Source organism: Roseateles sp. (assembly GCF_039595595.1).
Classification (GTDB): Bacteria; Pseudomonadota; Gammaproteobacteria; order Burkholderiales; family Burkholderiaceae_C; genus Roseateles.
The window spans coordinates 279,096-334,025 of the sequence record NZ_JBCNLG010000001.1 but is presented as its reverse complement, the minus strand read 5'-3'; the positions used below and the strand labels follow the sequence as shown (position 1 = coordinate 334,025).

The window sequence follows — 54,930 nt, the reverse complement described above, 5'->3', positions numbered from 1 at the left end:
TCAGCGCGCGGCGCTCGCCGGCCGTGGTGGCGGCGCGGAAGGCGGCCTGGATGGCCTGGTTCCCGGTACGCGACCAGTCCACCGCGTACAGCGGCACCGCCGACAACAGGATCGGGAAGCTGAGGCTCATCCGGATCGCGACGACCACCGGCAGCTCGCCATGCCTGGGCAGCGGCTTCAGCGCCCTGCCCTGCGCGCTGACGATCGCCGGGCCTTCGCCCTCGCCCGGGAACGCGGCCGCGAGCGCCGTCATCACGGCGGGCGGGAAGAGCGCGGCCCATTCGATCGGGTCGTAATAGAACATCGGCGTCCCGGGCCGGAACGGGATGCTGTAGACCATGTGCTGGCTGACGGCGCTGGTCATCACCTCGAGGTTGATGCGCCGGGTGGTCGGGTCGGGCCCCCACAGATCGCCGAAGCTCAGCGGCGGGCCGTCGATGCTCTTGCCCGCCAGCGCGTTGAAGTAGCCATGCAGCCAATCGGTGAGCGCCGTCTGGCCGCCCTGCTCCGCCTGCGCGCGCTGGGTCAGGCCGCTACACAGGCCATAGCCGTTGTCCTTGAGGCCTCTGAGCAGCCCGCGCGCGAAGAGCACGGCCGCTGTCGCGACCGCGGCCGCCGCGACGAGGGCGGCCGTCAAGGCCATGCCTGCCACGGTGGCCGCGACCTGCCAGGGCGCGAGGCCGGCCTCGGGCGCGAGCAGACGCGCCGATGGCAGCAACAGCAGCACGCCGATCACCGCGATCGCGAGCCCGGCCAGCCAGTGCATCGCGGCCATGCCGCCGATGACGGCCGCCGCCGCCTCGGCCGGCGGCTTGCCGAGCGCGCGCGTGAGCACCTCGAAATGCCGCCGCAGCGCGGGCACGGGTTGAAACAGCGTGAGCAGCCGGCTGCGCCCTGATGAACGCCTGCCCCGCGGCACATCGGCGCCGAGTTCCTCCGGCAGCTTCGCCAGCATGTCGAAGGCGCCGGCATGGCCGCGCTGGCGTCCGTACTCCGCGGCGGCGCTGGCGCCTGCGGCGATCGCACCGGCCGAGGTGCCGCCGATGTTCTTGAACTCGTAGCGTGCGGACAGCCCGGCCACCAGCCTGGGATAGATCACGCCGCTGGTGACGCCGCCCTTCATGACGAGGTCGCAATGGCTGACCTGGTCCGCGCTGCTGTCCCGCATGTCGTCGCCCTCCTTGACGCCCCATTCTCGGGGTGCGGGCGACAACCAGCGTCAGGAGCGGCTGGCGCCGGCTGGTACGCCGCGAGCGGCCAGCGCTGCGAGCAGCCGCTCGGGCTCGTCGACGCGCAGATCCAGGACCTCGACGGGGTCCGGGACCGGGGCGCCCCGCACCCGGACGTTCGAGAGGGCCTCGGGCGCGAGGAGCAGGCGCAGATTCGGCGAATCAAGCGGACTCACTTCCAGGATGCGTTCCTTGCCGAGTGATGAACGCCCTTTCGCTCTTCGAGGCTGCACGAGGGCTCCCGTCACAAGCCGCAACGGGACCGCGCCGCGCACGCAAGCGCCGAGTTGCAGATGCAGGTGGGCCGCATCGAGCACGTGCGCGCCGGCCTTCAGCCAGTACCTGTCCCCGATACCCAGCACGAAGACCCATGTGGTCAGCACGAGCAGCGCCTCATGCAGCAACTCGCGCTTGGCCTCGGCCATGCCGAGTCCCTTCATCAGAAGGGCTCCGACGGGCAGTTCGATCACGAGGCAGATTGCCAGCACGACGGCCGCGGCAGGGTAGGTGCTGGTTCGCCAATAGCGGAATGCCTCGCCCTGCGGCGGTTCCGGCGCCGCTCGCCCGGCCAGTTGCCGCAGGAATCCAAGGACGAGCGTTGCCACGAAACGCTGCGCGCCAAAGACCTCGACCGGTTGAATCGACATCGCGCTCCAAATCCAGCCCCGAGACGACGCGCGGGACGCTTGAAAGCGCGCGATCCCGCCTTGAAATCCCACGGCGTAACGGGACACCAGCACGGCTGCGGTGAGGGCTAGTAAAGCGGCTTTCAGCACCTGCCGAATTTCTTCAGGAACCCAGAATCGGGAAAGGGCCAGGACGAAAGCCGAGAAGAAAACCGCCCCGGCGATGGAAGACCAGCGAATGCGGGCGAATCCGTTCATTCAACTTTTGAATCGAGAGGGCCTGTGGACCGCCAATTCTTCGCTCCAGCGGCGCACAGAGAAAACCCCCTCTGAGGTGTGAGGACCAGAGATTGAAAGCGATCGCTTTATTGAATACAGCCTCTCGACCCCACCTATTTTCAGCAGTTCCGTGACACCAATCGGTGGGGTGAGTCGGATATTTCGTGTGGGTGCCAATTCATTCGCCATCCACCGAAAAGAAGTCAGCCACCCATCGGGTGGCTGATTCCTCCTGAAGGCGCTGGCGGAAATCGATTCAAGATTCCGCGTGCACGGTCCCATCGCGCAGCAGTATCCTCCGATCCCCGAATCTCGCCACGTCCTCGGGGTCGTGGGAAATCATCAGCATCGGAATGCCGACGCGCTCGAGCAGCATGTCGAGCTCGGTCCGCATACGGCCGCGCAGCTCGGGATCGAGCGCCGAGAACGGCTCGTCGAGCAGCAGCGCGCGCGGCTCGTTGACGAGCGCGCGCGCCAGCGCCGTGCGCTGGCGCTGGCCGCCCGACAGCTGGTGCGGCCGCTGCTGCGCCACCCGCTCCAGTTCGAAGGCCTGGATCCATCGGTCCACCGCCTCGCCACCATCGTGGCGCGACGGGTTCAGCCAGCCCCGCTTCAGCGCGAATGCAATGTTCTGCCGTACCGTCAGCTGCGGGAACAGCGCGTAGTCCTGGAAGAGATAGCCCAGCCCACGCTGCCGCGCCGGCACGTCGATGCGCGACGCGCTGTCGAACACCGGCTTGCCGTCGATACGGATCGTGCCCTCGTCCGGCTTCAGCAGACCGGCGATCGCCTGCAGCGTCAGGCTCTTGCCCGCCCCCGACGGCCCATGCACCACCGTGCGCCGCGCATCGGTGGCGAAAGCGACCGACAGCTCGAAGCGGCGCCCGCCGCCCTCGACATGCTTGCGGATGCGGACTTCGAAGCTCATCGCACGGACCTCGGCCCGGCCAGCCGCCCAGCCGCCAGCAGCACCACGACGCAGGTCACCGAGACGATCAGCACCAGCAGATTGGCGGTGTCGTCCTGACCCGCCTGCACCGCCTCGTAGACCGCGACGGACAGCGTCTGCGTCTTGCCAGGGATGCTGCCCGCCACCATCAGCGTCGCGCCGAACTCGCCCAGCGCGCGCGCGAAGGCCAGCAGCACGCCCGCCAGCACGCCGCGCCAGGCCATCGGCAGCGTGACGCGGAAGAACAGCGCCCATTCGCCCAGACCCAGCACGCGCGCGGCGCGCTCGAGCTGCGGGTCCACCCCCTCGAAGGCCGCGCGTGCCGACCTCATCACCAGCGGAAACGCGACGATGGTCGCCGCGATCACCGCCCCCTGCCACGTGAAGATCAGATTGATGCCGAAGCGGTCCCACAGCCACGCGCCGAGCCAGCCGCGCTTGCCGATCACCACCAGCAGGTAGTACCCGAGCACCGTCGGCGGCAGCACCATCGGCAGCGTCAACACCGCGTCCAGCAGCTCCCGCCCCGGAAAGCGCAGGCGCGCCAGCGCGAAACCGGCCGCCACGCCCAGCACCAGATTGAGCGCCGTCGCCCAGCCCGCGACCTTCAGCGACAGCGCCAGCGCGATCCAGGCCGGTTCCACGTGCGGCGCCGCTCCCCTGATCTCAGGGCTGCTCGAAGCCGTGCTTCGCCAGCACGGCCTGACCCGCCGCCGACGCGACGAAGTCCAGGAACTGGCGGCCGCCGGCGGCATTCGATCCGCCAGGGGTGACGGCGATCGGATACGAGATCGGCGTCTCGGTCGGCACGCGGAACAGCACGCGGACCTTGTCCTTCATGACGAGGGCATCGGTCGCGTAGACGAAGCCAGCCTCGGTCTCGCCTCGAGCGACGTAGTCCAGCGCCTGGCGCACGTTCTGCGCGAACACCGCCTTGGGCTCGACCGCCTGCCACAGGCCCGCCTTCTCGAGCGCCCCCTTGGCGTAGCGGCCGGCGGGCACGCCCTCGGGCTTGCCGATGGCGACGCGCTTGACCGCCACCTGCTGCAGGTCGCTCAGCGACTTCAGCGCGACGCCCTGCTCGGCCGGCGTGATGACGACCAGCGCATTGCGCACGAAATTGCGCCGCGTGCCGTCCACCAGCAACTTCTGCTGCTGAGCCCTGTCCATCGTCTCCTGGTCCGCCGACGCGAACACATCGACCGGCGCGCCCTTGACGATCTGCGCCAGCAGCGCGTCCGAGGCGGCGAAGTTGAACAGCAGCCTGGTGCCCGGATGAGCGGCCTCAAAGGCCGGCGCCAATTCCTTGAAGGCGTTGGTCAGGCTCGCAGCGGCGGAGACGGTCACGTCCGCGGCGCGCGCGGGGCCGGCGGCCATCAGCGCGCACGTCAACGCGAACCTCAGCGCGAACCTCGGCACCGCGGCGCGGCGGGCGATGCTCATCGGACGGGTGCAAGGCAAAGCGGGGCCCTCTCTCTTTGGCCGGAGCGGCGAAGGAAGGGTCGCAATATATCCGCCCTCAGTCCGCCAGCTTCCAGCAACCGCGCCCCGCCGCCTTGGCGGCGTAGAGCGCGTCGTCGGCGCGGCCCAGCAGCGCGACCTCGCCCTCCAGGCCGCCGTCGTGGCAGGCGATGCCGATGCTGGTGGACATCGCCACCTCCTGGCCCTGCAGCGTCAGCGGCGCCTTCACCGCGTCGAGCACCTTGCCCGCGACGCCGCCCGCCTCCTCCGGCGCATTCAGGTTCTCCAGGATCAGCACGAACTCGTCGCCCGCCAGGCGGCAGAGCTGATCGGTCTCCCGGACCGCGCCCCGCACCCGGTCTGCGAAGGCCCGCAGCACCGCGTCGCCGGCCGCATGGCCCAGCGCGTCGTTGATCTGCTTGAAGTGGTCCAGGTCCAGGAACATCAGCGCCATCGTCTTCTGGCTGCGCCGCGCGCGGGCCAGCGACTCGGACAGGCGCGACTCGAACTGGCGCCGGTTCGGCAGCCCGGTCAGCGGGTCCACCCGGCTGAGCTGGTCCAGCTCGCGCTCGACCTGCTTGAACGCGGTGATGTCGGTCGCCAGCGTGTAGACGCCCGCCACGCTGCCGTCGGGCTGCAGATCGGGCACGTACTCGGTCAGCATGTCGCGCACCACGCCGTTGGCCTCGGAGCGGGTCTCGAAGCGCTGCCGCACACCCGCCAGCGCGCCCTTCAGATAGGGCAGCCGCTGCGCGTGCAGCACCGGCCCGATCACGTCGATCAGCGGCCGGCCCAGCGCCTCCTCGGGCGCCATGCCCATCCAGCTGCGGAAGGTCGCGTTGAGGAAGCGCAGCCGCTCCTGCGCGTCGATGTAGGAGATCAGCACCGGCAGGTTGTCCGCGATCATGCGCAGGCGCTGCTCGCTCGCCTCCTGGCGCAGCATCGCGTCATGCAGCTCCAGCGTGCGCGCCTGCACCCGCAGCTCCAGCGACGCATTGAGCTGCGCCAGCGAGCGGTCCTGCTCGGCCTGACGCCGCGCCAGGTCGTTCAGCGCCTGCGACAGCACCGCCGCCTCGCGGTAGCCGCCGACGTCGGGCAGCGCGTCCTCGCTGAGGTGGCGGCGATGCGAGATGGCCTCGGACAACGCATTCAGCGGACGGCTCATGCGCCGCGCCAGCCACCAGCTCACCGGCACCGCGGCCGCCAGCAGCAGCACCGCGCACAGGATGATCTGGCGGCGCAGCTCGAAGTAGTCCGCCAGCGCCACCTCGACCGGCTGCCGGACCAGCACCGTCCAGCCCAGGCCCGGATAGACGCCATAGCCGTGGCTGGGCACGCTCACCGCGAAGTAGTCCACGCCGTCCAGCGCGTGATGCCGCAGGCCCTGGCCGCTCTCCGCGCCGAGCGTCATCTTCCTGCCTTCGAGCTCCGTGGGGCCGAGGATCACCGCGCCATCCTTGCCCAGCACCAGCGCGTCGGCCTTGTGCGAGGCCATCGTCGCGTCGATCAGCTCGCTCTTGATCTGCCGCGCCCAGCCCCAGCTGAGATGCGCCCCGAAGACGCCGCGCAGCTGGCCGCCGTCGTCCAGCAGCGGCACCGCGAAATCGACGAAGCGCCACGGCTCGCTGCGGCGCGGCAGCAGCTTCTCCAGCAGCAGCGCCGCATGGACGTCGCCGACGAAGGGCTGGCCGTTCTTCGCGCCCTGCCACCAGGGCCGCTTGGACACGTCCACGCCGGCCAGCAGCCCGCCCGCCGACGCCAACACCTTGCCCTGCGCGTCGGTCACGCCCAGCCAGGCGAAGTGGTCGAAACCGATCTGCACCTGGTCCAGCGCGCGGCGCATCGACTCCGGATCGCGGAAATCGCGGAACGGCTCCAGTTGGGCCAGCACGCGCACCTCCTTGAACTGCTGCGCCATGCCGCGGTCCAGCGCGTCGCGGAAGTCCACCGCGACCTGGCGCAAGGACTCGACCGCGCGGCGCTCGGCATGGGCGCGGGCGAAGTTCTCGATCAGCAGCACCGAGATCGCCACCGCCACCGCCACCGCGGCGAACACCAGCGCGGTGAGCCAGCGGCCCAGCGAGGCCCGCGAGCCGCGCGGCGGGATGAAGTCGGCGGCGGTGGCGGCGCCCGGGGCCGGCGGGGAAGCGCCGGCGGCGGGGGACGAGGGTGGGGAGACCGGGGTGTCTTGAGGCATTGACGGCAGTTGTAGCGAGAGCGGAGCGCGCCCGCAACGCGGGATAGTGCCACTGCACCAGCAGCGGGCGATGACGGAGCCTGTGGGCGCACCGCCCCGGGGCGGCCTTTGCAGGCGCACCAAAAGCGGTCAAGCTGGCGTCCATGCCGGCCCGCGCGACGCGCCGGGCTGGGCACGGGCCTTGCAACCTGCCCCGCCGGGCCGCCGCCCGGAGGCGGTCCGTCCCTGGAGACCCCATGCATGCGCTGACCCTGCCGCCCGCCGGCCACTATGACGAGATGCTGCTGCAAAGCGGCGCGATCCGGCCCAGCTACCAGGCCTTCGCGGACTGGCTCCATGCGCGCACGCCCGAGGCGCTGGCCAAGAAACGGGCCGAGGCCGATCTGCTCTTCCACAAGGTCGGCATCACCTTCGCCGTCTATGGCGACGAGGCCGGCGCCGAGCGGCTGATCCCCTTCGACACCGTGCCGCGCATCGTCCCCGCCGAGGACTGGCGGATGCTGGAACGCGGCCTGCGCCAGCGCGTCACCGCGCTCAACCGCTTCCTGTGGGACATCTACCACGGCCATGAGATCGTGAAGGCCGGGCTGATTCCCGCCGAGCAGGTCTTCGCCAACGCGCAGTACCAGCCCGCGATGCAGGGGCTGGACCTGCCGCTGGGCATCTACGCCCACATCACCGGCGTGGACCTGATCCGCCATGCCGACGGCGGCTATTACGTGCTGGAGGACAACCTGCGCGTGCCCTCCGGCGTGAGCTACATGCTGGAGAACCGCAAGATGATGATGCGGCTCTTCCCGGAGCTGTTCGCGACCTACGCGATCGCGCCGGTCGCGCATTACCCGGCGCTGCTGCTCAACACGCTGCGCCAGGCCAGCCTCGCGGACAACCCGACGGTGGTCGTGCTGACGCCGGGGCCGTTCAACTCGGCCTACTTCGAGCACGCCTTCCTCGCGCAGCAGATGGGCGTGGAGCTGGTCGAGGGGCAGGACCTGTTCGTCAAGGACGGCTTCGTCTTCATGCGCACCACCGTCGGCCCCAAGCGCGTGGACGTCATCTACCGCCGCATCGACGACGCCTTCCTCGATCCACTGGCATTCCGGGCCGATTCCATGCTGGGCGTGCCGGGGCTGCTGTCGGTCTACAAGCAGGGGCACGTGGTGCTGGCCAACGCGATCGGCACCGGCGTGGCGGACGACAAGTCCATCTATCCGTATGTGCCGGACATGATCCGCTTCTACCTGGGCGAGGAGCCCATCCTGCACAACGTGCCGACCTGGCAGTGCCGCAAGCCCGAGGACCTGGACCACGTGCTGAACCACATGGCCGACCTGGTGGTGAAGGAGGTCCATGGCGCAGGCGGCTACGGGATGCTGGTGGGGCCGGCGTCGACGGCGGCCGAGGTGGCCGACTTCAAGGAGCGCGTCAAGGCCAATCCGGCCAACTACATCGCGCAGCCGACGCTGTGTCTGTCGAGCTGTCCGACCTTCGTGGAGCGCGGCATCGCGCCGCGCCACATCGACCTGCGGCCCTTCGTGCTCTCCGGGCGCGAGGTCAACATGGTGGCCGGCGGCCTGACGCGCGTGGCGCTGAAGGCGGGCTCGCTGGTGGTGAATTCGTCCCAAGGTGGCGGCACCAAGGACACCTGGATCCTGGAGAGAACATGAAGCCCCCACGCTCACTTCGTTCGCTGCCCCCCGGGGGGGCGCCCGCCTCCCTTGGGGACGGCCCGGCGGGAGGCTCGACATGCTGAGCCGCACCGCCTCCCAGCTCTACTGGATGAGCCGCTATCTGGAGCGCGCCGAGAACCTCGTGCGCATGCTCGACGTGACGCATTCGCTGTCGCTGCTGCCGCAGTCGCGCGGCGCCGCGACGGAGCTGGCCGCGCCGCTCGCGGTGACCGGCACGCTCGAGGCCTATCAGGCGCGCCATCCGCGTCTGAGCGCCGAGCAGCTGTTCCGCTTCATGGGCACGGACCTGGAGAACCCGGCATCGGTGCTGTCGTGCATCCGGCAGGCGCGCGAGAACGCGCATGCGGTGCGCGGCCAGATCACCGCCGAGATGTGGGAAGCCATCAACACCAGTTGGCTGGAGGCCCGCGCGCTGGCGCGCAAGGGCGTGGCCGAGCCCTCGTCCTTCTTCGACTGGGTGAAGGAGCGGTCGCACCTGTTCCGCGGCGCGACCTACGGCACGCTGCAGCGCAACGATGCCTACTGCTTCATCCGGCTGGGCACTTTCGTCGAGCGCGCCGACAACACCGCGCGGCTGCTGGACGTGAAGTCGCAGCTGATCGCGCCGGCGGTGGACACGCTCGCGCCCGTCGACGCGCCGAGCGAGAGCGCCCCCGACTTCTACGCGTGGAACGCGCTGCTGCGCTCGCTGTCGGCCTTCGAGGCGTATCACGCGGCCTATCGCGACAGCCTGAACGGCCGGCGCGTGACGGAGCTGCTGATCCTGCGGCCCGACGTGCCGCGCTCGCTGCGCGCCTGCTGCGACGAGATTCGTGCGATCCTGCCGCAGATCGAGGCGCGCGGCGGCGCCGAGGACGCCGGCCGCACCGCCAAACAGAGCGCGGGACGGCTGGCGCTGCGGCTCGAGTACGCCGCCGTGGACGAGATCCTCGAACAAGGGCTGCACCCGTGGCTCACGGGCTTCCTGCAGGACTCGGCGCGGCTGGGCCTGGACATCCAGCAGGCCTACTTCGAGGCGCAATGAACGCGGCGTCCGACCGCGACATGAAGATCCAGGAGACCGGGCCATGCATCTGCACATTTCGCACGAGACCGTCTACGACTACGACGCGCCGGTGGCGCGCAGCACGCAGTACCTGCGGCTGACGCCGCGGCCAGGGCGTGGGTTCCAGCTGCTGCAATGGCGGCTGGAACTGCCGGCACCCGCCAGCGCCTGCAAGGATGCGTTCGGCAACACGATGCATGTGCTGAGCCTGGACGGACCGGGCCGGGAGATCGTGCTGCGCGCCATCGGCGAGGTGGACACCGGCGACGCGCCGCCGTCGCCCGACCCGGAAGACGAGCTGCCCGCGCCGCTGTTCCTGCGCGACAGCGCGCTGACGCGCGCGGACGAGGCGCTGCGGCAGTTCGCCGCCGGCTTCGCGGACGCGGCCAAGGCCGACGCGCATGAGGCGCTGCTGTCGCTGATGGCGGCGATCGGTGAGCGCATGCCCTATCTGAAGGGCTACACCGACGCGGCCACGCCGGCGGCCGAGGCCTTCCAGACCGGCCGCGGCGTCTGCCAGGACCACGCGCAGGTCTTCGTCTGCTGCGCCCGGCTGCTGGGCCTGCCGGCGCGCTATGTGTCGGGCTATCTGGCGACCGATTTCGAGCATGTGGCGAGCCATGCCTGGGCGGAAGTGCGGCTGCCCGATGCCCCGCAAGGCCGGGCCCCCGCGCACGGCATGGCGGGCGGCTGGCTGGGCTACGACATCAGCAACCAGTGCCTGGCCGATGGCAGGCACGTGAAGCTGGCCATCGGCGCGGACTACCTGGACGCCTGTCCGGTGCGCGGCGTACGAACAGGCGGTGGGCTGGAAACGATGCGGGCCGAAGTGCTCGTGAAACCCGGCACGGGGGACCAGCAATGACGCGGCGCAGGGCGCGCACGGCGCGGGATTGATCGGCTACGCTCCCGCCCCATGACTTACTGTGTTGCCATGCGGCTGCGTGCCGGCCTGCTGTTCGCGTCGGATTCCCGCACCAACGCGGGCGTGGACCACATCGCGACCTTCCGCAAGATGAATGTCTTCGAGCAGCCGGGCGAGCGCCTGATCACGCTGCTCAACGCGGGCAACCTGGCGACGACGCAGAGCGTGGTGAGCCTTCTGCGCCAGCGCGCCATGGGCGAGGGCCGGCACCTGATGAAGCTGACGTCGATGTACGACGTCGCGGAGCTGCTCGGACGCACGCTGAAGGAAGTGGTGTCGCGGGACAGCGAAGGCAACGACCAGTTGAACCAGGGCGTGGACTTCGGTGCCAACTTCATCGTGGGCGGGCAGATCCGCGGCGAGGCGCCGCGCATCTTCCACGTTTATCCGCAGGGCAACTTCATCGAGGCGACGGAAGACACGCCCTACCTGCAGATCGGCGAATCGAAATACGGCAAGCCCATCATCGACCGCGTCATCGACTTCGACAGCTCGCTGGCGGAGGCGACGAAATGCGCGTTGATCTCGTTCGACTCGACGATCCGCAGCAACCTGTCGGTGGGGTTGCCGATCGACATGCTGCTCTACAAGACGGACAGTTTCGCGCCGGCGCAGCCGCACCGGATCACCAAGGACGATCCCTACTTCACGACGATCAGCCAGGGCTGGGGCGCGGGCTTGAAGCGGGTGTTCGAGCAACTGCCGGACGAGGACTGGTTCGCGTGAGCCGCCGGGCCTGGCCTTACGCCAGGTCCTTGCAATCGCAGACGTCGCTGCCGTTGTCGAAGACGACGCGCCAGCGCCCATCGGGATCGCGGCGCCAGGTGGACGCGAAGCGCGCGACGAGCTTGCCCTTCACGTGGACCGGGCCGGTGCTGTAGCCGAGCTGGCCATTGGGCAGCACCTCGACGAGATCCGGCGCCCACGAGAACGGCGCCTCCGGGCCGTCGAAGAAGCGTTTCCAGCTGGCGAGCACCGCGGCGCGGCCGCGCTGCGGCTTGCCCCCGCCGATGAAGACGGCATCCTCGGCGACGAACTCCGCGAAGGCCTTGAAGTCGCGCCGCGCGAGCGTGGCGGCGAAGGCGATCTCGGCATCGCGGACCGGGTTGGACGCGTCAGCGGCGTGAGGCGTCTCGTCGGCCGGCGCGGCGATGGCGGAGCCCGTCAACGCGCCCGATGAAAGCGCGAGCGTGGATCGGAGGATCGTGCGGCGGTTCGGCATGGCGGGGCTCCTCGTGAAGTGCGGAGCAGTCTAAGCCGCGATACCGCTCTCGCCATCAGTCATCCAGCGACTTCAGGAACTGCCTCAACTCCGCCGTCCGCGGCGACCCGAAGATCTCCGCTGGCGCGCCCATCTCATGCACGCGGCCCTGATGCATGAAGATCACCCGGTCCGCGACCTTGCGCGCGAAGTTCATCTCGTGCGTGACCATCAGCAGCGTCATGCCCTCGTCCGCCAGCGACTCGACGACGCGCAGCACCTCGCCGACCAGCTCCGGATCGAGCGCCGACGTGATCTCGTCGCACAGCAGCACCTGCGGCTCCATCGCCAGCGCCCGCGCGATCGCCACGCGCTGCTGCTGGCCGCCGCTCAGTTGATCGGGCATCGCATCGAACTTCTCCGCCAGACCCACCCGCGCCAGCAGCGCCCTCGCCTGCTCGGCGGCCTCCTTGGCGGTGCGCTGCTTCACCAGCGTCGGCGCCAGCATCACGTTGCGGCCCACGCTCAGGTGCGGGAACAGATTGAAGCTTTGAAAAATCATCCCGACCTGCTGCCGCAGCGCGCGCATCGCCATCGCGCTCTCGTGCAGCAGCGGCTTGCCGGCCACCGTCAGCGAGCCGTCCTGGAACTGTTCCAGCCCGTTGATGCAGCGCAGCAGGGTGCTCTTGCCCGATCCGCTCTTGCCGATCAGCGCGATCACCTCGCCCCGCATCACGTCCAGGTCAATGCCCTTGAGCACCTCGTTGTCACCATAGGACTTGCGCAGCGCGGTGATGCGCACGATCGGCACGCGAGGCACAGCCGGGGTCTGCGAATCGGTGATATCAGGCAGCGCGGCCATGCGGCTTCCTTTCCAGATGTTGGGCGATCAGGCTCACGGGGAAGCACAGGGCGAAATAGAACAGCGCCACGCAGCCGAAGACGAGGAAGGGCTGGAAGGTCGCGTTGGCGATCATGCCGCCGGCCTTGGTCAGCTCGACGAAGCCGATCACCGAGGCCAGCGCCGTCCCCTTGATGACCTGCACCAGGAAGCCGACCGTCGGCGCGATCGCCAGACGCATCGCCTGCGGCAGGATGACGTGGCGCAGTTGCTCGCCAAAGCTCATCGCCAGGCAGCGCGCGGCTTCCCATTGACCGCGCGGCACGGCCTCGACGCAACCGCGCCAGATCTCGACCAGATAGGCGCTCGTGTAGAGCGTCAGGGCGAGTGCCGCGGCCGTCCAGGCCGAGACCTCGATGCCCAGCAGCGCCAGCCCGAAGTACGCCAGGAACAGCTGCATCAGCAGCGGCGTGCCCTGGAAGAGGCCGACGTAGGTGGCGATCAGCCGTCCGGTCTTGCGGCCCAAGGCCAGGCGCAGGCACAGCAGCGCGCCGCCGACCAGCCCGCCGCCGATGAACGCGATCAGCGACAGCGCCACCGTCCAGCGCAGCGCGAGCGCGAGATTGCGCAGGATGTCCCAGAGGGTGAACTCAACCACGCGGCGCTCCTCCGAAGAACCACTTGGGCCCGGCCCACAGCAGGAAGCGCCGCAGCACCAGCGTCAGCGCGAGGTAGATCGCCAGCGCGACGAAGGTCGCCTCGAAGGCGCGGAAGTTGCGGCTGTGGATCAGGTTGGCGGCGTAGCTGAGCTCCTCGGTGGAGATCTGCCCGCACACCGCCGAGCCCAGCATCACGATCACGATCTGGCTGGTCATCGCCGGCCACACCCGCTTGAACGCGGGCGGCAGGATCACGCGGGTGAAGACCTGCACCGGACCCAGCGCCAGGCTCTGCGCCGCCTCCCATTGCCCGCGCGGCGCGGCCTGGATGCCGGCGCGCAGGATCTCCGTGCCGTAGGCGCCGAGGTTGAGCGTCATCGCGATCATCGACGCGGTCACCGGCGAGAGCTTCACGCCCAGCGACGGCAGACCGAAGAAGACGAAGAACAGCTGCACGATGAAGGGCGTGTTGCGCAGCAGTTCGACATAGACGCCGACCGCACGGCGCAGCGCGGCGGGGCCGCAGGCGCGCGCCCATGCGCCGAGCGTCGCGATCAGCAGGCCCAGCGGCACCGCGACCAGCGTCAGCCCGACGGTCCACGCCAGGCCGCGCAGCAGCAGCGGCCATTCAGCCAGGACGGCGCTGAAGTCGAACTCGATCATCGCCGGCTCACAGCGGCAGATCGCCGGCGCCGCGGCCCAGCCACTTCTTCGACAGCGCCTCGAGCTCGCCGGCCTGCTTGGCCGCCGCGATGATCGCGTTCACCTTGGCCAGCAGCGCGTCCTCGCCCTTGGCGACGCCGACGAAGCAGGGGCTGTCCTTGAGCAGCAGCTTGTATTCGACGTTCAGGCCGGGCTGGCGCTGCATCAGATTGCCGGCCACCGCCGCGCTGGTCGCAAGCACCTGGGTCTGGCCGGCGGCGAACGCGGCGATGGTCGCGTTGTTGTCCTCGAAGCGCTTGAACTCCAGCGTCGGCGGCGCGACCTTGGCGAGCTCCTGGTCCTCCATCGCGCCGCGGGTCACCGCGACGGACTTGCCCGCCAGGTCGGCGAAGCTCTTGATCGACAGGCTCTTCGGCGCGAAGACCGCCTGGTAGAACGGCGCGTAGGCGGCGCTGAAGGCGATGACCTTTTCGCGCTCCGGGTTCTTGCCCAGCGTCGAGATGACCAGATCGGCCTTCTTCGTCTGCAGATAGGGAATGCGGTTGGCGCTGGTGACCGGCACCAGTTCCACCTTCACGCCGAGCTTGGCCGCGATCAGCTCGGCCATCGCGACGTCCAGCCCCTGCGGCTTCATGTCCGGACCGACGAAGCCATAGGGCGGGTAGTCGGTGGGGATGGCGATCTTGATGGTCTTGGACTTGGTGATCGTGTCGAGCGCGGTCTGCGCCTGGGCGCCCAGCGCGAGCAGGCCCAGACCCGCGGCGAGCAGCAGGCGGCGCGGCAGCAGCGCGCGGACGGAGGAACGGACGGCATGGCTCATAGCAAGGCTCCAAGGTAGGCGGCAGGGGGGGAATCGGTGGGGTCCGCGTCGCGGGTGCGCAGGGCGCGGGTGCGCCGCGATGAGGGCGCTGATGGCGGCGCCGATGCCGACGCGGACGCGGGCGGCGTCACGGGCGTGAGCGCCTGGCGCAGCTGATGCAGCGGATCGCCGGCGGGGGTCTCGAGTTGAAGGCCGGACTGCACGCTGGCCAGGTGCTCGGCCATCAGCGCCTCGGCGCGCGCGGCGTCGCCGCGCTCGAGCGCCGCGACGATGGCGACGTGTTCCTGGCAGGACTGCGCCGCCTCGTGGGACGACTGGTAGAGCATCGCGATCAGCGTGGTGCGCGCGGTGTAGTCGCGCAGCGTGTCGGCGAGCAGGCTGTTGCCCAGGCATTCCGCGAGGCAGACATGGAAATCGCCGAGCAGGAAGCTGCGCGCGCCCACGTCGTCGCCGCGCAGCGCGGCCTTTTCCTGCGCGAGGTGTTTCTTCAGGCGGGTGATCGCGGGCTTGTCGAGCGGGCGGCGGCCGCGGATCAGGCCCAGCTCGATCACGCGGCGGGCCTCGAAGGCCTCGCGCGCCTCGTCCAGCGAGGGCTCGATCAGATACCAGCCACGGCGCGCGCTGACCGTCACGATGCCGCGCGCGGCCAGCCGCGTCAGCGCCTCCCGGACGATGGTGCGGCTGCAGTCGAAGAGCATGGCGAGTTGCTGCTCTCCCAGCCGCGTGCCGGGAGCCAGCTTCTGCGCCAGCACCGCTTCGATGATGCGTTGGCTGATGTCGGTGGCGGTCGATCCCATGCACGGGGCTTTGCAGCTTCCGTGCCAGCGAAAGGCCGGACGTGTGCCACAGGTGCACCCGTCTTGTATGCAAGTCTGGCGAGCATCCGCGCACCAGCCTTGCGCACAAGACTGGCGTGACAGGCACCATCCCGGTGCCCGCGTGCGCCTGCTTTTCCCGGCATCACGCCGCCTCGGCCTCTTCGACGTCAAACGGCCACGGCGTCATGTGCGACTCTGGCTCCCCGAGAAACGGCGGGTCCTTGATGTCCCTGTACAGATTGAGCAGTCGCCCCTCCGCCCTCGTCAGGACGGTGGCATACAGCATGGGTCGGATCCTGATCGTGGGGCTGTACACGGTGAACCGGTTCTCGCCCTGCGCGATCTTGCTGCCGAGGATGTAGCCATCCACACGCGTATTCGCTTTGAGGTGACCGGACTGCTCCAACTCCTTGATGTAGTTCCAGACCTGCTCCCGGTCCCGGCCATCAATCGTGCGCCCCGTCGTCTTGAGTTCAATCACCACCACGTGGTCAATGCCATCCGCCTCGTAGGTGTCGTCAAAGGATGAACAGCTATAGAAACCCAGGCTGCTGTCGGGAAGCACCACCAAGTCAGGCCGGCGGCGCGAGCCCTGTCCTTCGGGGCAACCCAGCAAGTCCCGGATCACGCTTGTCATTCCGCAGTTCGCGGTGAACTGGACCGATTCAAACTGTGGCCCGAGCATCCAAAGCCCACGCTCAAAAAGCGGCTGAAGCTCCTGGACCTCCTTGACGCCCACGACGCGGAGCTTGTCCCGCAGTTCCGCCATGAGTCGGAGCCGGCTTTCGACCTCATTCAGGATTCGCATGGCCTTACCGGCCGTCCATCGGCTCAGAATGTCTCGAATGGCTTTGGCATTTCCGTCCGGCACCCGATCGTCATTGCTTGCTTCCATCTCTGCTGACTCCTTCGAAGAGAGAAGGAGGTCAGTGTCAGAAAGAAGTTCGGCGCCAGATATGGCGCCGAATTGCAGGGATCGCTGACGAAGAAGTCGGCGTCAGCCGTCGACCCGCATCGAGTAGTCAACCGCCTTGGCGTCCTTGGTCAGGCGTCCGACCGAGATGCGGTCCACGCCCGTCGCCGCGCTTTGGATTCGACTTGACGTCTGGCATCTAGGCAGCTGTGCGACGTTTTCAAGAAGGTCATCCAGACGGAACCGCAGACGCCAGCCCCTTGTTCGTGTGGCCCTGCACACCTAGATCAGTATTCCGGACGTACACTCCGCAAAAAATGCTCGCACGCGTTCGATGCGTGGCCACGAGTTCTGCTAGGGAGGAATTCATGACAACACCGTCACGGGGCGGGGCCAGTTCAGACTCGCCACAACCAAAGTTAAACGACTCGGGTTCGTTCAGCGTAAATACTGCAAAAATCATCACTGCAGTTCCCGCTAATGAAGCGCCGGCGCAGGCGCAAGTCATTACGTCAAATGCGCTAAAGTATCAAGCGGAAATCTCGAAGTTCACCGGCTGTCCACCGAAGCAGTTGGCGGATCACACATATGGTTTTCGTGTCTGCTTTTCAGATATATCCGATCCGCGGAATTTTCTGCCGAACGCGATCCTTGATTTAAATCGACTGGATGGACGAGCACCGCCACCGTGTTGCTCCAGCTATGCGGTTTCTCTATTTTCCAGTCTTGAACTCCTTTCGGTCCGAGTCAAAGCAATTTTGAAGACGAACAAGAAGTTCCTTCAAAAGAAGGGGGATCATTACGTCAAGATCTCCATCGACGCCACCTGCGGGCGCTCCACGGTTGCCGATACGCACGGTCATTTCGACCTATTTGAATACGCGCACTTTAATCCCGTCGCCGCAGTGGCCGAGGTCGGGGGCCTAGCATTATGAGGAAAATCCAGGGTGCGCGTTGTCACGTCTCCGAGTTGGATCGTCATCATCATATTTGCGATCTGGTCTTTTTCGACGAGCCACTGGTATCGTTATTCAAAGGCTATCAGTCCAGTTGGATCTACTTATGGGTGGACAATGACGACTCGATCGCAGATCGATGGCTCGTCTTTCCTGTAGATCGTACTGAACTGGTAGCTTATCTAGATAAGCAAGTAAGCCTTCGCGAGTTGCTTGAACAGGCATCGAAGGTCATTGTCCTAGACAAGCGAATCGTTCGAGCCGTTGATGGCGAGCCCTCAATTCATCGTCATGCGAAATATATTAGCAATCGTGAGTCCATCGAAGAATACTTCCCTGATGAAGATTCATTCTTCGATGAAACACTGACGACCGACATTAGTCTCGCACGCGACTTAGCCCCCAAACGATTCGATATTCCAGTCGATGGGCAATGGTTCATTACCGATTTAGCGAGATTCTCAAGCAGCTACAATCGTCTATATTCGTTCTTCTACTGTACCGCACCTCGATTCATCACCAATCTCCCGGAACGAATATCAAAGTATATGAATTCACCGTGGCAGGGGGGGTATAGTCGCCTAAATCTCTTTGATGCGATGCATCGGATGATTCCTTCGATGCACGAAATGCGCGTAGCCAAATATTCCTATGCCTCTCCGGGCGACATCGAGATCGAAGCACTTGATTCCGTGGGATACAGTATCAAGTCTGCCGTTCTCTCGTATTTGACGAGCGAAGACCGAATCACTCTTTCGATAAAAACCTGTGACGCTGCCCTAGCCGGTGCAAAGCTCAAACGCAATGATGTATCGCTGCTTGACGATACGGCGTTGCTCGCTCGATATTCAAACAAGCACATTGGTGCAATTCAAGCGTTTTGCGGCAATATCGGAGATATGTTGAACCTGCGCAAAGAAACCGATCTGCTTGTGCAAGCGTCGCCGAACTGTGTAATCGCCGCAAAGGCGTTGCTTGCATTTCTGAAGCAGCTTCGACATGTCGCCGAATTTCAGCGTCGAGGAATGTTGGACCTATCTCGTGCCCGACAATAATCGCTGACGACTTCACAAGCGATCATCTCTGAGCTTCTCTATGAGAAACATCATTGTCTGAGAGAGCCCGCAGCGCCCTCCTTTCGCATCGTCGCCTCAGTCCACGCGCATCGAGTAGTCAACCGCCTTGGCGTCCTTGGTCAGGCGTCCGATGGAGATGCGGTCCACGCCTGTCGCCGCGATCCAGCGCAGCTGGTCGATCGCCACGCCGCCCGACACCTCCAGCAGCGCCTTGCCGCCAGTGATCGCCACCGCCTCGCGCATCATCGGCTCGCTGAAGTTGTCCAGCAGCACGCTGACCGCGCCGGCCGCGAGCGCTTCGCGCAGCTGCTCGAGGGTCTCGACCTCCACCTGGATCGTCACCCCGGCGTCCAGCGCCTGCGCCTGCTTCAGCGCCTGCGTGACCCCGCCCGCCGCGGCGATGTGGTTCTCCTTGATCAGGATGCCGTCGTACAGCGCCAGCCGCTGATTCGCCCCGCCGCCCACGCGCACCGCGTACTTCTGCGCCAGCCGCAGCCCCGGCAGCGTCTTGCGCGTATCCAGCACCGCGCAGCCACGCGGATTCGGACTCGCGCCTTCGATCGCCCGCGCATGCGCGCGCGTCACCGTCGCCGTGCCCGAGAGCAGCTGCAGGAAGTTCAGCGCCGGACGCTCCGCCGAGAGCAGCGCGCGGCCATCGGCCTCGATCCGGCACACCAGCGTGTCCGGCGCCATGTCGGCACCCTCGTCATACAGCCAGTCGATCCGCGCCGAGCCGTCCAGCGCCAGGAACACGCCCTCGAACCAGTCCCGCCCGCACAGCACCGCGGCCTCGCGCACGCGCACATGCGCCGTCACGCGCCGCTCCGCCGGCACCAGCCGCGCGGTCCAGTCGCTGATGCCGATGTCCTCGAACAGCGCGTCGCGGATGTTGCGCGCGCGGGCCTCGTCCAGGGTCTCGTTGTGATCGAACATGCCGGCGCCGCCTCGCTTACTCGGCCTCGCCGATCGTGACCGTCAGCTCGCCGAAGCCCTCGATCACGCCCAGCAGCTGGTCGCCCGGCTTCACCGGACCCACGCCCTCCGGCGTGCCCGTGTAGATCAGGTCGCCCGGCTCCAGGTGGTAGTACTGCGACAGGTTGGCCACCAGTTCCGGAATGCTCCAGATCATGTCCGACAGGTCACCGCGCTGTTTCTCGACGCCATTCACCGACAGCGTGATCGCGCCCTTGGCGAGCTCGCCCAGCTCGGCGCGCGGCACCAGCTCGGTGATCACCGCCGAGTGCTCGAAGCCCTTGCCCAGGTCCCAAGGCCGGCCGATCGCCTTGGCCTCGTTCTGCAGGTCCCGGCGCGTCATGTCCAGCCCGGCGGCATAGCCCCAGACCGCCTCGGCGGCCTGCTCCGGCGTGGCCTTGAACACCGGCTTGCCGATCGCCACCACCAGTTCCATCTCGTAATGCAGATTCTTCGTGCCCGGCGCGTACGGGATCGTGCCGCCCGACGGCGCCAGCGCGCTGGCCGGCTTGGTGAAGTAGAACGGCGGCTCGCGGTCCGGGTCGCTGCCCATCTCGCGCGCGTGGGCGGCGTAGTTGCGGCCGACGCAGAAGATGCGGCTGACGGCATAGCGGGCGTCGGTGCCGCGCACGGCCACGGCGGCCTGCGGCGCGGGAGGAAAGATGTAGGTGCTCATGACGGTGCGGACGTAACGATCGCAACGATCGTGAAAGGAAGGAGGGGAGCGCGGAGCATAACCTTGGCAAAACCACGCCGCATTGCTAGGGTTGCGCCCATGTTTGAAGCCCGCCCCGCCGGCCAGCGCCTGGCCGTCCTGACGTGTGCCCTGATCCTGGCCGCCTGCGCCAGCCGCGGTCCCACCCCCAGCCGGAGCCCCTCCGGCGGCCCCAAGCCCTCCTCCTGGCCCGACAAGGACGGCCCCGATGCCGTCATCCCGCCCGACCTGAAGAAAGTCCCCGACGCCGTTCCCCGCCTGGAATCCATCCGCAAGGGCGGTCCCAACAAGCCCTACGAAGTCCTGGGCGAGCGCTACGAGCCGCTGGCCGATGACAAGCCGCTGGTCCAGAAGGGTCTGGCGTCCTGGTATGGACGCAAGTTCCACGGCAAGCCGACCTCCAGCGGCGAGGTCTACAACATGTACGCGATGACGGCGGCGCACGCGACCATGCCGATCCCGAGCTACGCGCGCGTGCGCAACCCGAAGAACGGCCGCGAGGTCATCGTCCGCATCAACGACCGCGGCCCCTTCCACAAGGGCCGCATCATCGACCTGAGCTACACCGCCGCGCTCAAGCTGGATGTGCTCAACGGCGTCGCGCCGGTCGAGATCGAGCGCATCACTTACGAAGACATCCGCACCGGCGCCTGGACGCGCGACCGCGACACGCTCTCGCCCGATCCCAAGGTGCCGGCCGAGACCCCCGTCTACGCCGCCGCGACCCCCAGCGGCGCCCCCGACGTGACGACCACGGCCCAGCTGCGCCCGCCGGCGACGCCGGTGGCCGCTCAGGTGCCGGTGCCGGCGCCGGTGACCATCGCCCCCGCGCCTGTCCCGGCCACCGCGGCCACCACGGCCAGCGCCGACGCCGCCCTGAAGCCCATTCCCATTACCGCGCTGCCGCCAGGCAGCGACCTGCCGCCGCCCGGTCAATCGAAGGCCGACGCCATGGCAGCCGCCACCGCCGGCGCGATCGCCGCGGCGGATCCGGCCGCCCCGGTGCCGGCGCTGAAGATCGCCGCGGCGCAGGGCTTCTGGCTGCAGTTCGGCGCGTTCTCGCGCCTGGAGGGCGCCGAGCAGCTGCGCGAGCAGTTCACCCGCGGCATGGAGGAGATCGCGCCGATGCTGACGATCTTCAAGGACAAGAACCTGCACCGCCTGCAGGCCGGTCCGTTCACGAGCCGCGAGGATGCCCGCGCGGCCGCTGACCGCGTGCGCTCGGCGATGGCGCTGACGCCGATCCTGGTCGAGCGCCGCTGAGGTCCCCGCACGGGGATTGCCCCTGGACAGGGGGCGGCGTCATCCCGGCGCGGCCATGAACGCGGGCACGGTGAGGTGCCCTCGACCGCCTAGGGAAAAGGGTCCACATGCCGCCCCTCGACGCCGCCACCTTGCTGATGGTGATCGCCGTCATCGACGCGATCGCCTGCGTCGTCTGGCTGGCGCTGGGCCAGGTGCTGCGCATCGCGCCACGCGCGGCGCGCCGCATCTCGGCCTATCACGGGCTGCTCGCGCTGGCCTGGTGGCCGGCGCTGCCCGCTGCGATGGAACGGCTCGTCGCACTGCCGCTGGACGTGCTGTCCGCGGCCCTGCTGGCGGCCGGCGTGCGTGCGCTGATGCGAGTGCGTTACCGCGCCTGGGACATCGCCGCGGTGGCGGCGGCCGGGCTGCTGGCCACCGCGGCGACCGCCGGCGATACGGACTTGTCCACCGCGCGCGCCGTCGCCAACCTCGCGGGCGGCGTGCTCGCGCTGATGGCCGCCTGGGACGTGGCCGCGGGCGCCGGCTTCCGCGCCGGTCTCACCAGCGTGGTGGTGCTGCCCTACCTCGTGCTGGCGTCCGGATGCTTCTGGCGCGCCGGCGGCCTGCTCGGCTGGATGCCGGCCGGCCTCGATCTCGCCGGCCTGGCCGCCAACGCGCCGCTGGCGCTGCTGCGGCTGGTCGTCGACCTCACCATCGCCACCGGCCTGGTCGCGCTGGTGATGCAGCGCCTGATCGCCCGCGTGCGTCACCTCACGCGCCGTGACGCGCTGACCGGGGTGCTCAACCGGCGCGCCTTCGAGGAACACCTCGCCCGCCTGCAGGCCCAGGCCGAGCGCGGCCGCGGCCACGCGGTGCTGGTGCTGGATGTCGACCACTTCAAGCGCATCAACGACGAGCTCGGTCATGCCGGCGGCGACGCCGCGCTGCAGCATCTGGCGCGCGTGCTCGGCGAGACGCTGCGCGACACCGACTGCTTCGGCCGCCTCGGCGGCGAGGAGTTCGCGGTGCTGCTGCCCGACACCGACCCGGACGGCGCGATGCGGGTCGCCGAGCGTCTGCGCCAGCTGCTGCAGGCCCAGCCGCTGGCCTGGGGCGACAAACTGTGGCCGATCAGCGCGAGCTTCGGCGTCGCGACGATGCGCGCCGGTGACGCGCATGGCCGCGGCGCGCTGGCCCGTGCCGACGCGGCGATGTACGCGGCCAAGGCGCGCGGGCGCAACCGCGTCCTGCGCGCCGTCGATGAAGCGGAGCTCGCGTGATGTCGCCGCTGATGCCGCACGCCGCCGATCCGGTCTCGCTGATTGCCGCGCTGGTCGCGGTGTTCGGCGTCGCCACGCTGGTGTGGCTGATGATCGCCGCCGGGCTGCGCGAGTCACCCTGGGCCTGCGCCAGCGTCGCCGGCGCGAACGCGATGCTGGGCGCCTCCTTCCTGCTGCATGACGCGCTCGGGCTGACGCTGCCGTTGCATTACTGGTGGTCGGATCTGCTGTCGCTGGCGGGCTTCGGACTGATCCGGCTGGCGGTGCCGCTGGTCGGCGAACGTCCGGCGCCCTGGCGCCTGGTGCTGGCGATGACCGTCGCCATCGGCGTCCTGAGCGCGCGCTTCACCGGCGGCCCGGACACGCTGCCGCACAAGCTGCTGCTCTACGGCGCGATGAGCGCGCTGGCGATGCGATCGACGCTCGATGCCTGGCGGCTGCTGCGTGCGCGCGGCTTGAACGCGCGCGCCGCGCTGGTGCTGGCTTCGCCGCTGGCGGTGGTGGGCCTGCTGTTGCTCGCGCGGCCGGCCGAGGCGCTGCTCGCGCCCGGCAGCACCGCCGACATCGACGTCGCCAGCGCCTTCAACATCGCGTGGCTGTGGGCCTCGCTGGTGCTGGCGCTGCTGATCAATGGCTGGATCGCGTTCCTGTTGCTGATGAAGCTGGTGCTGGAGATCCGCCGCCTGACCGAGCGCGATCCGCTCACCGACGCGCTGAACCGGCGCGCGCTGTCCGAGGCCATCGAGGCGGAGCATTCGCGCCAGATGCGCGGCCACGGCTACGCGCTGGTGCTGCTGGACATGGACCGCTTCAAGCAGCTCAACGACACGCTGGGCCATGCGGCGGGCGATGCGGCGCTGAAGGCGATGGTCACGGTGGTGCGCCCTTGCCTGCGCGAGGTGGACCGGCTTGCGCGTCTGGGCGGCGAAGAGTTCTGCGTGCTGCTGCCCCATACCGGCATCGCCGGCGCGGCGCTGGTGGCTGAGCGGATGCGCGCGCTGCTGGCGGCCCATCCGTTCGCATGGGACGGGCGGGACTGGCCGCTGACGGCCAGTTTCGGCATCGCGGAGTCGTCGCGGCAGGACGAGAGCGCCACCGAGGTGATGCGCCGCGCGGACCAGGCGCTCTACCGCGCGAAGGCGCAAGGGCGCAACGTCGTGCAGGCGGTGGAGCTGGAACCGGCGCGGTGAATCAACCAGCCGGCGCGCCGGACCACGGCAGCAGCGGCATCAGCATCACCGCCGCCGCGCCGGCGGCCATCGCCGCAGCGGGCAGGCGCCTGGGCCACCACGTGGCCAGCACGGCGACGGCGATCGCGCCGGCCGTCAGTTGGGCCGTCCACATGGTCCAGGCGATGCCAGGGTCCGGCCGCGGCAAGACGGTCCACCACGACACGATGAACGCGGCGACCGCCACCGCGCGCAGACGCTTCACGCGGCGCGGACTGGGCGCGTGATCGAGTGCCTCCTCGTGGTGCCGCTCCATCGCGAGGCACAGCGCGGCGAACGCCGTGAAGCTGCAGAGCAGCGGATGCAGCAAGCTCATGGCGCGCCCTCCGCGCTCGCGGCGGCGAGCGCCTCGGGCGGTGCTACGGCCTTCTTCTTCATCGACAACGGCGGCGCGCCCGGCTTGCACTTCCAGGCGAGCACGGCCAGCAGCATCGCCACCACGGCGAAGCCCGCGTTGACCGCCTGCACCGCGGGTCCGGCCTGCCAGAAAGGCCAGCCGCCAAGGGCGTCCATCACCGGCAGCGCCGCCCAGCCCAGCGCGCCGGCCGCGAACAGGTGCCGCCAGCGCGCCCCGAGCGCCGCAGCGAGGAAACCCAAGGCCAGCACGCCATAGAAGATCTTGATCTCGGCGTCGGGCCGCTCCGCCATCCCCAGCGGCAGCCAGCGCGTCGCATGACAGAAGGCCGCCATCGCGATGGGCAGACCCGCGATCGCGCCGATGTTCAGCGCCTCCACCAGCTTGTGCCCCGCGCCGGGGTCGGCCTTGCGGCGCTCCGCGTCGGCACGTCGCTTGACACTCCACAGCACCAGCCCGGTCGCGATCATCGCGGTGCCCAGCAGCCCCAGGCCCACGAGCACGAAGCGCAGCGGCGGATCCGCGAAACGCGCGACATGCAGGCCGTAGAGCACGCCATAGGTCTTCGCCGCCGGCCGGCCGTTGTCCGCGCGGCGGATCAACTGCAGCGAGGTGGCGTCGTAGAACAGCCGCGGTCCGCGGTACTGCAGCCGGTCGCCATCGTGGGGCACGATCTCCACCACGGCACGTGCGCCCTCGCGCTGCAGGCCGATCGCCTCGATGCGGCCACCGGGCAGATGCCGGCGCGCATCGCGCAGCAGCGCGCTCCAGCCGGCCTCGCCGAGCAGCGGCAACGGCGCGGCCATCTCCGCCTCGCGTCCGCGCGATCGCGGCACGCCATCACCGCTCAGTTCGCCGAAGTACTCGCCGGTCTTCGCGCCATAGGCGGCCGCAATGCCGGCCGGCAGGTACTGGCTGTGCATCGTCATCAGCCCGCTGAAGGTGATGACCAGGTAGAACGGCAGCGCCAGCACGCCGCAGATGTTGTGCGCGTCCAGCCACGCGCGCTGCGCCGCCTTGGCCTTCGGCCGGAAGACGAAGAAGTCCTTGAAGATCCGCCGGTGCGTGACGATGCCGGTCAGCAGCGCGACCAGCATCAGCAGCGTCGCCAGCCCGACCGCCCACCGGCCTTCCAGGATCCACCGGCTCTGCTGCGCCGAGCGCAGCTCGAAGTGGAAGCGGTAGAAGAACTCGCCCGCGCCGAAGGTGTCGCGCGTGGCGACCGCCTCGCCGGTCGACGGATCGAACCAGCGCTGCACGAAGCGCGCGCGCTCGCCCGGCTTGGCCGGCGGCTCCCGATAGAAGGCCGAGGCCTGCGGCCGGCGCTCGTCCTGCGCGGAGAAGCGCCAGCCTGCGGCCGATGGCGCGAGCGCGTTCAAGCTGCGCTCCGCCTGCGCCAGCTGCGCGGCGGTCAACGGCCCGGCCGGCGGCAGCGCGTGCAGCTCGGGCCGGCTCCACAGGTTCAGCTCCTGCTTGAAGAACGCGAAGGTGCCGGCCAGGAAGATGGCGAACAGCACCCATCCGAGCACCAGCCCGGTCCAGGTGTGAAGCCAGGCCATCGCCTGCCGGAAGCCTTCGCGCGCGCCGTCGGTTCTCATGGGGATCGTGGAGGTTGATGACGATCGGTGCACGGGCTCATCCGAGCCAGCGCGGCAGCAGCACGCTCGCGCCGAGCAGCAGCGCCGGCCCGAGCACCCAGGCCCAGGCGCGCCACGCGCTGCGCGCGGCGAAAGCCGTCATGAAGGCGGCGGCATAGGCGATGAAGCCCAGCATCACGCCAGCGATGGCCGCCTCGGCGCGGTGGCCGGACAGCACTGGCTGGCCATGCACCGCGACCGCGGCCGCCAGCGCCGACGCCAGCGCGTAGCCGCCGCCAAGCGCGGCCAGTGCGCGCGAGGCCACCGCGGCGCGATAACGCCAGGGCACGCCCGCTGTCGCGGCTACGGTCTTTGCCGTGGCGGCGTTCCTCGTCATGGTCAGAAGCGGCCCCGCACGCTCAGCATCACGCTGCGCGGGTCGCCGTAGTTGGGATAGTCGAGGTTGGCCCAATAGGTCTTGTCGAGCGCGTTGCGAATCGAGACGCCCAGACTGAAGCGATCGTTGAGCTGGTAGTTGGCGTGCAGGTTCAGCAGCACGAAGCCGCCTTGCGTCACCGTCGTCGTGCCCAGCACCGGATGCGCGATGCCGAAACCGCGCACCGTGCTCTGGTAGTTCAGGCCGCCGCCCAGCGTCAGCTTTTCCCACGTGCCCGGCAGCCGGTAGCTGGTGCTGAGTTGCACCGTGTGGCGCGGCAGGTTGGCGTAGATCAAGTCCGCGGCATTGCGCGTGATGCGCGTGTTGGCATAGCCGGCATTCACCGTCCAGCCGCGCGCGATCTGGCCCGCCACGTCGAGCTCGAAGCCCTTGGTTCTGGTCCCATCCACGCCGATGTAGGGATAGCTGCCGTCGGGCAGACGGAAGTCGTCGGGCAGGGACAGGTCGCGCACGGCGTAGTTGTCCTGCTTCGCCTCGAAGACCGCGGCCGACACCGCCAGCTGCTTGTCGAAGAACTCTCCCTTGAGGCCGAACTCGGTGTTGCTGCCGCGCACCGGCGCGAGCAGGTTGTCATTCCTGTCCTTGTTGCTCTGCGGCTTGAACAGGTCGGTATGGCTCGCGTAGAGCGAGAGCGATTCGCTCAGGTCGTAGACGACGCCGAAGTAGGGAGAGACCTCGTCCGTGACCTTGTAAGCGCCGCTCCTGCCCGTGAACTTGCCGGTGGTGTCGAAGTTGTCGGTGCCCGTCTTCCAGTAGCTCAGCCGCGCGCCGGTGATGACGGACAGCGCGTCCAGCACCTTCCAGCGGCCCATCGCGAAGACGCCGCTCTGCTCGGTGACGGCCACGCGCTTCGCACCGGTGTCGCGGTAGCTCGGCGCCGGCGCATTGCCGTCCCAGCTGCGGATGTCCGGAATGTCGTAGCTCCAGTTGGCGATCGAGCTCAGCGTCGGCGTGGTCGTGGTCGTCTTCACGCCATTGGCGCCGATGACCAGGTCATGCCGGCGCCCGAAGAGCTGGACCGTGCCCGAGGCGTAGAGGTCGAGGCTGTCGCGCTTCTCCCAGCTCTTGCCCACCGCCGCCAGCAACTTCAGACCCGCGCCGGTGACCGGATCGGGATAGCCGCTGCCATAGGTGCGCAGGCTGAAGGTGTTGCCCTCGCTGTGATTGGCGATGGCCTTGAGCGTCCAGTCGTCGCCGAGCTTGTGCTCGATCAGCCCGTAGAAGGTCTCGTTGTAGCGCGACCAGCGCGTCCACGGCGGCGAGAAGCTGGTGTCGCGCGGCAGGCCGGCCAGCGAGCCGTCCGACGCGAAGCGCGGGATCGTGCCCCAGATCGGCCCCTTGGGCACGTTGTTCTGGTTCTGATAACCCAGCGTCAGCGTGGTGCTCGCGCTCAGGTCGGCTTCGACCGCGGCCATGACGGCGGTCTTCGATTCGCTGTGGCGCTTGCGAAAGCCGTCCTTCTCCTGTGCCGACGCGATCAGCCGCGCGCGCACGCGTCCATCGCGGGTCAGCGGCGTGTTGACGTCGGCCTCCAGCCGATGGAAGTCGTCCGAGCCCATCACGATGCCGCCGTAGGCGGAGAAGACCTTCTCCGGCCGCTTGCGGATCATGTTCACCGTCGCCGACGGCATGCCCGCGCCGGTCGTCAGGCCGTTGGCGCCGCGCACGACGTCGATGCGCGAATAGAAGATCGTGTCGAACTCCTGCTGCGTGCTGCCGCTGTAGGTGGGCACGCCGTCGATCTGGAAGTCGGTGATCTGGAAACCGCGCGCGAAGTACAGCGGGCGCTGGGTGTCATAGAAGGACACGTTCACGCCGGTGATGTGCTGCATCACGTCGTTGATGCTGATCAGCGTCTCGTTCTCGAGCCGGCCGGCGTCGAGCGAACTCATCGACTGCGGCGTCTCGCGCGCGGTCAGCGGCAGGCGCGTGCTCGCGCCCTCGAGCTTCTTGCGCGCCGCGCTGATGGTCACGCGATCGAGCGCGGTGCGCCCGCCAGAGCGGGCCGCATCGGCGACCGCATCGGCGTTTTCAGCGCTTTCCGGGGCTTCAGCGGCTTCAGCAGACAGGGCAGTGTCGGCCGAGGACACCGGCACGGCTTGCGCGGCGGCCGCGCAGGACGAGATCAGCAGCGCGGCCGCGAGGGGAGTGGGAGCAGAGCAGCGGGACATGACTGGACAGCAGCGAGCGGGCAGGAACCCGCGTACCGGCGTGCGCAAGCGCACCGGCCCCGAAGGGAGGTGGAGAGGAAGGGGCTTGCGGGTCCGGCTCCGGCATCGCGCGACGCGCGCGACCAAGGTCGCGGGGCGCGGAGGAGCATGGGAATCAGGCTGGCGCGAGGCTCAATGGCGCGGGTTTACCGGCCAGATGAGAACTCTTCTCATTGTAGAAACAGACGCGGGCGGGCCGCAGGCAAAACCTGTCCCCGTGTGCGGTCTTCAGGCCAGGGCGACGCGGTTGCGGCCCAGGTGCTTGGCGCGCTCGACGGCGGCGTTGGCGCGCGCGATCAACAGATCGGTGGCATAGGGGGGAGCGCTGGCCAGGCCCATGCTCAGCGTCACATCCAGCCCAGCGGCCAGTTCGCTCCAGGGATGCACCGAGACGCTGGCGCGAATGCGCTCGCAGACTTCGAAGGCGCGGTCGGCGATGGTGTCGGGGAAGACGACCAGGAACTCCTCGCCGCTCCAGCGCAGCAGCAGATCGGAGCCGCGCGTGTTCTCGCGCAGCAGCTGGGCCAGCTCCTGCAGCACGCGATCGCCGATCTCGTGGCCATGGCGCTCGTTGATGTTGCGCAGGCCGTCGGCATCGATGAGCGCGACGGTGAGTGGCTTGGCGTCCTGCTCGGCCGCGCGCAGCAGCGGCGGCAGGCGCGCCTCGAGACAGCGGCGGTTGCCCAGGCCGGTCAGCGGGTCCTTGAACTCGGACGCGTCGCGCGTGGCGGCATTCGCCGGATCGCCGGCGAACTCGGCCTCCATCCGCGAGACGAAATATTGCGATTGCGCCATCAACTGCGAGACGGCCCGGCGGCGCTCAAGGGTGCGGGCCTGCTCGAGGTGGTGCAGCGAGGGACCGAGCAACGCCAGCGCCTTCGCCGCGCGATGGCTGGCGTGGTGAAGACGCTGACGCAGGACCAGCGGCGGCGGGCCCGGGGCATCGGCATCGCCCTCCGTCTCGGCCTGGAGCGATTGCAGCTGCTGCCAGGCGGCGCTGGCCTGGCCGCGCGCGAGCTGCAGTTCGGCGAGCATGCAGCGCAGGCGCCAGTCGAGCAGCCGGAAGCCGGCGCGCTCGCTCGCCTCGCGGGCTTCGATGAGCAGCGGCTCGGCTTCGTCGAGGCGGCCCATCAGCAGCAGCACCTCGCCGAAGTTGGAGGCGGTCAGCGCGATGCCGTAGCGGTCGCCCAGCGCCAGCGAATGGGGCCGGGCCTCGCGTGCGAGCTCGAGCGCGCGTTCCAGCGTTCGCGCCGCCTGCTCAGGGGCGGCGCCGTCGCGCTGCAGGTGATAGGCGCCGAGCGCGACGGTGCACAGGTTGGTCAGCGTGACGACGCGCTCATAGGGCGAGGCGTTCGTGCGCAGCAGGCCGGCGGCTTCGGTCATCAGGCGCTCGGCCTGCCAGGGATCGCCCATGCGCTCGAAACAGGCGCCCAGGCCATTCAGCGCGATCGCGTGCAGGCGCAGGTCGCCGAGTTCGCCGGCCAGCTTCAGCGCCTCATGCGCGCAGGCCAGTCCTTGCTCGTAGGCGCCGAGCTCGCAGGCCGCCAGGCTCATCCAGCGCAGCAGCTCGCAGGTCGCGGCACTGGCGCCGAGCGGGCGCATCAGGCGCAGCGCGCGCTCGCCGGCGTCGAGCATGCCGCGCAGATCGCCGCGGCGCAGGCGGAAGAAGCTGCGCAGGCGGCCGGCCTCGGCCTGCTCGTTGATGTAGCCCTCGGCATCCGCGCGATGCCAGATCGCATCGGCGAGCGCCAGGCCATCGTCCAGCCGGGCTTCCTGCTGCGCGAGACGCGCGCGCTCGAGCAGCTCGCCCAGCGGCACGCCGTCGAAGGACTCGCGGGAGAGGGGTTCGGAGGAAGGGGCGCCGCTCGGAAACATCCGGCTAGGTTAGCCGATCACGCGGCGCTCGCCGCCTCTTACTTGCTGGTGGGCATCACGAACTCGGCGCCCTTGGCGATGCTGGCGGGCCAGCGCTGCATGACGCTCTTCTGCTTGGTGTAGAAGCGCACGCCCTCCTCGCCATAAGCGTGCATGTCGCCAAAGAGGCTCTTCTTCCAGCCTCCGAAGCCATGCCAGGCCATCGGCACCGGGATCGGCACGTTGATGCCGACCATCCCCACCTGCACGCGCCGCGCGAACTCGCGCGCCACGTTGCCATCGCTGGTGAAGCACGCCACGCCGTTGCCGAACTCATGCGCGTTGACCAGGTCCAGCGCCTCGCCGAAGTCCTTGACCCGCACACAGGCCAGCACGGGGCCGAAGATCTCCTCCTTGTACAGGCGCATCGACGGCTGCACGTGGTCGAACAGCGTGCCGCCGGTGAAGAAGCCGCCCGGCAGTCCCTCCACCTGATGGCCGCGCCCGTCGACCACCAGCGCCGCGCCCTCTTCGACTCCGGTGGCGATCGCCGCTTCGATGCGGTCGCGCGCCTCGCGCGTGACGATCGGGCCCATCTCGGCATCGAGCGCCATGCCGTTCTTGATCTTGAGCGCCTTCGCGCGCTCGGCCAGCCGCGGCACGATGCGGTCGGCGATGTCGCCGACCAGCACCGCCACCGAGATCGCCATGCAGCGCTCGCCCGCCGAGCCGTAGGCCGCGCCGATCAGCGCGTCAACGGCCTGATCGATGTCCGCATCGGGCATGACGACCATGTGGTTCTTCGCGCCGCCCAGCGCCTGCACGCGCTTGCCCTGCTTGGCGCCGGTCTCGTAGATGTACTGCGCGATCGGCGTGGAGCCCACGAAGCTCAACGCGCGCACGTCCGGATGGTGCAGCAGCGCGTCCACGACCTGCTTGTCGCCCTGCACCACCTGGAAGATGCCATCGGGCAGCCCGGCCTCCTTGAACAGCTCGGCGATGACGAGACTCGGCGACGGGTCGCGCTCGCTGGGCTTGAGGATGAAGGCATTGCCGGTGGCGATGGCAATCGGGGCCATCCACATCGGGACCATGAAGGGGAAGTTGAACGGCGTGATCCCCGCCACGACGCCCAGCGGCTGGCGCGTGGTCCAGTTGTCGATGCCGGTGGAGACCTGCTCGGTGAAGTCGCCCTTGAGCAACTGCGGCACGCCGCACGCGAATTCGACGACGTCGATGCCTCGCGCCACTTCGCCCTGGGCGTCGGTGAAGACCTTGCCATGCTCGGCGGTGATCATCGCGGCGAGGCGGTCGCGGTGCTGGTTCAGCAGCTCGAGGAACTTGAACATCACCCGCGCGCGGCGCAGCGGCGGCGCATCGGCCCAGGCCGGGAAGGCGGCGCGCGCCGCGGCGACCGCGGCCTCGACATCGGCCGCGTTGCCCAGCTGGAGCTGGCGCGCGACCTCGCCCGTGGCGGGATTGAAGACCGCCTGGCTCCTTCCCGACGTGGCCGCGCGACGCTCGCCGGCAATGAAATGGGGGATGTCGGCGCGGTCGGTGAAAGCGGCGGGGGCGGTCTGGGTCACGTCGGTCTCCTGCTTCTGTGGGATGCGGACGAGTCTAGGCATCCCCCCTCCCCCTGCCTAGACCAGATCGGCAACCACATTGTTCGATAGACTGAACAGTCATGGCCTCGCGACACCCCGCCCTCCCCCCGTCATCGCTCCCACCTTCGCCCTCGCCCTCGGCCTCCCCTTCGCCCTTGAAGGCCGAAGCCCGCGATGAACTGCTGTGGTCGCAGTTGCAGGCGCTGATCGCGGTCGCGCGGCTGGGCAGCTTCACGAAAGCGGCGCAGCGGCTGGGGCTCTCCAAGGCCGCCGTCAGCCAGCGCGTGGCGGACCTGGAGCGCCACCTCGACCAGCAACTGGTCCAGCGGACAACGCGTTCGGTGCGGCTGAGCGAGGCGGGATTGCGCCTTGTCGAACAGGCCGAGCCCGGTCTGGCCCTGCTCAATCGCAGCCTGAGCGAAGCCCGCGAGGCGGCCGGCACGCCGCGCGGCCTGCTGCGCGTGACGGCGCCGGTGGCGCTGGGCCGGCAGCATGTGGCGCCGGCGCTGCCCGCGTTCTTCGAGCGCTATCCGGAACTGCGCATCGAACTCGATCTGTCCGACCGGCTCGTGCCGCTGGCGCAGGAAGGCTTCGACCTCGCGATCCGGCACACAAGCGCGCCGCCCGAGACCCATGTGGCGTTCAAGCTCTGCGCGTCACGCGCGCTGCTGACGGCCAGTCCGGCCTACCTGGCGCGGGCGGGCGTGCCGCGGCATCCCGCGGAACTGGCGCAGCACCGCTGCCTGCCCTATCTGCGGCCCGGACCGGCGCAATGGTTCTTCGAACGCGGCGCGGGCGGCGGCACGCCCGAGCGCATCCGCGTGCCGGTGCAGGGTCTCTTCCGCGCGAGCAACAGCGAAGTGCTGCGGGATGCCGCGCTGTCGGGCGTCGGCATCGCGCTGCTGCCGGACTTCAGTGCCGGCGAGGCGGTGCGCGAAGGCCGCCTCGTCGAGGTGCTGCCGGAGTGGCGCCCGGTGGGTTTCTTCGGCGATGCGATCTATGCGATCCACCCCTGGAGCAGCCACACCCCGCAGGGGGTGAGGCGGCTGGTGGAACACCTCAAGGGGGTGATGGACGGCGGCTACTGAGACGGCTCAGCGCGTGACCTTCGCCGCGCTCACGGGCACGAGCGCGAGCAGCGCGGCCAGCAGCCAGAACGCCGTCGACAGTCCGACCCCGGCGGCGAGGAAGCCGATCAACGCCGGCCCGAGCAGCACGCCCGCATAGCCGGCCGTCGTCACCGCCGAGACGGCAAACGCGGCCGGCATCACCGCCTGCTGGCCAGCGCGCCGGAACAGCACCGGCACGAGGTTGGACGCGCCCAGGCCGATCAGCACGAAGCCCGCCAGGGCCATCAAGCGGACCGGCGCGAGCAGCAGTGCCGCCACGCCGGCCACCGCGATCACGCCGCCGACGACCAGCGTCGTGCGATCGCCCAGGCGCGCGACGACCGCATCGCCGGTGAGCCGCCCCGCTGTCATCGCGATCGAGAACAGCATGAAGCCAATGCCACCCTGAGCCGGCGCGACGAGCTTGGCCTCGGTCAGCAGCAGCGCGCTCCAGTCCAGCACCGCGCCTTCCGCGAGGAAGGTCACCGCGGCGAGCAGCGCCATCAGCCACACGAGGCCGCGCGGCATCACGAACAGCGGACCGCTGGATGAGCGCGCCGTCTCCAGCACATAGGGCCAGGCGACCACGACCGCCAGCGTCATCAGCGCGGCGCCGAGCAGCGTCGCGTGCAACGGCTCGAAGTCCATCGACAGCAGCAGCGTCATGAACGCCGCGCCAATGAAGCCGCCCACGCTGTAGAGCCCGTGGAATCCGGACATCAGCGGCTTGCCCGCCGCGCGCTCGACCTCCAGCGCGTTGATGTTCATCGCCACGTCGAGCGAGCCCAAACACGCGCCGAATGCCGCCAGCACCAGGCCCAGGGTCCAGGGCGAGCCCGCCACCGCCAGCAGCGGCAGCAGCGCCGCCATGCCGAATCCGCTGCAGACGATCACCCGCCGCGTGCCGAAGCGCGTGCTCAACATGCCAGCCGCGGCCATCGCCACGACGGAGCCCAGTCCCAGACACAACAGCAGCACGCCGAGCGCGCCTTCGTCGACGCCCAACCGCTGCCGCGCGAACGGCACCAGCGGCGCCCAGCACGCGACGCCAAAGCCCGCCACCAGGAAGGCCAGGCGGACCGCGAGACGGTGCTCGGGTTTCTCGACCGCGGGCTCGGTGCCCGCCAGGGTGTGCGGGGCGGCGCTCATGCCGACGTCTCCACGGGGATCACGTCGACGCCGGCTTCGCGCAGGCCCCGCACCACGCCGGCATCGAGGTCCTGCTCGATCACGGCCGTCTTGAGCATCGCGAAGTCGGCGATGTGGTGCGGCGCCGAAGCGCGCGCCTTGTCGCTGGTCAGCAGCGCCACGACCTGGCGGCTGTTCCGGATGAGCGTGCGTTTGAAGGCGGCCTCGCTGAACTGCGTCGTCATGACGCCGTCCGCCACCGACAGCGAACAGACGCCGACGAAGCACCGGTCGATGCGCATCCGGGAGAGCGCGTCGACCGCGGCCGCGTCCACGCAGCCGCCCAGGTGGCGGTCGACCTCGCCGCCCAGCATCAGCAGCCGCAGGTCCTGCCGGCGCAGCACCGCCGCCGCGACGTCGACCGCGTTGGTGGCGATGGTCAGTCCGGCGTCCTCGGGCAGGAACTCGACCAGCGCCAGGTTGGTGCTGCCGGTGTCGATGAACACCAGCTCGTCCGGCCGGACCGTCGCCGCGCCGGCCCGCGCGAGCGCCGACTTGCGTCCCGGCGCCTCGCGCAAGCGCGCCGCGAGCGGACGATCGTTCTCCTGCACCGGCACCGCGCCGCCATAGACGCGGCGGCACAGGCCATCGGCCGCCAGCGCGCGCAGGTCGCGGCGGATCGCGTCCTCGGACAGCTTGAACTCGGCGGCGAGGTCCGCCGCAACGACGGACTGGCCGGCCGACAGGCGCTCGGCGATGAGCTGCCGGCGGGCTTGGGGAAGGTCGGGTTGCGTCATGTCGCCCTCGGTTGAAGCGCCGCAGTATGCATGTTTCATCTCGTTTATGCACGATGCTGCACGATTCTTGGATTGCTGCTCGCACCGGTTCCGCGTCCGTTCGAACCCCTTCCGCCTCCCCCGCAGTGGGGAAACATCCCTTAACCGTGGGGCCTGCGCCTCCTTCCCAAGGGGGAAGGCATCCCTAGACCAGCGGTTTTTCCGCGCGGCCTGGCCGCCGAAAGTGGCCCCCAGGCGGTCGCTGTTGGCCGTCGGGAGACAGGTATGACATCGTTGAAAGTGATGCGCCGCGTGGCCGCCCTGGCGGTTCTCGGCGGCGCGAGCGCCGTGTGGCTGGGCGTGACGCCCGCCGCGGCACAAACCCCGAGCCGGGATCCGGACATGGTGCCCGGCGTGCAGTTGCCCACCGGCGAGGCGCTGCGCGTGGGCGGCTACGCCGCATTGAAGGCCAAGGCGCTGCAGTCGCCGCGCAAGGTGCGCGTCATCGCGCGGCTGTCGGCGCTCGCCGCTGGCACCGGCCCGGCCGCCGAGCCGCTGCGCGCGCTTGGCGAGACCCCGGCCATCCGCAGCGCCCGCGACCAGCTGGCGCTGCGCCTGCGGGCGCGCGGCGCGGAGGCCGTCCAGGCGCTGCCCGACACCTCGCTCGTGGTCATGGAAGTGGACGCGGCGCAGCTCGACGCGCTCGTGGCCAACGGCGAGGTGGCCGAACTCACCGAGGACGTGCCGGTGCCGCCGACGCTGGCCGACTCCGGCCCGCTGGTGCATGCGCCGCAGGCGCAGGCCCTGGGTGCGCGTGGCGCCGGCACCGCCGTGGCGATCCTCGACACCGGCGTGCAGAGCAACCATCCGTTCCTGAACGGCCGTGTCGTCGAGGAGGCCTGCTTCTCGACCACCTCGGCCTCGAGCAACTCGACCTCGGTCTGCCCCGGCGGCGCCTCGAGCAGCACTGCCGTCGGCTCGGGCGCGGCCTGCGCCGTCAGCGGCTGCGACCACGGCACGCATGTGGCCGGCATCGCCGCCGGCCGCGCCTTCGGCGCCATCACCTTCAACGGCATGGCGCCCGACGCCAACATCATGGCCGTGCAGGTGTTCTCCCGCTTCACCGACACGCCGGGGAACACGCCCTGCGCGAACGCCGGCACCGCCTCGCCCTGCGCGCTGAGCTTCACCTCGGACCAGATCCGCGGCCTGCAGCGCGTGCTGGACCGGCGCGCCGCGCGCAACGTCGTCGCGGTGAACATGAGCCTGGGCGGCGGCGTCAACGCCGCGGCCTGCGACGGCGACGCCCGCAAGGACGTCATCGACGATCTGCTGGCCGCTCGCGTCGCGACGGTGATCGCCTCGGGCAACAACGGCTCGACGACCGGCGTCAGCGCGCCGGGCTGCATCTCGACCGCGGTGACCGTCGGCTCGACCACCAAGGCCGACGTGGTCTCGGGCTTCTCCAACAGCGCGGCGCTGGTCGACCTCCTCGCCCCGGGCTCGAGCATCAACTCGTCGGTGACGGGCGGCGGCTTCGGCGTCAAGAGCGGAACCTCGATGGCGACGCCGCACGTGACGGGCGCCTTCGCGGCGATCCGCTCGGTGGTGCCCGGCGCCAACGTGGGCGACATCCTCGGCGCGCTGCAATCGACCGGCGTGGCGATCACCGACGCGCGCAACAACCTGACGCGGCGGCGCATCAACATCGAGGCAGCCGTGCGGCAACTGGCGCCGCAGCCGTTCGCGCTGTCCAGCGGCATGCTGTTCCAGCTCCACGGCGACGGCCGCATCTGGGCCCACACCGGCGTGGCCTGCAGCGGCAACGCCTGCCCGGGCTGGGTGATGCTCGACAACAACCCGGCCACGAAGGCGATCGCCGCCGGCGGCAACGCGCTGTACCAGCTGCACGCGGACGGCAAGGTCTGGCGCTACACCGGCATCCGCTGCGGCGCCGACAGCTGCCCGGGCTGGCAGATGCTCGACAACAATCCGGCCACGAAGCAGATCGCGGCGGGCGGGACCTCGCTGTACCAGCGCCATGCCGACGGCAAGATCTGGCGTTCGACCGGCGCGGCCTGCTCGGGCAACAGCTGCCCCGGCTGGACGATGCTGGACAACAACCCGGCCACGGTCGACATCGTCGCGGACGGCACGCGGCTCTATCAGCGCCACAACACCGGCCGCCTCTGGCGCTCGACGGGCGTGGCCTGCTCCGCCAACAGCTGCCCCGGCTGGACGATGCTGGACAACAACCCGCACACCGTCGCGCTCGCGGCGGCGGGCGGCGCGCTGTTCCAGCTGCATGACACCGGCGCGATCTGGCGCTCGACGGGCGTGGCCTGCTCGGGCAACAGCTGCCCGGGCTGGACGATGCTCGACAACAACCCGGCGGCCCGCGAGATCGCGGCCAATGTGGGCGGGCTGTTCCAGCGCCATGTGGACGGGAAGATCTGGCGCTTCACCGGCACGGTCTGCAGCGGCAACAGCTGCCCGGGCTGGACGATGCTGGACAACAACGGCGCCACGGTGCAGATCGAGGCGTCGACCACCGGGCTCTTCCAGCGTCACAACACCGGCCGCATCTGGCGCTCGACGGGCGCGGCCTGCTCGGGCAACAGCTGCCCGGGCTGGGTGATGCTGGACAACAATCCGGCCACCAGCACCATCGTGACGGCCCAACCATGATGTCCGGGTCACCGCGTCTGTCGCGTCTGCGCATGCCAGCATGCATCGCCGCCGCCTTGCTGGGCACGGCCTGCGCGCTGATGGGCGGCGACGGCGCGGTGGCCGGCTCGCCGGGCGCGCCGCTGTCCTCTTCCACCGGGGAGTGCCCTGCCATGGATGCCATCGAAGGCGCCGCGGCGCTGCTCGCGTCGCTGGATCGCAACCCGGACCGTCCGGCCCGGGTGCTGCTGCGGCTCAAGCCGGGGCCGGCCGCGATGGCCAGTGTGCGGCGCGCGCTCGACGCGGCGAAAGCCGCGGGCGAGCCGGTCGGCGGCCGGCCGCTGCTGGTTGCCGAGCTCACGGCGGCGCAACTGCGGACGGTGCTCGCGAGCTGCGAGGTGATCGCCGTTCAGCCTGACGAGCCCGCACCGCCGGGCTGACCTCCGGCCCGTCCGAAGCGGCGCTGTCATGATGTCGCCCAGCCGAGGCCCATCCCGGGCCGACTGCCAAGGAGCGCCCATGAGCACCGCATCGATGCTGTCGACCCTGTTCCGCTACCAGGCCTGGGCCCATGACGGGTTCCTGCGGGCGATCGAAGACCTCGATGCCGAGCGGTGCGGGGAGGAGCGCCACCTGGCGCTGCGCGTGCTGAACCACGTGTTCGTCGTCAATCAGATCTTCACCGGCCACCTGACCGGCCAGCCTCACGGCTACGAGGCCAACAACACCGTCGACACGCCCACGCCGCAGGCACTGCGCGCGGCGCATGCGGCCTCGGACCGGTGGCTGCTGGAGTACGTCGCATCGATCACGCCCGAGCAACTGGCCGAGCGGGTCGCATTCACCTTCACCGATGGCGACCGCGGCGCGATGACGCGCGAGGAGATGCTGTTCCACGTGGTGACCCACGACGGATACCACCGCGGCGAGGTGGGACGGATCCTCAAGCAGATCCAGTCACCGCTGCCGTGGGACACCTTCGCGGTGTTCCTGCATCAGGATCAGCCGGAGCGGCGCGGTCAGGGTTGAGGGCGGGCCTCAGTCCGCGGGCCTCACGTAGTAGAGGTCGAACTCGCTCTCTTCCACCAATTCGAATCCGTGCCGCTGGTAGAAGCGATTGGAGTCGCTCTGCTTCAGGGCGCCGACGCGCACCGGCAGGCCGAGTGCTCGCGCTTCGCCGAAGACCTCGGCGAGAACGCCTGCGCCGACGCCGCGCCCCTGCCAGCCCGGATCGATATAGAGATGATCGAGCGCCAGCCAGCCAGGTTGCCGCGTCGTGACGACGAAGCCGACGCGCTGGCCGTCGACGACGATGTGGCGGGTGCGCTCGGGATCGAAGCTGGAGAGGAAGCGCTCGCGCGCCCGCTGCGGATCAAAGCGGCCGATGCGCTCGAGGCTCTCGCGCATCGCGGCGATGCGCAGCGCGACCAGGGCTTCAGCGTCGTCCGCCATCGCGGCGTCGAATCGGAAAGGGGCTTCGCTTGGCGACGTGGGCATGGCATGCATCGTAAGAGCACCACCGGCCGCGTCCCGACCCGCAAAAAAGGACGCCCGACCAGCGAGCTGACCGGGCGTTGCAAGTCCTAGAAAGGACGTCGTTGGGATCGGTGCCTGCCGCCGGGGCCTGTGGGGCCGCGCCGTCGGAAGGCGTGAGGTGGACTCTAGGGCGAACCCTGAGCGGCAGGCATCCCCTCTAGGTGGGATACGCCGTGAAAATGGTCAGCAGGTGTAAGAAGCACTCCGCAATACGGAAAACTGCACGCCATCGCCGGTCTCGGCCCATGACTTTCGTGCGGTGTCCCACGGAAGGCATCCCCGTACACATGCCCAGGCACGCGGTCCGTCGCCCGTTGAATGGACATCGCGGCCCGCGAGGGACCCGCCCGGATAATCGCGCCCCATGACCGCGTCCAAGCCTCCTCAGAAGTCCGCGCCTCGCGCGCCCGCCGCCAAGACCGGCGCGCCCGCGCGCGGTCCGCGTCCTCAGCATGGCCGCGCGCCGTCGGCCGCGATGGCCGCGCCCAGTGCCCCGCCCGAGGCCTGGAGCGACGACGACCTCGACGAACTGCAGTCGCTGCTCGACGAGGTCCCCGCGCCCCTGGAGCCGCTGGATGCCTCGATGCTCGACGGCTTCCTCGTCGCGCTGATCCTGCAGCCCAAGCCGGTGCCGCTCTCGGACTGGTGGCGATGGGTGCTCGACGCCGAGCAGGGCCGCCCCGCCCCCGCGCGCTACGACGCGCAGCCGCTGCTGCAGCTCGTGCAGCGCCGTGAGCGCGAGCTCAAGCAGGCGATTTCCGATCGCCAATGGTTCGACCCCTGGGTCTTCGAACTCGACGAGGACGCGTCCCCGTCCGAGACCGTGCTGCCGTGGGTGGCCGGCTTCGCGCTCGCGGCCGACCTGTTCCCGGCGCTGATGAACCTGGACGAGTCGCAGCTCACCGAGCCGCTCGCGCAGCTCTACATGCACCTCGACCCCGACGACCTCGAGGACGCCGACGCGCTGCTCGAGGAGATCGAGAGCCTGGAGCCGCCCGAGGAGCTCGACGACGCCGTCGAGAGCCTGGTGCGCGCGACGCTGCTGCTGGCCGATGTCTCGCGGCCGCGCCCCGTGGCCAAGCCGCGCGGGCCGGGCGGCCCTGGCGGTCCGCGCCGCGGCGGACCGCCGCCCCGCCGTCAGCGCTGAGGGATCGCGGCGCCGGGTCCGACCTGGCGCTTCATCCACTCGCTCATTTCCCACAGCGTGTGGCCGATGGACTCGCGCGCCGTGTAGCCGTGCGACTCGAACGGCAGCGTGACGTAGCGCACCGTGCCGCCCGTGCCGGCCAGCGCCTGGTACAGCCGCGCGCTCTGGATCGGGAAGGTGCCGGAGTTGTTGTCCGCCTCGCCGTGGATCAGCAGCAGCGGCTCCTTCAGGCGATCCGCGTAGTTGAACGGCGAGAGCTTCTGGTACACGTCCTGCGCCTCCCAGTAGGTGCGGCGCTCGCTCTGGAAGCCGAACGGCGTGAGGCTGCGGTTGTAGGCCCCGCTGCGCGCGATGCCGGCCTTGAACAGGTGGGTGTGGGCCAGCAGGTTGGCCGTCATGAACGCGCCGTAGCTGTGGCCGCCCACCACCATGTGATCGCGATCGCTGACGCCCAGCTCCACCGCCTTGTCGATGATCGCCTGCGCGTTGGCCGTGATCTGCGCGATGAAGCTGTCGTTGACCGTCTTCGGATCGCCGACCACCGGCATGGTCGCGTCCATCAGCACCACGTAGCCATCGAGCAGCAGCATCTGCGGGCTGGTGGCCGGGAAGCTCGCGAAGCGGTTGCTGGAGCCGCTCACCTGGCTCGCCGTCGAAGCGTCCGTGTACTCGAGCGGATAGGCCCAGACGAAGGTCGGGCGGCGCTCGCCGTCCTTGTAGCCCGGCGGCTTGTACAGCCAGAACGACAGCTCCACGCCATCGGCGCGCTTGAAGCGCACGAACTCGCGCTGGATCTCGCGCAGCTGCGGCGTCGGGTCCTTCACGTCGGTCAGCGGCTTCATGCCGGCCAGCGAGGCGCCATCGCGCAGCATCACGTTGCCGGGTTCGGTGACGCTCTCGCGCACCGTCAACACCCGCGCGCCCGACGCATCGAGCACCGCCAGCGGGCGCTCGAAGTGCGCCGCGTCGCCGCCCTGCGCGGCGACGCCGGACTGGAAGACGCGCGTCTTCTTGTTGTCCGCCAGCGAGAGCCGGTCGATGAAGGGCTTGTCGCCTTCGGGGCTCGCGCCCAGGCCGAAGTTCCAGATCGCGCCGTCGTCCACGCGGATCACCGAGCGGCCCGTCGCCTGCATGCGGCCCAGCGGCGTGCCGGGATCGCGGTAGCGGTCGCGCAGGGAGCGCTCGATCAGGCGCTGCGCGGGCGCCGTGCCCGCCAGCGTCACCAGCTCGGTCGACGTGCGCATCTTCGCGACGTCGACATCAGCCACCAGCGCCTGCTCGCCGCCCTCGAGGAAATCGAGCTTCATCAGCCGCTGCGTGATGCGATGCACTTCGCGCGCCTCGCCGGTGTACGGGGCGTCCAGGCGCATCAGCCGGTCGCGATGCTCGGCCGGCACGCGCGTGTCGCCGCCGTCGAGCGCCTCGACCCAGTAGACCGCGCCGTCCGCGCCCGGCGACGCGAAGAACTGGCGCGGGCCGGTGATGACGCCCTCGACCGGCACGCCTTCCTTGAGCCTGGTGCGGCCCACCGGCACGACCTTGCCGTCGACGCCGCGGACCTCCGCCTGCGTCGCGAAGTCGTCCCAGCCGACCTGGTAGCTGAACGGCTCGAGCAGACGCGTCGTCAGGACCTGGCCTGCCGTGCCGAGCGCCTCGAGGCGGCTGAACATCGCCGGCTCGCCGACCGGCTTGACCGCGCCGGTGTTCAGGTCGACGCGCGCCAGCTGCGAGGTCGCGTGATGCGCGAAGACGGCCGCGTCCTGCGCGTTGGTCAGCAGGTCCTGCTGTGTGCGCTCCGGCGAGTTGCGGCCGATGGATTCCTGGATCGACGGCCCCGAGGGCGCCGCGAAGACCGGCGCCGGGCCGCGTCCCGCAGGGACCGTCAGCGTCAGCAGCTCATGGCCGCTGAGCCACACGACGTCGTTCTCCAGCATCGTGTGCAGCCGCAGCTTGGGCACCGGCTTGAGCTTGCCGCTCGCGACCTCGCCCACCCACAGTTCGACCGCGGTGGCGGTGCGGCGGTTCAGCAGGAAGCGCTTGCCGTCCGGCGAGAAACGCAGCAGATGGAAGGCGCCGCCCGCCGGCAGCGCGATCTGGCGCTCCGCGGCGGGGTCCGCGCCGGCGCCGCTGCCGGGCAAGGCGCGCAGCGTCAGCGACTCGATCTCCGAGATCAGCTGCGGGCTGTCGGTGGCCGGGTCGTAGCGCAGGCCGGCCTGGCGCAGCACCGGGCGCGCGAGCTCGGCGATCGTGCGGAAGCGGCGATGTCCGACGATGGCCAGCGTGCGCTGGTCCGGCGAGACCTGGTAGACCGGCAGGCCCTTCGTGTCGAGCACCGCGCGGATCGCGGCCGACGGCTGCTGATAGACCTGCGCCAGCGACGCGGCGGGGGTCAAGGGCGTCGTGGCGGCCGCCTCATCGATCGCTTGATCGGCCGCTGGCGCGGCCATCGCGGCGGAAACGGAAAGCGCCAGCGGCAGCAGCGAGAGCAGCGGGCTCGGCGACGGAGCGCAGGACATGGGCATGTGTCGGCCTGGAAACATGAGGAAGGCGGCAATCTATCAGCGCCCTCTTCACGGCTCCGCCCTCGGACCTCCGGGTGAACCCGAAGTTCCCGCGCGCGTGGATCACGCCGCGAACAGACGCGCGGCGTGCAGCCCGAGACCGGTCGCCACCGACGCGAAGCGGTCGCCGCGCACGCCGCGCGCTTCGGGATAGTCCGAGGCGATGCGGTCCGCCAGCACCCGCAGTCCGGTGGAGCCGCCGGTGAAGTACAGCGCGTCGATGTCCGACGGCTTCAGCCCCGCGCGCTCGACCGTCTCGCGGCCCGCCTGGGCGATGCGCTCGATGTCGCCGCGCAGCGCGTCCATCGCCGCGGTCTCCGACAACTCGACCGACAGCCCGGATTCGATCAGGCCGAGGTCGATCGTGCAGCCGCCACCGCCGGCGACCTCGATCTTGGCGTCCTCGGCGCGGTTCGCGAGTTCGTGGCCGAGCCGCTCCTCCAGCACCGTCATCAGGCGCTGGTGATGGCGCGGGTCGCCGTAGAAGCTCTTCATGCCACGCAGCTCCATGACGCGCTGCGGGCTGTAGCAGGTGTTGATCAGGTGCCAGGTGGCGAGGTCGAAGTAGACGCCGCTGGGCACCTCGCGCGGCGTCTGGCCGGGCTTGGCGGGACCCAGCGCGCGGTAGCCGAATTCGCGCAGGATGCCGGTCAGCTCGATGTGGCGGTCGAAGTCGGTGCCGGCGATGTGCACGCCGTGACTGGCCAGGATGTCCTCGCGCCGGTCCAGGCGCTGGAGCCGGTCCGGGCCCACCCGCACCACCGAGAAGTCGGAGGTGCCGCCGCCGATGTCGGCCACCAGCACGAGCTGCTCGCGCTCGGCCTGCTGCTCGAAGTCGAAGGCCGCGGCGATCGGCTCGAACTGGAAGTGGACGTCCTCGAAGCCCACGGCCCGCGCCGCGGCGGCCAGCGAGGCCTGCGCGGCGGCGTCGCGCTCGGGCTCGCCGTCGACGAAGTAGACCGGCCGGCCCAGCACGACGCGGCGCGGCTCATGGCCGTCGGCCGAGGCCGCCTGGCGGCGCAGCCGCTTCAGGTAGCCGGCCAGCATGTCCGCGTACTTCACGCCCTTGCCGCCGCCGACATCGGTGACCTGGTCGATCAGGCTGGAGCCGAGGATGCTCTTCATCGAGCGCATCAGCCGCCCGTCGGTGCCTTCGACGTAGGCCGCCAGCGCCGCGCGCCCGAACGCGCGCGGCGGGCCGTCGGCGTCGTGGCGGCCCTCGGCGAAGTAGAAGACGGCGGTCGGCATCGTCACGTGGCCGCCTTCGAGCGGCACCAGACGCATCGCGCCGGCGCGCTCGGCGTCGGGCACGGCGACCGCCGAGTTGGAGGTGCCGAAGTCGATGGCGCAGAAGTCGCGCGGCAGGCCGGAGGACGAGGAAGACATGGCGCGGCGTGAATGCGAAAAGGGCGCGGATTCTAGCCGCGCCCTTCAAAGGGGGAACGCCGTGCCGATGACGGCGTCAGGGGCTCCGTGGCGTCATTCCGCGGATCGCCCTCGAATCAATCGAATCAAGCCGCCTGCAGGCTGCGCACCGGCTTGGCCGGCAACGCGTCGCCGTAGAAGGCGAAGTCCAGCTCGGGGCGCTTGCCGCTCATCAACTCGGCCAGCGCGCGGCCGGAGCCCGCGCCGTGGGTCCAGCCCAGCGTGCCGTGACCGGCGTTGATCCACAGGTTCGAGGCCTTCTGGCTGCGTCCGATGTAGGGCACGTTGGTCGGCGTGCTGGGGCGCAGGCCGGTCCAGTAGTTGGGCTCGCTCAGGTCGGCGACGCCGGGGAACAGCTCCTCATAGCGGCGGATCAGCGACTCGCAGCGCACCTTGGAGGTCGGCGTGTCCAGGCTGGTGTCCAGGCCCACCAGCTCGGCCGTGCCGGCGATGCGGACGAAGTCGCCCAGCCGGGAGATCGCGATCTTGCGCGCGTCGTCCAGCAGGCTGACGGTGCTGGCCAGCTCCGGCTGCTTCAGGCGCAGCGTCGCCGAGTAGCCCTTGGCCGGATAGATGTTGAGGTGCTCGCCCAGCGGCTTGGTCAGGCCCGGCGCGTAGGACGCCAGCGCCACGACGTAGGCGTCGCCCTTGAGCCATTGCGTCTGGCCGGTCTCCCGCGAGCGGACCTGCACGCCCGCCACCTCGTGGCCTTGCGGCTGCAGCGTCACGATGTCGTGATTCCAGAGGAACTGCGCGCCGCGCTTCTCGGCCAGCTTCGCCAGCGCCTGCGTGAAGACGCGCGCGTCGCCGGACTCGTCGCTGGGCGTGTAGGTGCCGCCGAAGACCGCCTGCTGCGCCGAACGCAGCGCCGGCTCGATCGCGAACACCTCCTCGCGGCTCAGCACGCGGCGGTCGACGCCGTGGCGGCGCATGATCTCGGCGCCCTGGGCGCCGGCTTCGAAGTCGGCCTCGCTGCCGAAGAAATGCAGGATGCCCTTCTGCAGGCGGTTGTACTCAATGCCCGTTTCCGCGACGAGCGCCTGCAGCGACTCGTGGCTGTAGCGGCCCAGGCGCACCAGTTGCTCGACGTTGCGCTCGAAGGCGGCCGTCGTGCACTGACCCAGGAAGGACAGGCCCCAGCGCCACTGCGCCGGGTCCAGCCGCGGGCGGAACAGCAGCGGCGCATCGTCCTTCAGCAGCCACTTCGCGACCTTGAACGGCGCGCCGGCATTGGCCCAGGGCTCGCAGAAGCAGACCGAGATCTGCGCGCCATTGGCGAAGCTGGTCTCCAGCGCCGCGTCGGGCTGGCGGTCGACGACGACGACATCGTGACCCTGGTCCAGCAGGTACCAGGCGGTGTGGATGCCGATGATGCCGGCGCCGAGGACGATGACCTTCATGGGAGAGCTCCAGGTGAACTTGTGGTTCCGCGTCGATGTCGCGTGGGGGGCGTCAGGCCAGCGGGCGCAGGATCAGCTGCAGTCCCAGGATGGCCATCACGAGGGCGATCAAGGCATCGATGCTGCGCCAGACCGCCGGACGGCGCAACGGCGCCGCCACCGCCGCCGCGCCGAAGCCGAGCAGCGAAAACCACATCCAGGACGCCACCGAGGCGCCCGCCGCGAACGGCAGTTGCAGGCCCGCCGGCTGCTGGGCGCCGACGGTGCCCAGCAGCACCACCGTGTCCAGGTAGACATGCGGATTCAGATAGGTCATGGCCAGCGTGCTGCCGAGCACCGCCGTCAGCGACGCGCTGCCCGCCTGCGCCTGCAGGCCGGCCTTCGGGGAGATCGCGCGCAGCGCGGCCTTGGCGCCGTAGGCCAGCAGGAAGGCGGCGCCGCCCCAGCGGAAGGCTTCCATCAGCAGCGGGCTGGCGGCGATCAGCCGGCCCAGTCCGAACACGCCCAGCCAGATCAGCAGCATGTCCGACAGCGCGCACACCGCCACCACCGGCGCCACGTGCTGACGCATCAGGCCCTGGCGCAACACCAGCGCGTTCTGCGCGCCGATGGCGACGATCAGGCCGGCTCCGGTGAGCCAGCCTTGCAACAGGGCCGCGCTGGGGGTGGACATGGGCGGGGGAAATCGGAAAACAGGGTTTTCGGGGCGAGTGCTTCCGTCCGCTCCGGGGAAGCGGCTGGGGCGGATTGTGGAGAGCGCGCTTCATTCCATGAAGCGGGATTAATATCTCAGCGACTCCATTAGGAACGCTAATGAAAGACCTGGATGCCGCCGGCCTGGATTGCCTCGCCGCCCTGGCGGACGAACGCAGCTTCGAGCGCGCCGCGGAGACGCTGGCCATCACGCAGAGCGCCGTGTCTCAGCGCCTGCGCAATCTGGAGGCGCAGGTGGGCCAGTTGCTGGTCGTGCGCTCCCGGCCGCTGAGGCTGACCGAACCCGGCAAGCGCCTGCTGCGATATGCCCGCCAGCTCGCGGCCTTGCGCTCGGACGTGGTCCGGGAGCTGGGCGTGCAGGCGGCCCAGACCGAGCGGCTGCCGATCGCGGTGAACGCGGACAGCCTGGCCACTTGGGTGCTCCCGGCGCTCGACCCGCTGGTGCAGCGCGGATTGCGGGAGGGGTTCGGACTGGAACTGGTGGTCGACGATCAGGACTTCACCCACGACTGGTTGCGCCAGGGGGAGGTGCTGGGATGCGTCACGACGGTGCCTCAGGCGTTGCGCGGATGCATCGCCCAGCCGCTTGGCGTCATGCGCTACATCGCCGTCGCCAGCCCGGCGTTCGCTGCCCAGGCCCTTCCGCAAGGCCTGGGCGCTGCAAATTTCGCGCAGGTGCCCTTCCTGGTGTTCAACCGCAAGGACGATGCCCAGCAGCAATGGGTGCGGCAGGCCATGGGGCTGCGCTCGGCGCGGCTGAACGCGCGCTACGTGCCGTCGAGCGAGGGCTACGTCAACGCGGTGCGGATGGGCTGGGGGGTGGGCGTGGCGCCGGAGCTGCAGGTGCGGCCGCTGCTGGCGAGCGGCGAACTGGTCGCGCTGCGGCCGGAGGTGCAGGTGGACGTCGCCCTGTACTGGCACCAGTGGAAGCTGGGTGGCGAGACGCCGGCGCCGGGCGGTACGGCCGCGCTGGCGGAGGGCGGAACGCCGCCGGCGCTGTTGGACCAGATCGGGGAAGCGCTGGCGCGCGGCGCCCGGGACGCGCTGATCGCAGGCTGATCGCGCGCTGAGCCGTGGCGCCTTGGCGCCGCGAGCCCGTCAGCGCTTCAATCAGCGCTTGAGCGAGGCGACCTGCACGCGTGCCTGCGGCAGGTGGGCCGGCGGCGTGGACGAAGGCGCCGACGACGCCTTCTGCTGCGCGAGCGGGAGGCGGAAGCCGCCGCGTTCGTGCTTGTCCTGCACGGAGTTGGCCAGCCAGCCGGAGGTCAGCACCACGGTGCTGACGATGGCCCAGGTCATCGACTTGTGGATCAGAGGAGACATGAGGAAGGCAATGGCCCAGGGAAACTACGGAAGGGACGAAGCATAGTCACCCCTGTTTGAGGGGGGCATCACACCTAAGTAGGGAGCGTGGTTATTTCACATCCCCTGTGGCGGGTTTACCCCAAGCTGTGTGTATTTGTGAACGCGGTTCCCGGCGACCCGCAACCTGGGGATTTATCCGAAGGTAAAGGCGCGCAAACTGTGGCTGTCATCGCGGCGCGGCATCGGCGGCGCGAGATCCGAGCCCCCGTGCTTTTCGACGAGGTCCATCATGCGAATCACGTCCGCCCTGCGCCTTTTCCGCCGCAACACGCCCGGCGTTCACGAACCGGAGCCGGCCGACATGGGGACCGCGTTTGGCATGGAGGCCAGCTTCGGGGACGACAGCGAGTACGAGGACTTCCGCCGCAGCGATTACGGGCTGGAGTCGGAGGCCTCGCCACCGGCGACGGTGTTCTCGCCGCTGTCCTGGATGGCGAGCCGCCGCGGCTGAACGATCAAGGCGCCCTTCGGGGCGCCTTTCGCTTTCCGGGATCTCGCTGCCGGGTGACCGTTCGGTGGATCGGCACTTCCGCCTGGCGTTGGACAATGCGCGCTTGCGCGGCGCGACGCGATTGCCGCCCATCGCGCCCCTTCCGCCGTTCTCCGGCGCTCCTTCCGTGATTCGCCGTGCGCCTGCAACTGATCTCCGACCTCCATCTCGAGCGCCAGACCGACTTCCAGACCATTGCCGCGCCGGGCGTCGATCTGCTGGTGCTGGCGGGCGACGTGGGCTCGTACCAGGCGGGTTCGCGGCTGGTCACCGACGACTTCGGCCTGGGCCGCTTCTCGCCGAAGCGCGCGGACGCCGCATGGCCGCGAGTGCTGTACGTGCCGGGCAATCACGAGTACGACGGCCTGGACTTCCCCACCGCCCAGGCGCGGCTGCGGCAGACCTGTGCCGAGCTCGGCATCGACTGGCTGGACCGCGAGACCATGGTCATTGACGGTGTGCGTTTCATCGGCACGACGCTGTGGGCCGATTTCGACGCGCTGGCCGCGCGCGAAGCGACGCCGACCAAGCAGCTCGCCGCGCGCGAGAAGGCCTTCCGCGCGGCGAATCACTATCTGCGCAAGTACTCGACGCTGATCGACGGCCAGCACATGCTCGCCGAAGGCATGCGCGATCTTTCGCTCGAATGCCAGGCCTGGCTGCGCGAAGCGCTCGCGCAGCCCTTCGACGGCCCGACGGTCGCCGTCACGCACTTCGCGCCGAGCCTGCGCAGCGCCGACCCGCGCTACGGCCTGACACCGGGGACGGCGGGCTTCTGCAACTCGCTCGACGAGCTGCTGCCGTTCGCGGATCTCTGGCTGCACGGCCACCTGCACTGCGCGCACGACTACGTCGTCGAGTCGCCGAGCGGCCCGCGCGGCGAGGTCTTGCATCGCTGCCGCGTGGTCGCCAATCCGCTGGGCTACGCCAACAAGGGCGAGCAAGAGGATTACCGGCCGGAACTCGTCATCGAGGTCTGAGCGCTCCCAGGGATTCAGCGCTTCGCCGCCGGACCGTCATAGGTCCACAGGTACTCGCGCGGCATGGGCCCCTTGTTCCGGCCGCCCTGCTGCGTCTGCTCCCAGGCGTGCGCCAGGATGCCCACCGATCTGGAAATACAGAACAGCCCGCGCGCCAGCGGCGCCGGAAATCCCAGCTCGGCATAGATGACCGCCGTCGCGCCATCAATGTTCATCGGAATGCGGCGGCCGTTCTTGCGGCGCTGCAACTCGGCCTCGACCGCGCGGCCGATCGCCGCGAAGCGCCCGGAGACCACGCCCAGCCCCGCCGCCTCGTCGACGAGGTCGAGCAGCCGCGGCGCGCGCGGATCCACCGGATGGAAGCGATGCCCGAAGCCCGAGACGAACTTGCCGCGCAGCTCGATGGCCTCATCCAGGCCCGCCGCACAGGCCGCCTCGAGCGGCGCGCCCGCGTCCATGCGGGCCGCGATCGACTGCAGCATCTCGACGCACTGCTCGCCCGCGCCGCCATGCACGTCGCCGAGCACGTTGAGCGCCGACGCCATCGCGTTGTTCAGGCCCACGCCGCACGTGGCCGCCATGCGCGCGATCGCGATGCTCGGCGCCTGCGGCCCATGATCGACCGCCGCCGTCAGCGCCACGTCCAGCAGTCGCGCCTGCTCCGCGCCGGGCAACTCGCCCCGCGTCATCAGCCAGATCATCTGGGCGAAGCTCACCTGCCCGATCAGGTCCTGGATCGCATGGCCGCGGTACCGGATCACCCCGGGCGACATCTCGATGATCGAGGTGCGCCACCAGTCCGGCACGCGCTGATCGTGGACCGGCTCGTCGATGTGATCGTGACCGCTCATACCGCCTGCTCCTGTTTCAATGCGGCGCGCTCGCCGGCGCCGTAACCGAGCTCTTCCAGGATCTCGTCGGTGTGCTGGCCAAGCCGCGGCGGCGGCGTCGCCACCGACGGCGCCTGCCCGTCCAGCTTGAAGCCGGTGCGCACCACCTGGATCGGCCGGCCGACGCCCGGGACCTCCTCGAAGCGGCCCACCATGCCGCGCCCGGCGATCTGCGGATGCGCCAGCGCCTCCTTCACCGACAGCACCGGTCCCGCCGGCACGCCGGCCGCGTTGAAACGCTGCCACCACTCGGTGGCCGAGCCCTCGCTCATCGCCGCTTCGAGGAGATGCTTCAGCTCGGCCCGGTGCTTCAGCCGCGCGTGGCGATCAGCGAAGCGCGCGTCGGCCCGCCATTCCGGATGGCCGACGACCTCGCACAGCGCCTCGAACTGCTCCTGCTTGTTCGCGGCGATGTTGAGCAGCCCCTGCCCAGTTCGGAAGGTGCCCGACGGACTCGCCGTCACGTTGTCATTGCCCATCGGCCGCGGCTCGCGGCCGGCGACCAGCAGGTTGGACACCGCCCAGCCCATCGTCGCCATCGCGGCCTCGAGCATCGAGACATCGATGAAGGTCGCCTCCGTGCGCTGGCGGTCCGCGAGCGCCGCCGAGATCGCCATCGCCGCCGTCAGCCCGCCGATCGTGTCCGCCACCGGATAGCCGACGCGGCAGGGCGCGGTGTCCGCATCGCCGGTGATGCTCATCATCCCCGACATGCCCTGGATGATCTGGTCGTAGGCCGGCAGGTCGCGCAAGGGCCCGTCCTGGCCGAAGCCCGAGATCGCGCAATAGACCAGCCGCGGGTTGTCCTCGCGCAGCGCGTCGAAGCCGACGCCCAGCCGCTGCATCACGCCGGGCCGGAAGTTCTCGACCACGACATCGGCCGTCGCGACCAGCCGGCGGAACACCGCCTTGCCCGAGCGTTGCTTGAGGTCGATGGTGATCGAGCGCTTGCCCGGGTTCTGCGCCAGGAAGGACACGCCCATGTGGGCCCGGTTCAGCGCGGTGTCGGCGCCGAGTTGGCGCGCGAGGTCGCCGGCCCCTCGCGCCTCGACCTTGATGACGTCGGCACCCAGGTGCGCCAGTTGGTGGCAAGCGAATGGACCGGCGAGGACGTTGGTCAGGTCCAGGACGCGCACGCCGTGCAGGGGGGAGGTTCCAGCCATCGGTCGTCTCGGGGCTTGTTCTATCTGGTAGAACAGTGATTTGTCTGATAGAACTCTAGACCGGTCGACGAGACGGAAGACAAGGGATTTCCCGTGCCAGAAACAGAGTTGCCCAGTGCGGACGCCTCCGAACGCAGTGGCGTCGCCGTGCTCGACCGGGCGTTCGCCCTGTTGGGGGCCTTCGGCCAGGACGACGACAGCCTGACCCTGGCCGAACTGTCGCGGCGGACCGGCCTCTACAAGAGCACGGTGTTGCGCCTGCTGACCGCGCTCGAGCACGGCGGCTTCGTGCGCAAGCTGCCCGATGGCCAGTACGCGATCGGGCCAGCGCCGCTGCGCCTGGCCACCCTCTATCAGCGCTCGTTCCAGGTGGGCCCCGTCGTCGAGCCGCTGCTCAAGCAGCTCAGCGCAGACACCGGCGAGACCGCTTCCTTCTACGTCCGTCATGGCGATGCCCGCATCGCGCTCTACCGCTGGGAGCCCGCCCGCTCGGTGCGCGCGGCGGTGGCGGTCGGCGAGCAGTACGCCCTGCACCAGGGCGCTTCGGGCAAGGTGCTGTGCGCCTTCTCGCAGGACCGGCGCGAGCACCTGGACGCGATCCGCGCGCGCGCCTGGGCGGCCTCGTATGGCGAGCGCGAACCGGACACGGCCTCGGTCGCGGCGCCGGTGTTCTCGGTGGAGGGCCGCGTGCACGGGGCGATCGCGGTCTCGGGGCCGCGGGTGAGGCTCGCGCCGCCGGCAGCGATGTTCGCCGCCTGCCGCGCGGTGCTCGCCGCCGCACGCGAAGCCAGCCGTTTGCTCGGCGGCGACGTGACGCGCCTGGAAGCGGCCATGGCCACACTGAGCGCCGCCGACTTCACGCCGGGCGGCTGAGGACACGGCCATGAAAAACGCCGGCGCGAAGGCCGGCGTTCATCGGGGCGTCGGCGCTCAGGCGGCGCCGTGGCAGTTCTTGAACTTCTTGCCCGAGCCGCAGTGGCAGGGGTCGTTGCGGCCGAGCTTGGGCGCGTCGCGGCGCACCTGCTCGACGTGATACCGCTCCGCCTCGGTCGCCTCCTGCAGATCCACCACCGTCAGGATCAGGTCCTCGATCGCCTCATCGATGTTCTTGAGCGGATGCTCGCGATTCAGCGTCTCGACGATCTCCTTCTCTTCCGGCGTCTCGGCCGGCAGATGGCGGTACAGGCGCGCCAGCAGCGCATTGATGTTGTCGTCGGCCTGCTCGTGCAGGTCGGGGAAGGTCACGGCGGCGTATTCGAAGCCGCCCACCCAGGGCAGCAGCGCACGGGTGATCGGATCGTCGGGCAGTTGCACGGCATCCGGATCGGTGCCTTCGGCGGCAGCGGCGTCGGCCGCCGCTTCGACGGCATCTTCCACCTTTTCGGCGGCTTCCTCTGCGTCCGTGCCGGCTTCAGCGTCCAGATCCAGCACCACCGGGTAGAACCAGCCCTGCTCCAGCATGCTCTGGTTCAGCGACGCGAAACGGCGCTCCACCAGCGCGCGGATGCGGGCCAGCCAGGCGGGATCGACGTCGGCCGGCAGCGGGCGGCCTTCGTAGTCGAAGACCGGTGGCAGCCACTCCTCGATCGGGATCAGGCGCGGCTGCACCAGCACGCCGGCGAGGTAGCCGTCCAGCATCGAAGCATCCAGCGGCTCGAGCGGCTCGGGCGTGGCGGCGAGGAGATCGTCGAGTTCATCGAACTCGGCGTCGGAAAGGTCGTGGGCAATGCTCATGGGGCGCGATTGTCGCCGCTGACGCCCGCCAGCGCCGCCCCCGCCGGCTGCGCCACCGAATCGATGAGACGCTCGCGCATCCAGCGCTGGGCGCTGCGGTCCTCGTTGCGCAGATGCCAGAGCAGGTCGACGTGCACCGGCGACAGCGACATCGGCAGCGGGCGGTAGATCAGCGACTCCTGATAGCCGGTGGCCGTGATGAAGGATTGCGGCAACACCGTGAGCAGGTCGGAATGGGCCACGACCCGGCCCGCGGTGAAGAACTGGTTGACGGTCAGCGCGATCCGGCGGCTGCGCTTGAGCGCCGCCAGGGCCTCGTCGACGAATCCGTACGGACGGCCCGAGAAGCTCACCAGCAGGTGATGCGCCTGGCAGAAGGTGTCGAGCGTCAGCTCCTGGTCCGCCAGCGGGTGGCCGCGGCGCATCACGCAGACGTAGTACGAGTCGTACAGCCGCTGCTGGCGGATCGCCGCCATGTCGCCCTGCCCCTTCAGCGCCGCGACGGCGGTGGGGAAGTAGCCCAGCGCGAAGTCGGCCTCGCCCTGTTCCAGCAGCGAGCGCGGATCGCGCGTCGTCAGCGGCAGCACATGGACATTGGCCAGCGCCCGCAGCCGCTCCAGCTGCTGCATCAGCGGCGGCAGGATCAGCGCGGCGGTGGCGTCGGCCATCGCCAGGCGGAAGGTGTATTCCTCGGCGGCCGGCTGGTAGTCGCCCGGATCAAGCGCCACCCGCAGCCGCGTCAGCGCCGAGCGGACTTCCGGCCAGAGCCCTTCGGCCCGCGAGGTCGGTTTCATGCCGAAGGCCTGGCGCACGAACAGGTCCTCGCCCAGCGCCTCCCGCAACCGCTTCAGCGCATGGCTGACCGCAGGCTGCGTCATCGACAGGCGCTCGGCCGCGCGAGTCATCGAGCGCTCCGCCATCACGGCGTCGAACACCTTCAGCAGATTCAGGTCGAGGTTCCGAAAGCTCATGGCGGGCACTTCTTCACGAAAGGCGGACGGCCTCCAGCGCGCGTCGAGGCCGGTTCTTGCGCACTTCTTGGCACTTGGCGGGCGGCGCCGTGACGCGCTTCACGGACGGACCGCGTTCCGCCCAATGATATGCACAGCGTTTATACATTCGATGCTCATCTTTCATTGGCGGCATGCCTAGGGGAAACCCTATAGTTCGTTCCGTCGGCTCCAGAAGGGCCGCCAAGAACAAGCCAACAAAGGAAATCGCCATGAGCGTCGCTACTCAAACCTTCGGTCTGCCGCTGAGCCGCACGGTGCGTCGCGGCGGTACGTTCGCCACCATCGGTGCCCGCGTCTGGGCCCGCACCATCACCAACGTGAAGGCCCGCCTGGAAGCCGCCAAGATGGCCCGCGCCGAGCGCGAGCTGCTGGCCCTGGCCGCCCAGTACGAAGAGAGCATGCCCTCCTTCGCCGCTGAATTGCGTGCCGCGAACGCCCGTCGCAACGGCTGAACGCCGACCTGGCCGGGGGCTGTACAGACCCGGCCGTGAGACTCGGAGGTGAGCGCAGGCTCTGAAAGCTGCCCGCTTCCCGGCTCACAAAACAAAAGCCCGCCTCGAATCGCTTCGAGCGGGCTTTGTCATTTCCGGCCCTGCCCGGCCCTGCTGGCCGGGAGGTGTCGATCAAGCAGGGGTCAAGCCGGGGTCAGCCCTGGGCAAGACGCTGCTCGATCCGGGCCTTCGTGGCCGGCAGTTCGGCGGGCAGGCCCTGGGCCAGTTGCACGAACAGTTCGTCGTGCAGCTTCAACTCGGTCGCCCAGTCGTCGCTGGAGATGTGCGTGACGGTCTTGAACTGCTCCGGCGTGAAGGCCAGACCCTGCCAGTTCAGGTCCTCATAGCGCGGGCTCGTGCCGAAGGCGTGCTCGACGCCCCGGCCCTGGCCGTCGACGCGCTCGAGCATCCACTTCAGCACGCGCATGTTCTCGCCGTAGCCGGGCCACACGAACTTGCCGTCGGCGCCCTTGCGGAACCAGTTGACGCAG

53 protein-coding genes (2 of these 53 running past the window's edge) are annotated in these 54,930 nt (G+C 69.6%); 19 read left to right on the top strand and 34 right to left on the bottom strand.

Annotated elements, in window-relative coordinates; translation table 11 throughout:
• The 6 genes from ABDW61_RS01510 to ABDW61_RS01485 all read right to left on the bottom strand — a co-directional run.
• Window positions 1-1,168 carry the 5' portion of a hypothetical protein gene (locus tag ABDW61_RS01510; RefSeq protein WP_343635491.1) on the bottom strand. 818 nt of this gene lie to the left of the window's left edge, so 1,168 of the gene's 1,986 nt are visible here — the first part of the coding sequence; its start codon is at window positions 1,166-1,168; the stop codon falls past the left edge of the window.
• Between the two features lie 51 nt (window positions 1,169-1,219).
• A complete protein-coding gene (locus ABDW61_RS01505; RefSeq protein WP_343635489.1) occupies window positions 1,220-2,113 on the bottom strand; it encodes a hypothetical protein in 894 nt (297 codons plus the stop codon).
• A gap of 277 nt (window positions 2,114-2,390) precedes the next feature.
• Window positions 2,391-3,062 (bottom strand): ATP-binding cassette domain-containing protein, encoded by a 672-nt coding sequence (locus ABDW61_RS01500; RefSeq protein WP_343635487.1) that lies wholly within the window; start codon window positions 3,060-3,062, stop codon window positions 2,391-2,393.
• A complete protein-coding gene (gene modB / locus ABDW61_RS01495) occupies window positions 3,059-3,727 on the bottom strand; it encodes a molybdate ABC transporter permease subunit (RefSeq protein ID WP_343635485.1) in 669 nt (222 codons plus the stop codon). The genes ABDW61_RS01500 and modB overlap by 4 nt, the downstream gene beginning before the upstream one ends.
• A gap of 22 nt (window positions 3,728-3,749) precedes the next feature.
• Window positions 3,750-4,526, bottom strand: coding sequence for a molybdate ABC transporter substrate-binding protein (gene modA, locus ABDW61_RS01490; protein ID WP_343635483.1), 777 nt, complete (start codon window positions 4,524-4,526; stop codon window positions 3,750-3,752).
• Between the two features lie 76 nt (window positions 4,527-4,602).
• Entirely contained in the window at window positions 4,603-6,741 is a 2,139-nt protein-coding gene (locus tag ABDW61_RS01485; protein ID WP_343635481.1) for a diguanylate cyclase, read from the bottom strand.
• Between the two features lie 236 nt (window positions 6,742-6,977).
• Here ABDW61_RS01485 and ABDW61_RS01480 point away from each other — a divergent pair, with 236 nt between their 5' ends.
• The 4 genes from ABDW61_RS01480 to ABDW61_RS01465 all read left to right on the top strand — a co-directional run bounded on the left by ABDW61_RS01480 (window position 6,978) and on the right by ABDW61_RS01465 (window position 11,128).
• Window positions 6,978-8,408 (top strand): circularly permuted type 2 ATP-grasp protein, encoded by a 1,431-nt coding sequence (locus tag ABDW61_RS01480; protein WP_343635479.1) that lies wholly within the window; start codon window positions 6,978-6,980, stop codon window positions 8,406-8,408.
• A gap of 79 nt (window positions 8,409-8,487) precedes the next feature.
• Window positions 8,488-9,456 (top strand): alpha-E domain-containing protein, encoded by a 969-nt coding sequence (locus ABDW61_RS01475; protein ID WP_343635477.1) that lies wholly within the window; start codon window positions 8,488-8,490, stop codon window positions 9,454-9,456.
• A gap of 43 nt (window positions 9,457-9,499) precedes the next feature.
• Window positions 9,500-10,342, top strand: coding sequence for a transglutaminase family protein (locus ABDW61_RS01470; protein ID WP_343635475.1), 843 nt, complete (start codon window positions 9,500-9,502; stop codon window positions 10,340-10,342).
• 51 nt (window positions 10,343-10,393) lie between these two features.
• Window positions 10,394-11,128, top strand: coding sequence for a proteasome-type protease (locus tag ABDW61_RS01465; RefSeq protein WP_343635473.1), 735 nt, complete (start codon window positions 10,394-10,396; stop codon window positions 11,126-11,128).
• 16 nt (window positions 11,129-11,144) lie between these two features.
• Here the strand turns inward: ABDW61_RS01465 and ABDW61_RS01460 are convergent, their stop codons facing one another.
• The 7 genes from ABDW61_RS01460 to ABDW61_RS01430 form a co-directional block, all read right to left on the bottom strand.
• The gene (locus ABDW61_RS01460; RefSeq protein ID WP_343635471.1) at window positions 11,145-11,624 is read right to left on the bottom strand and encodes a nuclear transport factor 2 family protein; all 480 of its coding nucleotides are present in this window, start codon (window positions 11,622-11,624) and stop codon (window positions 11,145-11,147) included.
• Window positions 11,625-11,679: 55 nt separating this feature from the next.
• Complete coding sequence (locus ABDW61_RS01455; RefSeq protein ID WP_343635469.1) at window positions 11,680-12,465, bottom strand: amino acid ABC transporter ATP-binding protein; 786 nt, start codon at window positions 12,463-12,465, stop codon at window positions 11,680-11,682.
• On the bottom strand, window positions 12,449-13,102 hold the full coding sequence (locus ABDW61_RS01450) for an amino acid ABC transporter permease (RefSeq protein ID WP_343635467.1): 654 nt from the start codon (window positions 13,100-13,102) through the stop codon (window positions 12,449-12,451). The genes ABDW61_RS01455 and ABDW61_RS01450 overlap by 17 nt, the downstream gene beginning before the upstream one ends.
• Window positions 13,095-13,766 (bottom strand): amino acid ABC transporter permease, encoded by a 672-nt coding sequence (locus tag ABDW61_RS01445; RefSeq protein ID WP_343635465.1) that lies wholly within the window; start codon window positions 13,764-13,766, stop codon window positions 13,095-13,097. The genes ABDW61_RS01450 and ABDW61_RS01445 overlap by 8 nt, the downstream gene beginning before the upstream one ends.
• A 7-nt stretch (window positions 13,767-13,773) precedes the next feature.
• The gene (locus tag ABDW61_RS01440; protein WP_343635463.1) at window positions 13,774-14,586 is read right to left on the bottom strand and encodes a transporter substrate-binding domain-containing protein; all 813 of its coding nucleotides are present in this window, start codon (window positions 14,584-14,586) and stop codon (window positions 13,774-13,776) included.
• Window positions 14,583-15,383, bottom strand: a complete 801-nt coding sequence (locus tag ABDW61_RS01435) for a GntR family transcriptional regulator (protein ID WP_343635461.1) — start codon at window positions 15,381-15,383, stop codon at window positions 14,583-14,585. Before ABDW61_RS01435 ends, ABDW61_RS01440 begins: the two co-directional genes overlap by 4 nt.
• 163 nt (window positions 15,384-15,546) lie before the next feature.
• Window positions 15,547-16,299, bottom strand: coding sequence for a hypothetical protein (locus ABDW61_RS01430; RefSeq protein WP_343635459.1), 753 nt, complete (start codon window positions 16,297-16,299; stop codon window positions 15,547-15,549).
• Window positions 16,300-16,685: 386 nt separating this feature from the next.
• Here ABDW61_RS01430 and ABDW61_RS01425 point away from each other — a divergent pair, with 386 nt between their 5' ends.
• Window positions 16,686-17,252, top strand: a complete 567-nt coding sequence (locus ABDW61_RS01425) for a hypothetical protein (RefSeq protein ID WP_343635457.1) — start codon at window positions 16,686-16,688, stop codon at window positions 17,250-17,252.
• Between the two features lie 131 nt (window positions 17,253-17,383).
• Window positions 17,384-18,328 (top strand): hypothetical protein, encoded by a 945-nt coding sequence (locus ABDW61_RS01420; RefSeq protein WP_343635455.1) that lies wholly within the window; start codon window positions 17,384-17,386, stop codon window positions 18,326-18,328.
• Window positions 18,329-18,424: 96 nt separating this feature from the next.
• On the opposite strand, the gene nadC is transcribed toward ABDW61_RS01420, so the two are convergent.
• Complete coding sequence (gene nadC / locus ABDW61_RS01415) at window positions 18,425-19,282, bottom strand: carboxylating nicotinate-nucleotide diphosphorylase (protein WP_343635453.1); 858 nt, start codon at window positions 19,280-19,282, stop codon at window positions 18,425-18,427.
• 16 nt (window positions 19,283-19,298) lie between these two features.
• A complete protein-coding gene (locus ABDW61_RS01410; protein WP_343635451.1) occupies window positions 19,299-19,997 on the bottom strand; it encodes a fumarylacetoacetate hydrolase family protein in 699 nt (232 codons plus the stop codon).
• 99 nt (window positions 19,998-20,096) lie between these two features.
• On the opposite strand from ABDW61_RS01410, the gene ABDW61_RS01405 reads away from it, so the two are divergent.
• The 3 genes from ABDW61_RS01405 to ABDW61_RS01395 all read left to right on the top strand — a co-directional run bounded on the left by ABDW61_RS01405 (window position 20,097) and on the right by ABDW61_RS01395 (window position 23,751).
• The gene (locus ABDW61_RS01405; protein ID WP_343635449.1) at window positions 20,097-21,299 is read left to right on the top strand and encodes a septal ring lytic transglycosylase RlpA family protein; all 1,203 of its coding nucleotides are present in this window, start codon (window positions 20,097-20,099) and stop codon (window positions 21,297-21,299) included.
• Window positions 21,300-21,406: 107 nt separating this feature from the next.
• The gene (locus tag ABDW61_RS01400; protein ID WP_343635447.1) at window positions 21,407-22,561 is read left to right on the top strand and encodes a GGDEF domain-containing protein; all 1,155 of its coding nucleotides are present in this window, start codon (window positions 21,407-21,409) and stop codon (window positions 22,559-22,561) included.
• Entirely contained in the window at window positions 22,561-23,751 is a 1,191-nt protein-coding gene (locus tag ABDW61_RS01395) for a GGDEF domain-containing protein (protein WP_343635445.1), read from the top strand. Before ABDW61_RS01400 ends, ABDW61_RS01395 begins: the two co-directional genes overlap by 1 nt.
• A 1-nt stretch (window position 23,752) precedes the next feature.
• On the opposite strand, the gene ABDW61_RS01390 is transcribed toward ABDW61_RS01395, so the two are convergent.
• From ABDW61_RS01390 to ABDW61_RS01365, 6 genes are all read right to left on the bottom strand, one after another.
• Complete coding sequence (locus ABDW61_RS01390) at window positions 23,753-24,106, bottom strand: DUF3325 domain-containing protein (RefSeq protein WP_343635443.1); 354 nt, start codon at window positions 24,104-24,106, stop codon at window positions 23,753-23,755.
• Window positions 24,103-25,743, bottom strand: a complete 1,641-nt coding sequence (locus ABDW61_RS01385) for a PepSY-associated TM helix domain-containing protein (protein ID WP_343635441.1) — start codon at window positions 25,741-25,743, stop codon at window positions 24,103-24,105. Before ABDW61_RS01385 ends, ABDW61_RS01390 begins: the two co-directional genes overlap by 4 nt.
• A 37-nt stretch (window positions 25,744-25,780) precedes the next feature.
• Window positions 25,781-26,119, bottom strand: a complete 339-nt coding sequence (locus ABDW61_RS01380; protein WP_343635439.1) for a DUF3649 domain-containing protein — start codon at window positions 26,117-26,119, stop codon at window positions 25,781-25,783.
• A gap of 2 nt (window positions 26,120-26,121) precedes the next feature.
• Entirely contained in the window at window positions 26,122-28,350 is a 2,229-nt protein-coding gene (locus ABDW61_RS01375) for a TonB-dependent siderophore receptor (RefSeq protein WP_343635437.1), read from the bottom strand.
• Between the two features lie 267 nt (window positions 28,351-28,617).
• The gene (locus ABDW61_RS01370) at window positions 28,618-30,264 is read right to left on the bottom strand and encodes a tetratricopeptide repeat-containing diguanylate cyclase (protein WP_343635435.1); all 1,647 of its coding nucleotides are present in this window, start codon (window positions 30,262-30,264) and stop codon (window positions 28,618-28,620) included.
• Window positions 30,265-30,302: 38 nt separating this feature from the next.
• Window positions 30,303-31,829: a CoA-acylating methylmalonate-semialdehyde dehydrogenase gene (locus tag ABDW61_RS01365; protein ID WP_343635433.1), complete on the bottom strand. Its 1,527-nt coding sequence runs from the start codon at window positions 31,827-31,829 to the stop codon at window positions 30,303-30,305.
• A gap of 176 nt (window positions 31,830-32,005) precedes the next feature.
• Between ABDW61_RS01365 and ABDW61_RS01360 the strand changes: the two genes are divergently transcribed.
• On the top strand, window positions 32,006-32,938 hold the full coding sequence (locus ABDW61_RS01360; protein ID WP_343635431.1) for a LysR family transcriptional regulator: 933 nt from the start codon (window positions 32,006-32,008) through the stop codon (window positions 32,936-32,938).
• A 6-nt stretch (window positions 32,939-32,944) separates the two neighbouring features.
• Here the strand turns inward: ABDW61_RS01360 and ABDW61_RS01355 are convergent, their stop codons facing one another.
• Both ABDW61_RS01355 and ABDW61_RS01350 read right to left on the bottom strand, forming a co-directional pair.
• A complete protein-coding gene (locus tag ABDW61_RS01355; RefSeq protein ID WP_343635429.1) occupies window positions 32,945-34,108 on the bottom strand; it encodes an MFS transporter in 1,164 nt (387 codons plus the stop codon).
• Window positions 34,105-34,884, bottom strand: a complete 780-nt coding sequence (locus ABDW61_RS01350) for a DeoR/GlpR family DNA-binding transcription regulator (protein ID WP_343635427.1) — start codon at window positions 34,882-34,884, stop codon at window positions 34,105-34,107. The genes ABDW61_RS01355 and ABDW61_RS01350 overlap by 4 nt, the downstream gene beginning before the upstream one ends.
• Window positions 34,885-35,148: 264 nt before the next feature.
• Here ABDW61_RS01350 and ABDW61_RS01345 point away from each other — a divergent pair, with 264 nt between their 5' ends.
• The 3 genes from ABDW61_RS01345 to ABDW61_RS01335 all read left to right on the top strand — a co-directional run bounded on the left by ABDW61_RS01345 (window position 35,149) and on the right by ABDW61_RS01335 (window position 38,559).
• Complete coding sequence (locus ABDW61_RS01345) at window positions 35,149-37,551, top strand: S8 family serine peptidase (protein ID WP_343635425.1); 2,403 nt, start codon at window positions 35,149-35,151, stop codon at window positions 37,549-37,551.
• A gap of 32 nt (window positions 37,552-37,583) precedes the next feature.
• Window positions 37,584-37,970, top strand: a complete 387-nt coding sequence (locus ABDW61_RS01340) for a hypothetical protein (RefSeq protein WP_343635423.1) — start codon at window positions 37,584-37,586, stop codon at window positions 37,968-37,970.
• Between the two features lie 79 nt (window positions 37,971-38,049).
• Window positions 38,050-38,559: a DinB family protein gene (locus ABDW61_RS01335; protein ID WP_343635421.1), complete on the top strand. Its 510-nt coding sequence runs from the start codon at window positions 38,050-38,052 to the stop codon at window positions 38,557-38,559.
• A gap of 9 nt (window positions 38,560-38,568) precedes the next feature.
• Here the strand turns inward: ABDW61_RS01335 and ABDW61_RS01330 are convergent, their stop codons facing one another.
• Window positions 38,569-38,982 carry a GNAT family N-acetyltransferase gene (locus ABDW61_RS01330; RefSeq protein ID WP_343635419.1) on the bottom strand — a complete coding sequence of 138 codons (414 nt, stop codon included), beginning with the start codon at window positions 38,980-38,982 and terminating at the stop codon, window positions 38,569-38,571.
• A 448-nt stretch (window positions 38,983-39,430) separates the two neighbouring features.
• Between ABDW61_RS01330 and ABDW61_RS01325 the strand changes: the two genes are divergently transcribed.
• Window positions 39,431-40,213 (top strand): YecA family protein, encoded by a 783-nt coding sequence (locus ABDW61_RS01325; protein ID WP_343635417.1) that lies wholly within the window; start codon window positions 39,431-39,433, stop codon window positions 40,211-40,213.
• On the opposite strand, the gene ABDW61_RS01320 is transcribed toward ABDW61_RS01325, so the two are convergent.
• From ABDW61_RS01320 to ABDW61_RS01305, 4 genes are all read right to left on the bottom strand, one after another.
• Window positions 40,204-42,729, bottom strand: a complete 2,526-nt coding sequence (locus ABDW61_RS01320; protein ID WP_343635415.1) for a prolyl oligopeptidase family serine peptidase — start codon at window positions 42,727-42,729, stop codon at window positions 40,204-40,206. The two genes, ABDW61_RS01325 and ABDW61_RS01320, sit on opposite strands and share 10 nt — an antisense overlap.
• Before the next feature lie 108 nt (window positions 42,730-42,837).
• The gene (locus ABDW61_RS01315; RefSeq protein WP_343635413.1) at window positions 42,838-44,160 is read right to left on the bottom strand and encodes an Hsp70 family protein; all 1,323 of its coding nucleotides are present in this window, start codon (window positions 44,158-44,160) and stop codon (window positions 42,838-42,840) included.
• Between the two features lie 125 nt (window positions 44,161-44,285).
• Complete coding sequence (locus ABDW61_RS01310) at window positions 44,286-45,599, bottom strand: D-amino acid dehydrogenase (protein ID WP_343635411.1); 1,314 nt, start codon at window positions 45,597-45,599, stop codon at window positions 44,286-44,288.
• Between the two features lie 52 nt (window positions 45,600-45,651).
• Entirely contained in the window at window positions 45,652-46,272 is a 621-nt protein-coding gene (locus ABDW61_RS01305; protein WP_343635409.1) for a LysE/ArgO family amino acid transporter, read from the bottom strand.
• Window positions 46,273-46,412: 140 nt separating this feature from the next.
• Between ABDW61_RS01305 and ABDW61_RS01300 the strand changes: the two genes are divergently transcribed.
• The gene (locus ABDW61_RS01300) at window positions 46,413-47,372 is read left to right on the top strand and encodes a LysR family transcriptional regulator ArgP (RefSeq protein ID WP_343635407.1); all 960 of its coding nucleotides are present in this window, start codon (window positions 46,413-46,415) and stop codon (window positions 47,370-47,372) included.
• Between the two features lie 51 nt (window positions 47,373-47,423).
• Here ABDW61_RS01300 and ABDW61_RS01295 read toward each other — a convergent pair whose 3' ends face one another.
• A complete protein-coding gene (locus ABDW61_RS01295) occupies window positions 47,424-47,636 on the bottom strand; it encodes a hypothetical protein (protein ID WP_343635405.1) in 213 nt (70 codons plus the stop codon).
• A 271-nt stretch (window positions 47,637-47,907) separates the two neighbouring features.
• On the opposite strand from ABDW61_RS01295, the gene ABDW61_RS01290 reads away from it, so the two are divergent.
• Window positions 47,908-48,129 (top strand): hypothetical protein, encoded by a 222-nt coding sequence (locus tag ABDW61_RS01290; protein ID WP_343635403.1) that lies wholly within the window; start codon window positions 47,908-47,910, stop codon window positions 48,127-48,129.
• 176 nt (window positions 48,130-48,305) lie between these two features.
• Window positions 48,306-49,148: a metallophosphoesterase gene (locus tag ABDW61_RS01285; protein ID WP_343635401.1), complete on the top strand. Its 843-nt coding sequence runs from the start codon at window positions 48,306-48,308 to the stop codon at window positions 49,146-49,148.
• A 14-nt stretch (window positions 49,149-49,162) separates the two neighbouring features.
• Here ABDW61_RS01285 and ABDW61_RS01280 read toward each other — a convergent pair whose 3' ends face one another.
• Both ABDW61_RS01280 and ABDW61_RS01275 read right to left on the bottom strand, forming a co-directional pair.
• On the bottom strand, window positions 49,163-49,999 hold the full coding sequence (locus ABDW61_RS01280) for a citryl-CoA lyase (protein ID WP_343635399.1): 837 nt from the start codon (window positions 49,997-49,999) through the stop codon (window positions 49,163-49,165).
• Window positions 49,996-51,201 (bottom strand): CaiB/BaiF CoA-transferase family protein, encoded by a 1,206-nt coding sequence (locus ABDW61_RS01275; protein WP_343635397.1) that lies wholly within the window; start codon window positions 51,199-51,201, stop codon window positions 49,996-49,998. Before ABDW61_RS01275 ends, ABDW61_RS01280 begins: the two co-directional genes overlap by 4 nt.
• Window positions 51,202-51,309: 108 nt before the next feature.
• On the opposite strand from ABDW61_RS01275, the gene ABDW61_RS01270 reads away from it, so the two are divergent.
• A complete protein-coding gene (locus tag ABDW61_RS01270) occupies window positions 51,310-52,074 on the top strand; it encodes an IclR family transcriptional regulator (protein WP_343635395.1) in 765 nt (254 codons plus the stop codon).
• 57 nt (window positions 52,075-52,131) lie between these two features.
• Here ABDW61_RS01270 and ABDW61_RS01265 read toward each other — a convergent pair whose 3' ends face one another.
• Window positions 52,132-52,935: a UPF0149 family protein gene (locus ABDW61_RS01265; protein ID WP_343635393.1), complete on the bottom strand. Its 804-nt coding sequence runs from the start codon at window positions 52,933-52,935 to the stop codon at window positions 52,132-52,134.
• Window positions 52,932-53,906 (bottom strand): LysR family transcriptional regulator, encoded by a 975-nt coding sequence (locus ABDW61_RS01260; protein WP_343635391.1) that lies wholly within the window; start codon window positions 53,904-53,906, stop codon window positions 52,932-52,934. Before ABDW61_RS01260 ends, ABDW61_RS01265 begins: the two co-directional genes overlap by 4 nt.
• A gap of 251 nt (window positions 53,907-54,157) precedes the next feature.
• On the opposite strand from ABDW61_RS01260, the gene ABDW61_RS01255 reads away from it, so the two are divergent.
• Complete coding sequence (locus ABDW61_RS01255; protein ID WP_343635389.1) at window positions 54,158-54,400, top strand: hypothetical protein; 243 nt, start codon at window positions 54,158-54,160, stop codon at window positions 54,398-54,400.
• 193 nt (window positions 54,401-54,593) lie between these two features.
• Here ABDW61_RS01255 and ABDW61_RS01250 read toward each other — a convergent pair whose 3' ends face one another.
• A protein-coding gene (locus tag ABDW61_RS01250) for a phosphoenolpyruvate carboxykinase (GTP) (RefSeq protein ID WP_343635387.1) crosses the window boundary here: on the bottom strand, window positions 54,594-54,930 show its 3' end. It continues 1,532 nt past the right edge of the window; only the last 337 of its 1,869 coding nucleotides appear in the window; its start codon lies beyond the right edge, outside the window; its stop codon occupies window positions 54,594-54,596.

What these genes read in the sequence shown, in the direction of transcription:
- ABDW61_RS01505 (WP_343635489.1), bottom strand. Translation starts at nt 2,113, where the DNA reads ATGAACGGATTCGCCCGCATTCGCTGGTCTTCCATCGCCGGGGCGGTT.
- ABDW61_RS01500 (WP_343635487.1), bottom strand. Translation starts at nt 3,062, where the DNA reads ATGAGCTTCGAAGTCCGCATCCGCAAGCATGTCGAGGGCGGCGGGCGC.
- modA (WP_343635483.1), bottom strand. Translation starts at nt 4,526, where the DNA reads ATGAGCATCGCCCGCCGCGCCGCGGTGCCGAGGTTCGCGCTGAGGTTC.
- ABDW61_RS01485 (WP_343635481.1), bottom strand. Translation starts at nt 6,741, where the DNA reads ATGCCTCAAGACACCCCGGTCTCCCCACCCTCGTCCCCCGCCGCCGGC.
- ABDW61_RS01480 (WP_343635479.1), top strand. Translation starts at nt 6,978, where the DNA reads ATGCATGCGCTGACCCTGCCGCCCGCCGGCCACTATGACGAGATGCTG.
- ABDW61_RS01475 (WP_343635477.1), top strand. Translation starts at nt 8,488, where the DNA reads ATGCTGAGCCGCACCGCCTCCCAGCTCTACTGGATGAGCCGCTATCTG.
- ABDW61_RS01470 (WP_343635475.1), top strand. Translation starts at nt 9,500, where the DNA reads ATGCATCTGCACATTTCGCACGAGACCGTCTACGACTACGACGCGCCG.
- ABDW61_RS01465 (WP_343635473.1), top strand. Translation starts at nt 10,394, where the DNA reads ATGACTTACTGTGTTGCCATGCGGCTGCGTGCCGGCCTGCTGTTCGCG.
- ABDW61_RS01460 (WP_343635471.1), bottom strand. Translation starts at nt 11,624, where the DNA reads ATGCCGAACCGCCGCACGATCCTCCGATCCACGCTCGCGCTTTCATCG.
- ABDW61_RS01455 (WP_343635469.1), bottom strand. Translation starts at nt 12,465, where the DNA reads ATGGCCGCGCTGCCTGATATCACCGATTCGCAGACCCCGGCTGTGCCT.
- ABDW61_RS01445 (WP_343635465.1), bottom strand. Translation starts at nt 13,766, where the DNA reads ATGATCGAGTTCGACTTCAGCGCCGTCCTGGCTGAATGGCCGCTGCTG.
- ABDW61_RS01440 (WP_343635463.1), bottom strand. Translation starts at nt 14,586, where the DNA reads ATGAGCCATGCCGTCCGTTCCTCCGTCCGCGCGCTGCTGCCGCGCCGC.
- ABDW61_RS01435 (WP_343635461.1), bottom strand. Translation starts at nt 15,383, where the DNA reads ATGGGATCGACCGCCACCGACATCAGCCAACGCATCATCGAAGCGGTG.
- ABDW61_RS01430 (WP_343635459.1), bottom strand. Translation starts at nt 16,299, where the DNA reads ATGGAAGCAAGCAATGACGATCGGGTGCCGGACGGAAATGCCAAAGCC.
- ABDW61_RS01425 (WP_343635457.1), top strand. Translation starts at nt 16,686, where the DNA reads ATGACAACACCGTCACGGGGCGGGGCCAGTTCAGACTCGCCACAACCA.
- nadC (WP_343635453.1), bottom strand. Translation starts at nt 19,282, where the DNA reads ATGTTCGATCACAACGAGACCCTGGACGAGGCCCGCGCGCGCAACATC.
- ABDW61_RS01410 (WP_343635451.1), bottom strand. Translation starts at nt 19,997, where the DNA reads ATGAGCACCTACATCTTTCCTCCCGCGCCGCAGGCCGCCGTGGCCGTG.
- ABDW61_RS01405 (WP_343635449.1), top strand. Translation starts at nt 20,097, where the DNA reads ATGTTTGAAGCCCGCCCCGCCGGCCAGCGCCTGGCCGTCCTGACGTGT.
- ABDW61_RS01400 (WP_343635447.1), top strand. Translation starts at nt 21,407, where the DNA reads ATGCCGCCCCTCGACGCCGCCACCTTGCTGATGGTGATCGCCGTCATC.
- ABDW61_RS01395 (WP_343635445.1), top strand. Translation starts at nt 22,561, where the DNA reads ATGTCGCCGCTGATGCCGCACGCCGCCGATCCGGTCTCGCTGATTGCC.
- ABDW61_RS01390 (WP_343635443.1), bottom strand. Translation starts at nt 24,106, where the DNA reads ATGAGCTTGCTGCATCCGCTGCTCTGCAGCTTCACGGCGTTCGCCGCG.
- ABDW61_RS01385 (WP_343635441.1), bottom strand. Translation starts at nt 25,743, where the DNA reads ATGAGAACCGACGGCGCGCGCGAAGGCTTCCGGCAGGCGATGGCCTGG.
- ABDW61_RS01380 (WP_343635439.1), bottom strand. Translation starts at nt 26,119, where the DNA reads ATGACGAGGAACGCCGCCACGGCAAAGACCGTAGCCGCGACAGCGGGC.
- ABDW61_RS01375 (WP_343635437.1), bottom strand. Translation starts at nt 28,350, where the DNA reads ATGTCCCGCTGCTCTGCTCCCACTCCCCTCGCGGCCGCGCTGCTGATC.
- ABDW61_RS01370 (WP_343635435.1), bottom strand. Translation starts at nt 30,264, where the DNA reads ATGTTTCCGAGCGGCGCCCCTTCCTCCGAACCCCTCTCCCGCGAGTCC.
- ABDW61_RS01355 (WP_343635429.1), bottom strand. Translation starts at nt 34,108, where the DNA reads ATGAGCGCCGCCCCGCACACCCTGGCGGGCACCGAGCCCGCGGTCGAG.
- ABDW61_RS01350 (WP_343635427.1), bottom strand. Translation starts at nt 34,884, where the DNA reads ATGACGCAACCCGACCTTCCCCAAGCCCGCCGGCAGCTCATCGCCGAG.
- ABDW61_RS01345 (WP_343635425.1), top strand. Translation starts at nt 35,149, where the DNA reads ATGACATCGTTGAAAGTGATGCGCCGCGTGGCCGCCCTGGCGGTTCTC.
- ABDW61_RS01340 (WP_343635423.1), top strand. Translation starts at nt 37,584, where the DNA reads ATGCCAGCATGCATCGCCGCCGCCTTGCTGGGCACGGCCTGCGCGCTG.
- ABDW61_RS01335 (WP_343635421.1), top strand. Translation starts at nt 38,050, where the DNA reads ATGAGCACCGCATCGATGCTGTCGACCCTGTTCCGCTACCAGGCCTGG.
- ABDW61_RS01330 (WP_343635419.1), bottom strand. Translation starts at nt 38,982, where the DNA reads ATGGCGGACGACGCTGAAGCCCTGGTCGCGCTGCGCATCGCCGCGATG.
- ABDW61_RS01325 (WP_343635417.1), top strand. Translation starts at nt 39,431, where the DNA reads ATGACCGCGTCCAAGCCTCCTCAGAAGTCCGCGCCTCGCGCGCCCGCC.
- ABDW61_RS01320 (WP_343635415.1), bottom strand. Translation starts at nt 42,729, where the DNA reads ATGTCCTGCGCTCCGTCGCCGAGCCCGCTGCTCTCGCTGCTGCCGCTG.
- ABDW61_RS01315 (WP_343635413.1), bottom strand. Translation starts at nt 44,160, where the DNA reads ATGTCTTCCTCGTCCTCCGGCCTGCCGCGCGACTTCTGCGCCATCGAC.
- ABDW61_RS01310 (WP_343635411.1), bottom strand. Translation starts at nt 45,599, where the DNA reads ATGAAGGTCATCGTCCTCGGCGCCGGCATCATCGGCATCCACACCGCC.
- ABDW61_RS01305 (WP_343635409.1), bottom strand. Translation starts at nt 46,272, where the DNA reads ATGTCCACCCCCAGCGCGGCCCTGTTGCAAGGCTGGCTCACCGGAGCC.
- ABDW61_RS01300 (WP_343635407.1), top strand. Translation starts at nt 46,413, where the DNA reads ATGAAAGACCTGGATGCCGCCGGCCTGGATTGCCTCGCCGCCCTGGCG.
- ABDW61_RS01295 (WP_343635405.1), bottom strand. Translation starts at nt 47,636, where the DNA reads ATGTCTCCTCTGATCCACAAGTCGATGACCTGGGCCATCGTCAGCACC.
- ABDW61_RS01290 (WP_343635403.1), top strand. Translation starts at nt 47,908, where the DNA reads ATGCGAATCACGTCCGCCCTGCGCCTTTTCCGCCGCAACACGCCCGGC.
- ABDW61_RS01280 (WP_343635399.1), bottom strand. Translation starts at nt 49,999, where the DNA reads ATGAGCGGTCACGATCACATCGACGAGCCGGTCCACGATCAGCGCGTG.
- ABDW61_RS01275 (WP_343635397.1), bottom strand. Translation starts at nt 51,201, where the DNA reads ATGGCTGGAACCTCCCCCCTGCACGGCGTGCGCGTCCTGGACCTGACC.
- ABDW61_RS01265 (WP_343635393.1), bottom strand. Translation starts at nt 52,935, where the DNA reads ATGAGCATTGCCCACGACCTTTCCGACGCCGAGTTCGATGAACTCGAC.
- ABDW61_RS01260 (WP_343635391.1), bottom strand. Translation starts at nt 53,906, where the DNA reads ATGAGCTTTCGGAACCTCGACCTGAATCTGCTGAAGGTGTTCGACGCC.
- ABDW61_RS01255 (WP_343635389.1), top strand. Translation starts at nt 54,158, where the DNA reads ATGAGCGTCGCTACTCAAACCTTCGGTCTGCCGCTGAGCCGCACGGTG.